Source organism: Streptomyces lichenis, from assembly GCF_023218175.1.
GTDB classification, from domain to species: Bacteria; Actinomycetota; Actinomycetes; order Streptomycetales; family Streptomycetaceae; genus Streptomyces; species Streptomyces lichenis.
In genome coordinates this window covers 56,965-111,998 of the sequence record NZ_JALPTH010000013.1, presented here as the reverse complement: position 1 = coordinate 111,998, position 55,034 = coordinate 56,965, and the positions used below count along the sequence as shown (strand labels likewise).

Genomic DNA, 55,034 nt, shown 5'->3' with positions numbered 1-55,034 from the left:
GGGGATCTCCATCCCCTCAGCCTCGCATGCCGCACCCCGTCAGGTCGATCACCGGGCGCCGGCCGACGCCTCGTCAGACGTCGAGGTCGACCACCACCGGGGCGTGGTCGGACGCCCCCTTGCCCTTGCGCTCCTCGCGGTCCACATAGCCGTCCTTGACGGCGTCGGCGAACGGCTTGTTCCCGTACACCAGGTCGATGCGCATGCCCCGGTTCTTCGGGAAGGCGAGCTGGCGGTAGTCCCAGTACGTGTAGGGGTGGTCGTACTTCAGCGGGCGGGGCACCACATCGCCCAGCCCGGTGTCCCGCAGCGCGGCGAGCGCGGCCCGCTCCGGCTCGGTGACATGGGTGGCGCCCTCGAAGACGGCGGGGTCGAACACGTCGTCGTCGGTGGGCGCGATGTTGTAGTCGCCCAGCACCGCGAAGGGGCGCGGGCCCGCCGCGTCCTCCGCGACGGCCTCCTTCAGCGCCTCCAGCCAGCGCAGCTTGTACGCGTAGTGCTCATGGGCGACCTCGCGGCCGTTGGGCACGTAGACGGACCAGAGGCGGACCGGGCCGCAGGTCGCGGAGATCGCCCGGGGCTCGGCCACCCCCTCGTACTCCGGTCCGCCGGGCAGGCCGTGCACCACGTCCGCCAGGCCGGCCCGGGAGACCAGCGCCACGCCGTTCCACCGGCCGGTGGCGTGCACCGAGGACTCGTACCCCGCCTCGCGCAGCGCGTCGGTGGGGAACTGCTCGGCGGTGCACTTGGTCTCCTGGACGCAGAGCACATCAGTGCCGCTGCTCTCCAGCCAGGCCAGCAGCCGGGGCAGCCGGGCGGTGATCGAATTGACGTTCCAGGTCGCGATGCGCATGGCCCCCAGCGTATCGGGGGCCACTGACACCGCTCAGAGCTCCCGGGTCGCCCCCGGGTCCAGGGGCAGGTGGTCGGCGCCGGTGAGCCGGCCGACATGCCCCCCGTACACCGGGCGCGCCAGGTCCGTCAGCAGGGCGTCGTGGACGTCGATGGCGCGCACCGGCTCGACCTCGCGGACGTAGTCGACCACCTCGGAGACCTTGCTCCACGGCGCCATGATCGGCAGCAGCAGGGTCTCCACCGGGCGGCCGGGGACGGTGAGCGCGTCACCCGGGTGGAAGACGGAGCCGTCCACCAGATAGCCCACATTGGTGATCCGGGGGATGTCGGGGTGGATCACCGCGTGCAGCTCCCCGTGCACCTCCACCTCGAAGCCGGCGGCGGTGAAGGTGTCGCCGTGGCCGACGGTGTGGACACGGCCCGGGAAGGCCGCCGAGAGCGCGTCCGCGACACTGCGCAGGGTCCAGATCTCGGCGGCCGGGTCCGCGTCCAGGGCGGCCCGCAGCCGCCCCTCGTCGAAGTGGTCGGGGTGCTCATGGGTGACCAGCACCGCGTCCGCGCCGAGCGCGGCGTCCTGCTCGCTGAACCCGCCCGGGTCGATGACCAGGGTGCGCCCGTCCTTCTCCAGCCGGACGCAGGCGTGCGTCTTCTTCGTCAGCGTGATGCCCATACCGCCGTCCTCCTCCGCTTCACTCGCCGTAGGTCGCCCGCGCGTCGGCCTCTCCGCCGCCGTCCTCCCCCGCGCCGCTTCCGCCCGCGCCGGTCTCCTCGCGGACGACCCGTCCCGCGACGCGGAACGCCGCGTTGGCTGCGGGTACCCCGCAGTAGACGGCGCAGTGGATGAGGACCTCGCGGATCTCGGCGGGCGTCATCCCGCCCCGCAGGGCCGCCCGGGTGTGGAAGGCCAGCTCCTCCAACTGCCCGCCGGCGACCAGCGCGGTGAGCGTGACGGCGCTGCGGGTGCGGCGGTCCAGGCCGTCCCGGGTCCACACCTCGCCCCAGGCGTACCGGGTGATGAGCTCCTGGAAGTCGGCGGAGAACGCGTCGGCGCCCTCGGTGGCCGCGTCCACATGCGCGTCCCCGAGGACCTCCCGCCGCACCCGTATCCCGGCCTCGTACGCATCAGGCCGCCCGGTCTCGTACGGATCAGGACGCCTGGCCTCCGGCTCGGCCCCGGTGGCCTCCGACGCGGGGGGCACGAGGGGCGCGGAGGGGACGGGGGTGTCCAGGGGCGGGGCCAGGGGTACGGGCTGGGCCGGCGGCTCGGCGGGCCCCTCCGCCTCGGCGACCGGGGCGGGGGCGCCGAGGTCGACGGGGGCGGGCGCCGGGGCGGGGACAGGGGCGCCGAGGTCGACAGGGGCCGGGGCGGGCGGTGCGAACGGCCCGGTGGGGCCGGTGGGCGCGACGGGGCCGGTGGGTCCCGTGGGGCTGGTGGGTCCCGTGGGGCTGGTGGGTCCCGTGGGGCTGGTGGGTCCCGTGGGCTGGATCGGGCCCGGGTAGCCGTAGCCGGCGGGGGCCGGGGTGGGGGCCTGGGGGTACGGCGCGGGGGCGGGCGTGTAGCCGACCGGGGGCGGGCCGTAGCCGGCAGGGGCCGGGCCCGGTGCGGGCGCGGGGATCGGCGCCGGGGGCGGGACGGGGGCGGCCATTCCGGTGGAGGAGTCGGCGGCGGGCTGCCAGGCGGACGAGAGGTGGCGGATCAGGAGGTCGGTCACCGCGGCCGGCTGCTCGACCGGGGCCAGATGGGAGGCGCCGGGCACCACGGCGAGCCGGGCGTCCGGTATGCCGGCCACCAGGGTGCGGGCCTCGGCGGGGCCGGTGACCCGGTCCTCGGAGCCGACCAGCACCAGGGTGGGGACGCCGATCCGGCCCAGCTCGGCGCGTACGTCGAAGGCGGCCAGCGCCTCGCAGGCGGCGGAGTAGCAGCCCGGGTCGGTGGTGCGCACCATCTGCACAGCCCACTCCACGATGGCGGGCTGGGCCGCGGCGAAGCCGGGGGTGAACCAGCGCTCGGGGGCGCTGCGGGCCATCGGCTCCAGCCCGTTGGCCCGCACGATCGCGCCGCGCTGGCGGAACTCGTCGGCGGTGCCGAACCGGGGCGAGGCGGCGACCAGGACGAGCGCGGCCAGCCGGTGCGGGGCCCGCAGCGCCAGGTCGGCCCCGATCGCGCCGCCGATCGAGCACCCGGCGTACCCGAAGCGCTGCACGCCCAGCTCGTCGAGGGTGGCCAGCAGCCGGTCGGCCAGCTCCCCGACGGACGGCGCCGGGGCGGCGGGGGCGCCGCCGTGCCCGGGCAGGTCGAACCGGACGACCCGCCACTGCCGGGTGAGCTCGGGGATCTGCCGGTCCCACATGTGCCAGGTGGTGCCCAGCGAGGGGCCGAGGACGAGGACGGGAGCGTCATCGGGCCCGTCGGTCCGGTACTGGAGGGTGTTCGGTGATGTCTCGCTCACCCGTCCGACCCTCTCATGCACCGCGCGCTGCCACACGACCGGGGGAACGCGGCGGCAGATCCGAGGGCCGTCTTTCGCCCCCAGCCCAGGTCGCCCGACGCGGGGGCGAGCGCGGCGGCACAGCGGGAACGCGGGTCGGACGTCATCGTCAACTCCTCCACCAACGCCCATACCGTGGCGCGCCGGCTGCTCGACGGTCCCGACCGGCCCTCGGCCGTCTTCTGCGTCACCGACGACCAGGCGATCGGTCTGCTGCGGGCAGCCGCGGAGCTCGGGATCCGGGTGCCGGAGGACCTGGCGGTGGTGGCCTTCGACGACATCGCCGAGGCGGTGATCGCCGGTCCCCCGCTGACCACGGTGGCGTCCGCCCAGCGCGCGATGGCCCGCGCCGCGGTCGACCTGGCCTGGAAGGCGGGCCCGCCGGCCTTGGGGGAGGAGGCCGTGGTGCCCGGCGTTCACCCGGCCCGGCCTACATGCAGGGCCGTCACCTCGTAGGACACGGACGAGGCGGCGTGCAGGCCGCGGCAGGTGAGGCGGTTCGGCGGAGTGCGGTGCGAGCGCACCTCGACCTCGAAGGCCGACAGGCCGGTGAGACGGCCGGTGACGCGGATGTACCAGCGGTCGTGGTCGCGGACCGTCTCCTCGATCGCGTAGTCATGGCGGCCGGCTGGCCCAGCGTGGCGGAGCACCGCGGCGAGGGCGGCCTGCTGCGGCGGCACGAGATCGGTGTAGCCGCGCAGATGGTCGCCGTGGATGCGGCCGGCGAGGTGCTCCCCGACGGCGGTCACGGCGGTGGGGCCGTCCAGATTGCCGTAGTAGACCCCGTCCGGGGCGACGACCACATTGGCGGCGAAGCGGTCGCCGCCCACATGGGTGCACTCCCAGACCAGCTCGGGCCAACGCTCGCTGAGCGCGCGGCCGACCGGCCGGCCGCGTACGGCGCAGCAGGTGTCGTGCGTGCCGTGCGCGCAGACCAGGACGACCGGTGGCCACCCGGGTTCGCCGGGCGTGTCCAGGGCCTCGACGATCTCCCCGAGGTCCTCGTCGCGTCGCCAGGTCCCCCACCGCTGCCGATGCTCGCCGTCCGCGTACTGCCGCAGGACGGCCCAGCGCGGCAGGGACGAGGACGTGGTGCGGCGGCCGTGGCGGCGGATCAGCAGCATCCGGGCGCGCAGGGCCGCGGCGGCCGCGTACACGCGCGCCTTGACTGCGGGCTCCAGGTCCAGCCCGTCGAAGCCGTTGGCGGGCCAGCCGCCGCGGTGTTCGATCAGGATCCAGACCGAGCCGTACGGGGCGGTGCCCGCGAGGGCGTCGCCCCGCACCCGGGCGGCCTCGGCGCAGAAGAATCGGCTCGGTTCGGTCATCGCCGCCGCTTCACGCCCCGGCCGGCACCAGCACGCCCGTACGCAGCAGCCGTTCGGCGAGGGCGAGACCGAGGTCCCCGGCCGTGTGGACCTCGCCGTCCAGTACCCGCCGGACGGACGGAAGGTCCGCTTCCGCGAAGTCGAGCCAGCCGACCCGGGTGGACAGCCGCCGCCCGTCGAGGCGTGCCGCCAGAGCCCCGCGCAGGCGCAGCGGCACGTCGGGGGCGAGGGCGGCGAGGGCCGCCGACTGGGCGAGGGGGCCGAGCGGTTCGGGTCGCGACTGGCTCCGGCGGACACGCTGGACGCGGGGTGCGGGGTCGGCCCGGGTGAGCGCGGCGGCGAGCCGTTCGCGGACCAGGGCGAGCTCGTCGCCCGGGCCGTCCCAGCCGAGCGGCAGCGAACCGCGCATCTCCTCGTCCTCGACCAGCAGGGCGAGGGCGCTCTGCGCGAGGTGCTCGGCCAGCGCGTGGCGGGTCCAGGTGTGCACGCCGAGCGTCAGATGGATGGAGACCTCGCCCTGCGCCTGGGCGGCATGCAGCCAGCCGCGCGGCAGGTACAGCACATCGCCGGGCTCCAGCACGGTGTCCAGCCACGGCTCGCCCTCGGCCGCGGCGGCGACCTCGGCGCGGTGGTCGGTCCAGGGCTGGTCGCGCAGGGGGTCGGGATGGACGGGCTCGTGCAGGATCCACCGCTTGGTGCCGGCGATCTGCAGGACGAAGACGTCGTGGACGTCGTAGTGGTCGTCGAAGCCGCGGTTCTGCGGCGGGGTGATATAGGCGTTCGCCTGTACGGGGTGGCCGAGCTCCGTGCCGAGCCGGGAGGTGAGGTCGGCGACCGGTTCCCAGGTGCGCTGCAGCGCCTGGAGCACCAGCGTGGCGCCGTCGGCGAAGCTGCGCCACAGGGCGGTGTCGTCGAGCTGGTCCGCGATGGTGGCGCCGACGCCCGCGGGTGCGGTGAAGGCGGAGTCGGGGAGGGTGGCCCCGTTCTTGGCGACCCTCAGAAAGGGGGTGCGCAGTCCGCGGCGGGAGACCAGCTCGTCCACGGCACGCGCGGAGAAGAGGTCGGAGAAATCGTCGGCTGCGCGGGTGAGCGAGGGGACACGTCCCCAGACCTCGCGGGCGAACTCCTCACGGCCGAGGCCGGTCAGCCGCGCCGCGAGGACACCGCCGCCGTTGTCGGCGGCGGTGTCCTCGGTCGGCCGTGTGGTGGTGCTCAAGCGCCGGCACCGCCGTCGGCGCCACCGTCCCGCACACCCGGGGTGCCCGAGGCTCCGCCATCGGCCGGCCCCTCCGCACCACCGTCCGCGCCACCGTCGTGCACACCCGGGGTACCCGCCGCACCCCCGTCGGCCGGCCCCTCAGCACCGCCGTCGGCGCCACCATCCTGCACACCCGGCGTGCCCGCGGCGCCGCCATCGGCCGGCCCCTCCGCACCGCCATCGGCACCACCGTCATGCACACCCGGGGTACCCGCGGCGCCACCGTCCGCCGGGCCCTCCGCACCGCCGTCCGCACCACCATCGTGCACGCCCGGGGTGCCCGCGGCACCGCCGTCGGCCGGGCCCTCCTGCTGGGTCGGGTCCTGCTCGGGGTCAGTCATGGTTCCTCCTAGGGGTCGGGGACGACCGGACTCGGGGTCCCGGTCGGTCCCACTCGAAAACCCCCAGTACCCCCCACACGCCCACTCACGCGGCACCGGCGGCACCCGTTCCCCCACGGGCGGCCGACCCGGTTCCGTACGCTGGCAGCATGCGTATGCGCCCCACCCTGAGCTGGGTCCCGGACGGGGACCTTCCGCCCGGCACCACCGACTGGGAACCGGTCGCCGAGGTGCTGGGCGGTGGCGGGGTGCTGGTGCTCAGTGGCGCGGGCATCTCGACCGAGTCGGGGATTCCCGACTACCGGGGTGAGGGCGGGAGCCTGAGCCGGCACACGCCGATGACCTATCAGGAGTTCGTGTCCGACCCGCGGGCCCGGCGCCGGTACTGGGCGCGCAGCCATCTGGGCTGGCGGGTCTTCGGCCGCGCCCGGCCCAACGCCGGGCACCGGGCCGTGGCGGCCTTCGCGCGAGGCGGCCTGCTCTCGGGTGTGATCACGCAGAACGTCGACGGACTGCACCAGGCCGCGGGCAGCGAGGACGTCGTGGAGCTGCACGGGAGCCTCGACCGGGTCGTCTGCCTGTCCTGCGGCACCCTCGGGGCGCGCCGTGAGCTGGCCCGCCGGCTGGAGGAGGCGAACCCGGGCTTCGCGCCGACGGCCGCCGGGATCAACCCGGACGGGGACGCCGACCTCACCGACGACCAGGTCGGGGACTTCCAGGTGGTGCCCTGCGCGGTCTGCGGCGGGGTCCTCAAGCCGGACGTGGTCTTCTTCGGGGAGGCCGTACCGCCGCCGCGGGTCGAGTCGTGCCGGGCGGCGGTCCGGGAGGCGGCCTCGCTACTGGTCCTCGGATCTTCGCTGACAGTGATGTCCGGGCTCCGGTTCGTCCGCCAGGCGGCCGGGGAGGGGAAGCCGGTACTGATCGTCAACCGGGATCCGACCCGCGGCGACCGGTGGGCGCGGACCCGGGTGGCGCTGCCGCTGGGGCGGGCCCTCACCGAGGTGGCCGCCCGGCTGGGCGTCCCCGTCGAGGGCCCCGGCGACCCGGTCACGGGCTGAGCGGGTGGTCTCGGGCTCACGGGATACGGGCCACGGCGCCCCAGCCGGCTCGGGCGGTCGTGGTGCCGGTGTTCTCGTCGGGCCGCCAGTTCGGCCAGGACACCATCCCCGGCTCCACCATCCGAAGGCCGTCGAAGAACGCCACGGTGGTCTCCGGCTCCCGGAAGATGTACGGGATGGCGCCGCTGCTGTTGTACTCGTCCTGCACGGCGCGGTGGGTCTCGTCGCCGGCGGTGGAGTGGCTGAGCGCCAGATGGCTGCCGGACGGCAGCCGGTCCACCAGCCGCCGTACCAGGGACAGCGCCTCGTCCCAGTCCACGATGTGCCCCAGTACGTCGGAGATCACCAGCGCGACCGGCTCGGACAGGTCCAAGGTCTGTGCCGCGCCGTCGAGCACCGCGTCGGTGTCCCGCATGTCCGCCTCCACATAGGCGGTCGCGCCCTCGGGGGTGCTGGTCAGCAGGGCGTGGACGTGCAGCAGCACCAGGGGGTCGTGGTCGACGTAGACGATCCGGGACTCCGGGGCCAGGCGCTGGGCCACCTCGTGGGTGTTGTCCACCGTGGGCAGCCCGGCGCCCAGGTCCAGGAACTGCCGGATGCCGGCGTCCCGGGCCAGATAGGTCACGGTGCGCCGCAGGAAGTCCCGGCTCTCCCGGGCGAACGTCTCGATGAGCGGGTACTTCTCCCGGTAGGCGTCGCCCGCCGCCCGGTCCGCGGCGAAGTTGTCCTTTCCGCCGAGCCAGTAGTTCCACACGCGCGCGGAGTGCGCCACGCTGGTGTCGATCCGCGCGGGCAGCTGGGGTTCCTCACCTGCACTCATCAGCCGGTGCCTCTCTCGTCTTGGTCGGTTTCCAGTCCGTGCTCAGGGCCGGGATGCGGTGTCACGGGCCCGGGTGCACCATCGTCATGCTTCGGAGAGCGGCGAGGGAGCCGGGTTGCGGGTATCTCCTCGCGATCTGTACGACACGGTGGAGCGCGGGCCGCGCCGGCTGTGTCACAGGCCCAGTGGCAGGCGAGCTCTCCGTCCGGAACGAGGTCTCGCGGCGGACGCCGCCGACCGAGGCCCGCGCGGCCTGCCCCATCCCCGACCGCCGGTCAGCCCAGGTAGCCGTCCGGGCGGATGCGGAAGATGGCGCCGGGCTCGGCGGCGTAGGCGGCGAAGGCGTGGCCGTCGGGGTCGGTGACATGGCGGCCGTGGGCGGGCGGGGTGGTGCCGGGGCGCAGTACGGCGTAGGCGTGCGGCTCGTCGGGGGCCGGGGTGCCGAAGTACAGGCGGGTGGCGTGCGGGCCGCGGAAGAGGTCGAAGAGGCGGACGGGCCGGCCGGCGGGGTCCAGCAGCGGGGCGTCCGGGGCGCGGTCGCCGGGGGCCAGGGGGCCTTCGGCGTCCGGGGCGCGGTAGCTGATGTCCAGGCCGTAGCCGTCCGGGCCGCGCCGGTGGGCGTCCTCGCGGCCCTCGGTGTACCGGTCGAGCAGGGCGGTACTGGCGCCCAGGACGCGGGCGGCCACCGTGCGCCGCTCGGTCTCGTAGGTGTCGAGCGCGGTCTCCCCGGCGAGCTTCCAGCCCAGGTTGTAGGCGTCCTGCACACCGGTGTTGAGGCCCTGGCCGCCGGTGGGCGGGTGGACATGGGCGGCGTCTCCGGCGAGGAAGACCCGGCCGGCCCGGTAGCGCTCGGCCAGCCGGGCGTTGGGCCGCCAGACGGTCGCCCAGCCGTGGCCGGTCAGCCGTATTCCGGCGCCGCACCGGTCCAGCAGGGCCTGCATGGTGGCCAGGGAGGCGTCGTCGCCCTCGCCGAGAGGGCTGATGAACTGGAACGCCCCGGTGCCGGGCAGGGGGGTGAGGGCGACCCCGTGCACCGGGTCCTCCGCCCGGGCGAACCAGTGGCCGAGGGCGAGGTCGAGACCGGGCGCGGTGACATCGCCGACCAGGACCCGGAAGGACTCGTCGGTGGTGCCCGGGAAGGCCACCCCGATCGCCTTGCGGACCAGGCTGGCGCCCCCGTCCGCGCCGACCAGGTAGTCGACGCGGGGCCGCTCGCCGGTGGACAGCCGGGCGGTGACCCCGTCGGGGTCCTGCTCCAGGGCGGTCAGCGCGGTGCCGAGCTCGACCTTCACCCCGTACTCGGCGAGCCGGGCCCGCAGGATCGCCTCGGTCTGCGACTGGCCCAGCACCCAGGGGTCGGGGTAGGGCACGGCCGGGGTGGGCGCGGCCGGTTCGACCATCCGCCGCTCCCCCGCGTACACGCCGTCGAGATGGACCCGGAAGGGCGCCGTCGGCGCGCCGGCCCGGAGTACGGCGTCCAGGACGCCGAGGTCGTCGAAGACCTCCAAGGTGCGCGGCTGGAGGCCGTCGCCGCGCGAGCCGGAGAAGAAGGACCGGGCCTTGTCGATCACCCGCACCTCCACTCCGCGCCGGGCGAGGTCGATGCCGAGGGTGAGTCCGGTGGGTCCGGCGCCGATGACGAGGACGCGCATGGGGTTCTCCGTTCGGGGGGACGTGAGCGGGCGCGAGGATTTGCTGAATTGAGATTCAGTGAATGCAGGTTCAGCATGCGCGCTGCTAGCGTGCGTCGTCAAGTGGCGAGGAGGAACGGACGTGCGGGCGAGTCGGGAGAAGCAGGCGGCCGACACCAGGGCGGCTCTGCTGGCGGCGGCCGAGCGGGTGTTCGCCGCGAAGGGGTACCTCAACACCAAGATCACCGACATCACGGCCGAGGCCGGACGCTCGGCGGGCTCCTTCTACAACCACTTCACGGGCAAGGAGCAGCTGCTGGAGGCGCTGCTCGGGGAGGTGGCCGCGGCGAGCGACGCCTGGGCCGCGGACGAGGCGCACAGCGCGGACTTCTCCGACCCCGAGGCGATCCGCCACCATGTCTCCGCCTACTGGCGGGTGCACCGCGCGCACGCCCCGACCATGGCGGCGCTGCGCCAGGCGGCGCTGGTGAGCGAGGAGTTCGCGGCCGTGCTCGACCGCTTCCGGCGGGACCAGAGCGAGGACCTGGCCGGGCATCTGGCGCCGGTGGAGCGGCTGCCGGCCGCGCCGGGGACCAGTCTGGCGCTGATGACGACCGTGCTGGAGGGGCTGGCCGGGCTGTGGCCCGAGCTCTCCGAGGAGGAGGCCGTGGAGGCCGGCACCCGCTTCCTCTACCGGGCGCTGAACGGCCGGGACTACTGACCCGGGGCCTGCGGGGGGGGGCGGGGTTGCCGACCCCGGGCCCGGGTCTCCGGAAGGGGCTCCTGCGGGCCCGGGGCGTCAGGGGGTGGTCGTGGAGACCACGTAAACCCGGGGGGCGGCCGGGTCGGTGAGGTCGACGGTGATGTCCCGGTCGGGGCGGGGGGTGGGCAGGTGGTGGGTGGTGGCGGCCCAGTCGCGGCGGTCGGGGAAGGTCCAGCCGACGGTCGCGGCGTCCCGGTGGCCGACGCTCACCCTGCCGGTGTCCAGGGCGGAGCGGCTGGTGCCGACCCGCTCCAGGAAGGTGTCCAGGCCGGAGCCGCTGGTGGTGAACTCCACGTACAGCCGGCTGGTCTTCCAGTTGCTGGTCTCGAAGTAGGCGACCTCGGTGGCGCCGCCCGGGATGGGCACCTCGAAGACCCGGCGCTTCATCTTGGAGGGCCACTGGTCCTGGAGGCCGGCCACCGAGGACTCGGCGGCCTTGTCGCGGCCGCTGTCGCGGCTCTGCTGGGCGGAGATCACGAGATAGCCGGCCGGGATGCCGATGAGCAGCACGATGACCAGCGCGGTGATCACCCGGCGGCGGATCATCCGGCGGCGCTCGTCGGCGGTGGCGGGCTGGTGCAGGACGGACATGGCTACGGTTCCCGAGGGGTGGGTTCGGTCTCCGTACCGTCGGCCACCGCACCGCTGAAGGGCAGGGTGCCGGTACGGATGGCCTGGGCGTACCGCTCGTAGCGCTCATGGCGCTCGACGCGGCGGCGGTTGGCGCGGCGGAAGCGCCGGGCGACCAGCCGGGCGAGGTCGGCGGCGCCGACCATGCCGGCCTCGGGGCCGAGCTGGGCCTTGGCGATCCGGGCCTCGGGGCGGTAGCCGCGGCCGGTGAGGTGGCGCTTGAAGGCGTCCCGGGCGGGGACGATCAGCAGGTCGTCGGCGGCCGAGACACCGCCGCCGATGACGAAGCAGGAGGGGTCCAGGGCGGCGGCCAGGTTGGCGATGCCGACGCCGAGCCACTGGCCGATGTCCTGGAGCAGCTCCACGCACATGGCGTCGCCCTCGCGGGCCAGCTCGGTGATGAGCGGCCCGGTGATGTCGGGGACGCTGCCCTTGACCCGTTCGATGATGTCGTGCGCGACCGGGGAGTCCGCGGCGGCCAGCTCGCGGGCCTCGCGGACCAGGGCGTTGCCGGAGCTGTACTGCTCCCAGCAGCCGCGGTTGCCGCACGGGCAGCGGTGCCCGCCGGGGACCACCTGCATATGGCCGAACTCGCCGGCCACCCCGTACTTGCCCCGCTTGACCTGGCCGTCCTCCAGGATGGCGCCACCGATACCGGTGCCCAGGGTGATCATCACCAGATGGTCCTCGCCGCGGCCGGCGCCGAAGCGCCACTCGGCCCAGGCGGCGGTGTTGGCGTCGTTGTCCACCATGACGGGGACGGCGAGCCGGGCCTCCAGGGCGTCGCGGAGGGGTTCGTTGCGCCAGGCCAGATGGGGGGCGAACAGCACCCGGCTGCGGTCGGCGTCCACCCAGCCGGCCGCGCCGATGCCGACGGCGTGCACATCGTGCCGGTCGGAGAGGTCCAGGACCAGCTCGGTGATGGTGTCCTCGACCACCTTGGCGCTCTTGGACTTGTCGGGCGTCTCGGTCTTGATCCGCTCCAGGATCTGACCGTCGGCGTCCACGACGCCCGCCATCACCTTGGTGCCGCCGATGTCGATGCCCACGGTGGGCACGCGGGGCGCGCTCAGATGCGAGCGGCGCTCCCGGGTCCCGACGGTCCGCAGCACGGTGGCGCGGGCGGAGCCCCGGTGGGCGACGTCTCGGTACGTGCTCAACGGTCCTCGCGTGGGTGGTGTCGGTGGGGCCGGCGGGACGGGGCGCACCGGCGGCGGACGGCGCCCGCCGGGACCGATTCTGCCAGGTGCGCACCGCCGGGCGGCCGGGCCGCGGGGTGCGGCGGCCCGGCGGCGCGGATCACCTTCCGGGGTCGCGCTCCAGTTCGTGGCGGAGGTCGTCCAGTTCGCTGCCGCCCGCCATCTGCCTGGTCAGCTCGTCGAGGGTGACCGCCTCGCGGGTGTGGGCGGCGGCCATGGCGCCGCGCTTGAGGAGCACGAAGCGGTCGCCGACCAGGTAGGCGTGGTGCGGGTTGTGGGTGATGAGGACCACGCCGAGCCCGGCGTCGCGGGCGGCGGCCACGTACTTCAGGACCACTCCGGACTGCTTGACGCCGAGCGCGGCCGTGGGCTCGTCCAGCACCAGCACCTTGGCGCCGAAGTGGACGGCGCGGGCGATGGCCACGCACTGCCGCTCGCCGCCGGAGAGGGTGCCGATGGGCTGGTCCACGTCCCGCAGGTCGATGCCCATCCGGAGCAGCGCGGAGCGGGTGGTCTCGCGCATGGCGGCGGTGTCCAGCCGGCGGAGGGGGCCGCGGCCGGTGGTGGGCTCGGAGCCGAGGAAGAAGTTCCGCCACACCGGCATCAGGGGGACCACGGCGAGGTCCTGGTAGACGGTGGCGATGCCCCGGTCCAGGGCCTCGCGGGGGGAGCCGAGGCGGGTCTCCTCGCCGTCGATGCGCAGGGTGCCGGCGTCATGGGGGTGCAGCCCGGCGATGATCTTGATCAGGGTGGACTTGCCGGCGCCGTTGTCGCCCAGCACGCAGGTGATCTGCCCGGCGCGCACCGAGAGGTCGATGCCGTCCAGGGCGCGCACGGCGCCGTACTGCTTGCCGACGCCGTCCAGCTCGATCAGAGGGGTGGTCCCGGGGCTCATCGGGCGGCCTCCGCGCGCTTGCGGACCCAGGCGTTCAGCAGGGTCGCCAGGAGCAGCATCGCGCCGAGGAAGAATTTGAACCAGTCCGGGTTCCACTCCGCGTACACGATGCCCTTGCTGGTCATGCCGAAGATCAGCGCGCCGACCGCCGCGCCCACGGCGGAGCCGTAGCCGCCGGTGATCAGGCAGCCGCCGATGACCGCGGCGATGATGTAGATCAGCTCGTTGCCGACGCCCTCGCCGGACTGGACCACGTCGAACGAGAACAGCAGGTGCTGCCCGGAGACCCAGGCGCAGAAGGCCACCCCGGCGTAGAGGGCGGTCTTGGTGGCGCGCACCGGTACGCCGACGGCGCGGGCCGCCTCCGCGTTGCCGCCGACCGCGTAGACATGGTTGCCGAAGCGGGTGCGCAGCAGGATCCAGGTGGCCACCGCCACCAGGGCGAGCCACCAGAGCACGGTGACCTTGATGCCGACGCCGCCGACGGTGAAGGCAGAGGCGAAGAGCGCCCGGGCGGAGCCGAAGCCCTCCATGTCGGCGATGGTCTTGGTGGAGACGGTGCCGCCGACCAGCTTGGTGACGCCCAGGTTGAGCCCGGTCAGCATCAGGAAGGTGCCCAGCGTGATGATGAAGCTGGGCAGCTTCGTCCGGGTGAGCATCACGCCGTTGAAGACGCCGACGGCCAGGGTGACCAGCAGCGATACGGCCGCGCCGACCCAGACGTTGGCGGTGAACTGGAAGCTCACCATGGAGGAGACCAGCGCCGAGGTGGTGACCAGCACCCCGGCCGACAGGTCGAACTCGCCGCCGATCATCAGCAGCGCCACCGGCACCGCCATGATCCCGATGGTGGAGGCGGCGTAGAGCACCGTGCCCAGGCTGGCGGGGCGCAGGAAGCCGTCGGCGGCGACCGCGAAGAAGAGGAAGACGGCCAGCGCGCCGACCACCGAGCCCAGCTCGGGGCGGCCCAGCAGCCGGCGGGCCAGCGGGGGGCGGCTGGTGGTACGGGCCGCCGGGGCGGCCTCCTTGGCGGCGGCGGTCACCGGGTGCCCCGCCTGGTGTACTCCTCCAGCCGCGCGGCGTCCTCCTTGGTGACCACCTGCGGTCCGGTGAAGACCGGGCGGCCGCCGCCGAGGACGTCGGCGTTGTAGCGGTAGAGCCAGAGCAGGTCCACGGCCTGGTAGCCCTGGAGGTAGGGCTGCTGGTCCACGGCGAAGCCGAGGTCGCCGCTCTTCAGCCCGGCGGCCACCTTGGGGTTGAGGTCGAAGGTGTCGATCTCCGCCCGGGAGCCGGCGGTCCGCTTGGCCTGCGCGGCGGCGTCCGCGAACGGCGCGCCGAGGGTGACCACCGCGTCGATGGCGCGGTCGGTCTGGAGCTTGGCCTCGATGGAGGCCTGCACGTCCGGCATGGTGGTGCCGTCCACGTAGAGGTTCTCCACCTGGCCGGGGAAGGTCTTGCGGACCCCGTCGCAGCGCTGCTCATGGCCCACGTTGCCCTGTTCGTGCAGGACGCACAGCGCCTTCTTGCGGCCCCGCTCGCCGAGCTCGGTGCCGACGGCCTGGCCGGCCACGCCCTCGTCCTGGCCGATATGGGTGAGCGCCCCGTAGGCCTTGGACTGGTCGGCGCCCGAGTTGACGGTGATCACCGGGATGCCGGCCTTCACGGCCCGCTGCACGGCGGCCTTCATCGCCTCCGGCTTGGCCAGGGTGACGATCAGCCCGTCGACCTTCTTGTCCACGTAGGAGTCGATCAGCTGGGCCTGCTGCTGGCCCTCGTCGCTCTTGGCGTAGAGGAAGTCGATGTTGTCCTTGACGGCGGCCTGCTTGGCGCCGCTCTGGACGATGTCCCAGAAGGTGTCGCCGTCCCCCGAGTGGGTGACCATGGCGACGGTCCAGCGGGGGGTGTCCACGGCCGAGCGGCCCTCGGCGGCGGCCGCCTTGCGGGCGTCCTCGGCCCGCTTGCCGCCGGTGGAGCTGCATCCGGTGAGGACCACCCCCAGCACCACCGCGAGCACCGCCCCCACCGCGCGTACCGGGAGGCCCCGTACCGGCCCGTGTCCTGTTCTGACTGCCCTTGCCACGCCGCCGTGCCCTTCTCGCCGTACCGCTCGCCGCCGGGACACCGACCGCTCCGTCCCGACCGGCCAAGTATGGGTCATCGTGCTCCGGCGCCCGGTCATCGGCCCCGTCATCGGGTGCCACCACCCCCGTCCGTCCCCGTCTCCGCCGTCCTCGGGCGTTTGTACGGGTGGCGGGGCCGGCGGTCAAGAACGCGGACGGTCGGCCCGGTGGCCGCTGGGCCGACCGCGGTGATCGCTTGACAGCGGCCGGGGGCCGATCCACCGTCGTGCCCATGCGCATCGGAGTCATCGGCACGGGGCGGATCGGCGCCTTCCACGCGGGCCTGCTCGCCCGCCATCCGGAGGTCGGGAGCCTGGTCGTCGCCGACGCCGACCGGACGCGGGCGGCGCGGGTCGCCGAGGCCACCGGGGCCGCGCTGGCCGGCGGCGCGGACGAGGTGTTCACCTGGGGCGTGGACGCGGTGGTGATCACCTCGGCCACCGCGTCGCACGCCGAACTGATCGCCCGGGCCGCGCGGGCCGGGCTGCCGGCCTTCTGCGAGAAGCCGATCGCCGTGGACCTGCCCGGCACCCTGGCCGCGCTGCGGGCGGTCGAAGCGGCCGGCTCGGTGCTCCAGCTCGGCTTCATGCGCCGCTTCGACGCCGGGTACCGGGCCGCTCGCCGGGCGGTGCGGAGCGGGCGGCTGGGCCGGCTGCACACCGTACGGGCGATCACCTCCGACCCGGCACCGCCGCCGTCCGCGTACCTCCCGCTCTCCGGCGGGCTCTACCGGGACTGCCTGGTCCATGACTTCGACATCCTGCGCTGGGTGACCGGGCGGGAGGTGGTGGAGGTGTACGCGACCGGGTCGGACGCCGGGCCGCCGATGTTCCGGGAGGCCGGGGACGTGGACACCGCGGCGGCGCTGCTCACCCTGGACGACGGGACGCTGGCCACCGCCACCGCCACCCGGTGCAACGGAGCCGGCTACGACGTACGGATGGAGCTGGCCGGGGAGCACGACCAGATCGCCGTCGGCCTGGACGAGCGCACCCCGCTCGCCTCCACCGAACCGCTCGGCCCGCCGCCCGCCACCCGGCCCTGGACCGGCTTCCTGGAGCGGTTCGCCCCGGCGTACGAGGCCGAGCTGGACGCCTTCGTCCATCTGGCCCGCGGGGAGCGGGACAACCCCTGCGACGGCCGGGAGGCGCTGGCCGCGCTCCGGATCGCCGAGGCCTGCGAGCGGTCCCGGCGGGAGCGGCGCCCGGTGCGGCCGGCGGAGGTCGACGGAGCGCCCTGAGAGCCGGCCAGGACGAGTTCTACCAGGTCACGGGCAGCCGGCGGACCCCGCGGATGAGCAGTCCGGGCAGCCAGTCCGGCGGGCCGGCGGCCGGGTCGAGGGCGAGGTCGGGGAAGCGGTCCAGCAGGGCCCGTACCGCGATCCGGCCCTCCAGCCGGGCCAGCGGGGCGCCCAGGCAGTAGTGCAGGCCGTGGCCGAAGGCGAGGTGCCCGGAGGTGTCCCGGCGGATGTCGAAGCGGTCCGGCTCGGAGAAGCGGGCCGGGTCCCGGTCCCCCGCCGCGATCCCGACCAGCACCGAGGCACCGGCCGGGATGACCGCGTCCCCGCAGGGCACCGGCTCCCGGGCGAAGCGCACCGTGCCGGTCTCCACCGGCCCGTCGTAGCGGAGCATCTCCTCCACCGCCCCGTCCAGCAGCCCCGGATCGGCCCGGAGCGCGGCCAGCTGCTCCGGGTGCGAGAGCAGCGCCCGCATCCCGTTGCCGATCAGGTTCACGGTGGTCTCGTGCCCGGCGATCAGCAGCAGGTACGCCATGGCGCGCAGCTCGGTCGCGGAGAGCGCGTCGCCGTCCTCGGCGCGGGTGCGCAGCAGCCCGGAGAGCAGGTCGTCGGCGGGCCCGGAGCACCGCTTGTCCTCGATGAGCTCGTCCAGATAGCCGGAGAGCGCGTGTACGGCGGCGTACTCGGACTCCTCGCCGCTGGGCGCGACGATCTCGGTGGTCCAGGCGCGGAAGGCGTCCCGGTCGGCGGCGGGCACCCCGAGCAGTTCGCAGATGACGGTGATGGGCAGCGGGAAGGCCAGCCCGTCCACCAGGTCGGCCCGCCGCCCGCCGCCGCCCGCCATGGCGTCCAGCAGGCCGTCGGTGATCGACTGGACGCGGGGGCGCAGCGCCTCCACCCGGCGCCCGGTGAACTCCCGGGCCACCAGCCGGCGCAGCCGGGTGTGGTCGGGCGGGTCCAGGACCAGCAGGCTGGAACCGACCACCTGCTCGTCCAGCATGGTGCCGCCGACGGTGGCGGGCGACTTCGACAGCCGGGGGTCGGCCAGCGCGGCCCGCGCCTCGGAGTGGCCGACCACCAGCCACACCTCCTGGCCCTGCGGGGTGCGCACCCGGTGCACCGGACCGGCGCCGCGCAGCTTGGCGTACACCGGATACGGGTCGGCGGTGAAGTCCTCGGCGAGCGCGCCGAGTTCGATGATCTCCATCGGCCCACTGTAGGCACCCGGCCCGCCCGCCGGTCCGCTAGGGCGCGGCGTCGCCGTCGAGCAGTCCGGCGTCGTGGACCAGCAGGGCGATCTGGACGCGGTTGTTGAGGCCGAGCTTGCCCAGCACCCGGGAGACATGGGTCTTGACGGTGGGGACGCTCATGTAGAGCACGGCGGCGATCTCGGCGTTGGACCGGCCCTCGCCGACCGCGAGCGCCACCTCCCGTTCGCGTTCGGCGAGGACGGCGAGGCGCGCGGTGGCCGCGGCCCGGCGGTCGGCGGGGCCGGGCGGGGCGTCCGCCACCCGGTCCATCAGCCGGCGGGTGACCGCCGGGGAGAGCACCGGGTCGCCGGCCGCGACCCGCCGCACCGCGTCCACGATCCGGTCGGGCGGGGTGTCCTTGAGGACGAAGCCGGCGGCTCCGGCCCGCAGCGCCCGCACCACCTGCTCGTCGGCGTGGAAGGTGGTGAGGACCACGACCTCGGGGGCGCCGGGGCGGGCGCGCAGCCGCTCGGTGGCGGTGAGCCCGTCCACCCGGGGCATCCGGATGTCCATCAGCACGACGTCGGGGGCGAGCCGGTCCACCAGGGCGGGCACCTCGGAGCCGTCGGCGGCCTCGCCGACGATCTCGATGCCGGCGCCGCCGAGCATCAGGGTGAGTCCCGCGCGGACGAGGGGGTCGTCGTCGACGATGAGCAGCCGGATGGTCATACCGGCCACGGTAGCCAGGCCCGCAGGGCGAACCCGCCCTCGGGGAGGGGCCCGTGGTCGAGCCGGCCGCCGGCCAGCACGGCCCGCTCGGTGAGCCCGATCAGCCCCTGCCCGGCGCCGGGCATCCGGGCCGCGCTGTCTTGGGCGGCCGGGTTGCGCACCTCGACGGTGAGCCCGTCGCCGGGGCGGCCGCGCACGGTGACGGTGACCTCGGCGCCCGGGGCGTGCTTGCGGGCGTTGGTCAGGCCCTCCTGGGCGACCCGGTAGACGGCGCGGCCGGTGGCGGCGGGGACGCCCGAGGGGTCGGGGACGCCGTTGTCCAGGGTGACCCGCATCCCGGCCTGCCGGGACTCGGCAGCCAGCTCGTCCAGGGTGGCGAGGGTGGGCTGCGGCCGGTCCGGGTCGCCCTCGCCGGGGGCGCGCAGCACCCCGATGATCTCGCGCAGGTCCTCAAGGGCGTCATGGGCGCTGTCCCGGATCACCCCGGCGGCCCGGGCCACGTCGGCGGGGGCGGCGTCGGGCCGGAACTCCAGGGCCCCGGCGTGCACGCTGAGCAGGGTGAGCCGATGGGCGAGGACGTCGTGCATCTCCCGGGCGATGGCCTCCCGGGCGGCGCGCTGGGCCTGCTCGGCGCGCAGCTCCGCCTCGGCCTCGGCGCGGGCGGCCCGTTCCCGCAGGGCGGCCACCAGCTGGCGGCGGGAGCGCACCAGCATGCCCCAGCCGGTGACCAGCAGGAGCAGCACCGCGCTGGCGATGACCCCGGCGAGCAGTCCCATCGACGGGTCGGGCCGGACCACCGCCTGGGCGATCGAGCAGGCCATGGCGAACAGCCCCAGCGGGGCGAGCCGGCCGAACGGCACCCGGACCGCGGCGGTGAACAGGGCGACGAGCAGCGCGCCGCCGACCCCCGGGGCGACGATGCCGACCACGCTCAGCACGGCGGTCAGCTGCACCGGCCACCGCCGGCGCACCCACAGGGCGCAGCAGGCGGCGGCCGCGACGACCTGGTCGGCGACGACCACCGCGGAGGCGTTGTCCATCCCCCGGGAGGCCTCGGCGGCGAGCACCCCGAGCAGGGCGGCGAAGGCGAAGGCGGCGGTGTCCACCACCCAGTCGCGGACCGTCCGGCGCCGCCCCGGCCGCCACCGGGCGCCCCGGGCCGCCGGGCCGCCGGCGTCCCGCACGGGGCTCTGCTGTGGTGTGGCCGCCGCCTCCGCCGGGTCGTCCGCCAGGTCGGAGGGGAGCAGCCAGCGGTACTCCGCTCGCGTCATGCCCTCCACGCTACGCAGCGGCGAGGCGGAAGGGGCGGCCCGGCGGGCGGGCGGCTACCGAAGTCGAACGGGCCGATACTTTCGGACCCTCGGAACGGTGCCGTTGCCGGACGCGGCGGAGGCCCCGCCCGGCGGAGGATCGGCACCATGAAGAAACTACTGGAGCTGGTGGGTGGAATCCTGCTGATCGCGGGCGTCTGCGGTGTGATCCGGGAGGTATGGCCGTGGTTCCGCCTGATGGGGTTCACCGACTGGCTGATCGGGAAGGCGGGCTTCCTCCAGGGGTGGGAGCTGTTCGCCCATATCGTCATCGCGGTGCTCGGCTTCCTGGTGCTGATGATCGCGGACGGCGTCCGCAAGGCGTAGCCCCGGGATGCGGGGCGCCGCCGTCGGTGTGACGGGCCGGTGCGTGCCGCGCCGCCGCCCGGGCGGGAGGCGGCGGCGGGCGTTACGGTCGGCCTCCCCCGGACCGCCGCCCCTCCCCCTGCCCCCGTGCCGGATGCGACTGGGACGGCCCACCCGGGGCACGTACGGGACGAGGTCCCGCCACGTCACGGAGAACGCCCCGAGGAACGGAGTCACTTCCATGGCCACGACCACCGGTACGGCCGCGGACACCACCGGCGCCGCCCGCGGCCTGCGGCTCCCGGGCATCGTGCTGGGGGTGGGGCTCGGCGGCTTCGTCGACGGCATCCTGCTGCACCAGCTGCTCCAGTGGCACCACATGCTGACCAGCACCGACACCGACCGCATCGGGGTGAGGTACTACCCGGCGGACACCGTGGCGGGGCTGGAGATGAACACCGTCTGGGACGGGATCTTCCACACCGTCTGCTGGCTCGCCGTGCTGACCGGTCTGGCCGTCCTCTACGCCCGGGTCACCCACCACCGCCGCCGGGTGTGGACCTCCCCGGCGCTGTGGGGCTGGGTGCTGGTCGGCTGGGGGCTGTTCAACCTGGTCGAAGGCGTCCTGGACCACCACGTCCTCGGCATCCACCATGTGTACGCCGGTGAGCGGCAGCTCTGGTGGGACCTCGGGTTCCTGCTGCTGGGCGCGGTGCTGGTGGCGGCCGGCTGGACCCTCCAGCGCCGCGGCCGCCCCTTCGACCCCTCGGCCGGGGGCGGGTCCGGGGGCGGCCCGGCCGCGTCGTGACCCCCGCGCACGGCACCGGCGCGGGCGCGGCTCCCGGGGCCGGTGCCGACGGGCCGCCGCTGTTCACCGCGCTGCCGCTGACCGCGCTGCTCGCCGCCGCCGCGGTCTATCTGCTGCTGGCGGCGCTGGCCCGGCACCGCAACCCGGCGGCCGGCTGGCGGCGGCACCGCACCGCCGCGTTCCTCACCGGGCTCGGGGTGCTGGGCGCGGCGCTGCTGCCGCCGGTGGCGCCGTTCGCCCACCAGGACTTCCGGGGCCATATGCTCCAGCATCTGCTGATCGGCATGTACGCGCCGCTGCTGCTGGTCCTGGGCGCGCCGGTCACCCTGCTCTGCCGCACCCTGCCGCCGCCGCGCGCCCGGCGCCTGGTCCGGGTGCTGCGCAGCCCGCCCCTGCGGCTGATCGGCCATCCGGTGACCGCGCTGCTGCTCTCCACCGGCACCCTGGGCGCGCTGTACTTCACCCCGCTGTACGAGGCGGTGCACGGCCGTCCGCTCGCCCATCTCGCCCTGCACGCGCACTTCCTGCTGTCGGGCTGCCTGTTCGCCTGGGTGATCGCCGGCCCGGACCCGGCGCCCGCCCGCCCGGGCGTACCGGCCCGGCTGGTGGTCCTCGGCGCCGCCATCGCCGCGCACTCCACCGTCTCCCAGCTGGTGTACGCGAACCTGTACCTGCGGGTGCGGGCCCCGCTGGAGCAGCTCCAGGGCGGCGCGGAGCTGATGTACTACGGCGGCGACATCGCCGAACTATTGCTGGCGGCCGCCCTGGTGGCCGGCTGGCGGCCCCGCCGCGCCCGCCCGCGAGGAGGCGGGGCGGCCGGGGGCTGCACCGCGCGGGAGGGGGCCGCTGGAGTCCCGGCATGACCGACGGGGTGCTGGAAGTCGCGCTCGGGGTGGTGGCCGCCGGGATCAGCGCGGGCCTTGGCCGGTCCGCCCGTACGTATCTGTGGCGGCGCCGACTCCGGCGCAGGCAGCGGTTCTTCGGGCTGCCGCACGGCTCGGAGTGCCTGTTCGTGGTCAACCGCCAGATGGGCGGGGAGCAGCGCTCGGTGCACCGGCGCGACGCCTTCGCGCTGCTCGAACCGGCCGCGCTGGTCAAGGATTGCGGGGCCGAGGTCCAGATCGCCGCCCATGACCAGACCCGCCAGGGCTCCGGCACCCGGGCCGAGTTCTGCGTCGGCGGCCCGGCGTCCAACCAGCGCACCGCCGCGCACCTGGCCGCGCTGCTGCCCGGGGTGCGGTTCACCACCCCCGAGCCGGGCCCGGACCAGGGGGCGATCCACACTGCTCTGCGGCCGGAGCGCCGTCACCCACCAGGCCGCTGCCCGCCATCTGGCCTCCCACCACGAGGAGTTGCACCGGCGCGGCCCCCGCGCCACCTCCGGCGCCTCCGGACGCGGACGACCCGGCGGCTCAGGGGAGTGCGGCCGGCAACCTGCGGGCCGTACCCGTCCAGGAGTAGGCCCGCGCTCACTCCCCGACGAGGCCGAAGCGGGCCGGTCCTTCGGGCCGGTAGGTAGTGACCACCACCCCGGCGCCGGTGGTGCGCTGCCCGGTCAGGGCGTACGCGGCGGGGGCCCCGCCGTCGGGGAAGAGCCGGCGGCCCTGGCCCAGGAAGACTGGGTGAACCAGCAGGTTCAGCTCGTCCAGCAGGCCGTGCGCGACGAGGGTCCCGGCCAGCCGGGTGCTGCCGTGCACCTGGACCTCCCCCTCGGCCTCCTCCTTCAGCCGGGTCACCGCAGCCACTGGGTCGCCGCCGAGCAGGGTGGTGTGCTCCCAGTCGGCGGAGGTGAGGGTGGAGGAGACCACGTACTTGGGACGGGAGTTGAGGATGCCGGCGATCCGGTCCTCCTCGTCGGTGACCTTCGGCCAGTAGCCGGCGAAGATCTCGTAGGTCCGGCGGCCGAGCAGGATGCCGTCGGCGCGGCCGAGGTATCCGGTGACGAAGCGGATCAGGTCCTCGTCGACGAAGGGAGCCTGCCAGCCGCCGCCGGTGAACCCGTCGCTCGGGTCCTCCTCGGGTCCGCCGGGCGCCTGCATCACGCCGTCGAGGGTGAGGAAGGCGTTCAAGGTGAGCGTGGCCATGGCGGTCCGCCTCTCGCTGGGTGCCGAATCCCCTCGGGGACGTACACCAGGACAGACCGCCCCCGTGCCCGTAACTCATCGGCCGGACTCCCCCCCCCCGGACGCGCCGATCCCCGCCCCGGCTCGGTGTCCGATCCCCGCCAGCGCCCAGGGGCGCCCGGCGATGGGATGGAGTCCTCGGCCGGAAGAGGCGAGACGGATGACGAGGAGTACCGAAGTGGATATGCGAGGCAGGACGGCGCTGGTCACGGGCGGGAGCCGGGGTATCGGAGCGGCCACGGCGCTGCGCCTGGCGCGGGACGGGGCGGATGTCGCCGTCACCTATGCGCACGGCGAGGAGGCGGCCCGGGAGGTGGTGCGGACGATCGAGTCGACCGGGCGGCGCGGGGTCGCGCTGCGGGCCGACTCGGGTGACGCGGCCGAGGCGGCGGGCGCGGTGGAGCGGGCCGCGGAGGCACTGGGCGGGCGGCTGGACGTGCTGGTCAACAACGCCGGGGTGGGGGTGCTCGGCCCGATCGAGACGATCTCGTTCCCCGATGTGGACCGGGTGCTCGCCGTGAACGTGCGCGGGGTGTACGTGGCCTCGCGGGCGGCGGCCGGGGTGATGGGGCGCGGCGGGCGGATCATCACCATCGCCAGCTGTATGACCCAGCGGGTGCCGGGGCCGGGCGGGACGCTGTACGCCATGAGCAAGTCGGCGCTGATCGGGCTGAACAAGGCGCTCGCCCGTGAGCTGGGCGGCCGGGGCATCACCGCCAACGTGGTGCACCCCGGTCCGATCGACACCGATATGAACCCGGCGGACGGGCCGATGGCCGAGGGGCAGATCGGGCTCACCGCGCTGGGCCGGTTCGGCTCGGCGGACGAGGTGGCTTCGCTGGTGGCGTATCTGGCGGGCGAGGAGGCCGGGTACGTCACGGGCGCCGAGTTCTCGGTGGACGGCGGCCACGCGGCGTAGGCACGCGGGGGTCGGAGCAAGGCCCGAGGGCGCACCGGTGCTGTCCTTCCGGTGCGCCCTCGGCGTACGGGCGGGTGTCGTTCCCGCCCGGGTGGGCGCGGCCCGTGTCGGCGGGCCGCAGCAAGAGGCCCCGGCTCAGCTCAGCTCGTCGTGGCGGGCGGCCAGGCGCTTGGCGCCCTCGTCCGTCAGCGAGCCGAACAGCCGCAGGCGGGAGATGCCGCCGTCGGGGTAGATGTCGATCCGCACATGGGTGCCGACGGCCGGCTCCGGCAGCACGAACCGGTGGTTGGTATCGGGCTGGAGCCGCGTGCGGGGCAGGATCTCGGTCCAGTCGTCGCCGTCGGCGCCGTCGCGTACGGAAAGGGCGGCCCAGCCGGCGCTGTTGCCCTTGAGGTACGCGGTGTCGATCTCCACGGCGCGGATGGCGGACTGCTCGACCAGGCGGTAGCGGATCCAGTCGTTGCCCTTGTCGCGGCGGCGGCGGGTCTCCCAGCCGTCGTCCATCTTGCGGGAGCGGCCCGGCTGGATGGTGTTGGTGGCGGGCGAGTAGAACCGGTCGGAGGCGTCCTCGACCAGGCCGCCGTTCTCCAGGGCGGCCACGTCGAAGGCGCCGAGGACTCCGAGCCAGACCGGGTCGGGGACGACCTCGCCGTAGACCCGGAGGCGGGCGATGCCGCCGTCGGGGTGCTGCTTGACCCGCAGGTGGGTGAAGCGCCTGCCGGACTCGACGGTGAAGCCGTTGGCGGCGTGCCCGCCGACGGCGGTGCGCGGCACGATCACGGTCCACTCGACGCCGTCGGCGAGCAGCTCCTCGGGGGACGGGGAGCCGGCCACGGAGGCGGCCTCCACCGACACGGCCTGCGGGTAGTTGCCGCGGAAGTGGGCGGTGTCCACGACCAGACCGCGGACGACGCCGGGAGCGCCGAGGCGGACCAGGGCCCAGTCGTGGTCCTCGTCCACCGGGTGGGGCGTGCCGGCGTCCGTACCGCGGCGGCGGCGGGTCTCCCAGCCGTCCATGACCTTGCCCTTGTGGCCGAAGTGCTCGGGGTCGAACTCGGCGGGCTCGGGCTTGAGCAGGTTCTCCCGCTCGGCGAAGAACTCGTCGTTGGCGGCGATCACGCCCGCGCCGAGCCGGCGGTCGGCCAGGTCCACCAGTCCGGTGAAGGGGAAGTCGGCGGTCCGGTAGTCGGCGTAGGGGTCGCCGCCGCCGTACGGGCGGGCGTCACCGGTGAAGCGGACCGGGGCCGCCCCGGCCGGGGCCTGGGCCTCGGCCTCGGGCTGGACGGCGGGGGTCTGCGCCGTGTTGCGGACGGGGTCCTGAGCGGTGTGGCGGGCGGGGTCCTGCGCGGAGTTCTGCGCGGTCACTGCGGTCACTTCTTCCTTTCGGGCGGGCACGTCTTCCTTCGGGCGGTCACTTCGTCCTGGTGAGCAGGCGGCCGGTGGGCTCGGCCGGGGCGCCCTGGTCGGCGATGCGCACACCGCGCAGCCAGGTGGACTTCACCACCCCGTGCAGGGTCCTGCCCGCGTAGGCGGTGACCTGGTTGCGGTGGTGCAGGGCGGCGGGGTCGACGGTGAAGGTCTCCTCCGGCGCGAGGACGGCGAAGTCGGCGTCGCGGCCGGCCTCGATGGCGCCCTTGGCGTCCAGTCCGGCGAGCGCGGCGGGCGCGGTGGACATCCAGCGGGCGACGTCGTCCAGGGTGCGTCCGCGGCGGCGGGCCTCGGTCCAGATGGCGGGCAGGCCGAGCTGGAGGGAGGAGATGCCGCCCCAGGCGGTGGAGAAGTCGGGGGTCTTCAGGTCGGCGGTGGACGGCGAGTGGTCGGAGACGATGGCGTCGATGGTGCCGTCGGCGAGGCCGTCCCACAGGGCGTCCTGGTTGGCGGCCTCGCGGATGGGCGGGCAGCACTTGAACTCGGTGGCCCCGTCGGGGACTTCCTCGGCGGTGAGGGTGAGGAAGTGCGGGCAGGTCTCCACGGTGACCCGCACGCCCTCGCGGCGGGCGGCGGCGATCAGCGGCAGCGCGTCACTGGAGGACAGATGCAGTACGTGGACCCGGGCGCCGAGCCGGCGGGCCTGGTCGATCAGGTGCGCGATGGCGGTGTTCTCGGCGTCCCGGGGGCGGGAGGCCAGGAAGTCCGCGTAGTGCGGGGAGCTCTTCTGCGGGGCGGAGTCCAGGTGGTGCGGGTCCTCGGCGTGCACGATCATCAGCCCGCCGAAGCCGGCGATCTCGGTGAGCGAGGCGGCCAGTTGCTCCTGGTCGAGCTGCGGGAACTCGTCCACCCCGGACGGGGACAGGAAGCACTTGAAGCCGAAGACCCCGGCGTCGTGCAGCGGGCGCAGATCGCCCACGTTGTCCGGCAGCGCCCCGCCCCAGAAGCCGGTGTCCACATGGGCCTTGGGACGGGCGGTGTCCTGCTTGACCCGCAGGTTCGCCACCGTGGTGGTGGGCGGCAGGGAGTTGAGCGGCATGTCGATCAGGGTGGTGATGCCGCCGGCGGCCGCGGCCCGGGTGGCGGTCCAGAAGCCCTCCCACTCGGTGCGGCCCGGGTCGTTGACATGGACGTGGGTGTCGACCAGGCCGGGCAGCACGACATGGTCGCCGACGTCCTCCAGCCGGGCCCCGGCGGGGACCTCGGTCTCGTACGGGAGCACCGCGGCGATCCGCTCCCCGGCGACCGCGACCGACGCGGCCCGGGTGCCCTCGGGGGTGACCACCCGGGTCGAGCGCAGTACCAGCGTCACCTCCGCGGTGGGCGCCCCGGCGCCCTCCGCCGCTGCCCGCGAGCGGTCCTCCACCGTCGTGCCCCCATCCTCTCGGCCGTCCACGCAACCTCCCACTACCACCGCCCGTACCAGCGGATTGCTCGCCGCGCCGGGCCGAACTTCAACGAACTGTTGAAGGAGTCTTCACCCCTGAGGGCAAGCCGTCAAGGGTCGCCCGGCCGGATCGGGGTGGCGTGAACCCGACTTGGATGATTCCATGAAGTGGAAGTGGAATTCCACGAAGAGGAACGTAGCTCCCCACAGCAGACGCCGCGGACGGCCCCCGGTCGCCCCCCGGCGGACACCCGGACAAACACCCCCCGACCACCCCCAGACCACCCTCCGACCACCCCACCGACCACTCCCCGACCGGCCATGACGCCCCAGCTCGGCCCGGATGCCCCGCCGGACGGCCCGGTAGGCTGCTGACTTGCCCATCCGCCTCGAAAGGACCCGCCGCCGTGCCGACGTCCAGCGCCAGCACCACCGACGCCGCCAAGCCCGCCGCCACCGGTGGCGTCCAGTCCCTGGAGCGCGCCTTCGACCTCCTGGAGCGGATGGCCGACGCCGGCGGCGAGGTCGGGCTGAGCGAGCTCTCCGCCAGCAGCGGGCTGCCGCTGCCCACCATCCACCGGCTGATGCGGACCCTGGTCGCCTGCGGCTACGTACGCCAGCAGTCCAACCGCCGCTATGCGCTGGGCCCCCGGCTGATCCGGCTCGGCGAGTCCGCCTCCCGGCTGCTCGGCACCTGGGCCCGCCCCTATCTGGCCCGGCTGGTCGAGGAGACCGGCGAGACCGCCAACATGGCGCTGCTGGACGGGGATGAGATCGTCTACGTCGCCCAGGTGCCGTCCAAGCACTCGATGCGGATGTTCACCGAGGTCGGCCGCCGGGTGCTGCCGCACTCCACCGGCGTGGGCAAGGCGCTGCTCGCGGACGTCCCGCCGGAGGAGGTGCGGGCGCTGCTGGCCCGTACCGGGATGCCCGCCGCCACCGAGAAGACCATCACCACCGCGGACGGCTTCCTGGGCGCCCTGGAGCAGGTCCGCGCGGCCGGCTACGCGATGGACGACAGCGAGCAGGAGATCGGGGTGCGCTGCATCGCGGTCTCCATCCCGGACTCCCCCACCGCCGCCGCCATCTCCATCTCGGGCCCGGCGGGCCGGGTGACGGAGGCGGCCAAGGAGACCATCGTGCCCGTCCTCCAAGGCGTGGCCCGCGAACTCTCCGCCGCCCTGGCCAGCACCACGGGGTCGACCACCCAGGGCTGAGGGGCCCCGGGGAGCGGCGGCGGTCCGGTACGACTGCGGCGTCGGGAGCCGCTACAGGGCCGGTACGGCTACGGCGTCGGGAGCCGCTACAGGGCCGGTACGGCTGCGGGGGCGGCGCGCTGCGACGGGCTGGTACAGCTTCGGGGCGGGCGCTGCGACGGCGCCGATACGGCTACGCGGCCGGAGGCGGCGACGGGCCCGGTGCCCTACGGGGCCGGGCGCGGCTACGGGGCCCGGTACGGCTACGGGGCCGGCCGCCACTACGGGGCCGGTACGGCTACGGGGCGGCGCGCTGCGACGGCGCCGATACGGCTACACGGCCGGAGGCGGCGAAGGGCCCGGTGCCGGTACGCGGCCAGGCGCGGTTATGGGGCCCGGTACGGCTACGCGGCCGGGGGCGCGGCGGCGGTCCGGTACGGCTACGGGGCCGGCCGCCGCTACAGGGCCGGTACGGCTGCGGGGCGGCGCGCTGCGACGGCGCCGATACGGCTACACGGCCGGAGGCGGCGAAGGGCCCGGTGCCGGTACGCGGCCAGGCGCGGTTACGGGGCCCGGTACCGCTACAGGGCCGGTACGGCAATGCGCCGTGGCCGTCGCAGGCGTGGCGGCACGGTCCCGGGTCTTTGTACTCCCGCCCGCTCAGTCGCCCGGGCCGCCCGCGTCCACGTGGTTGAGGACGGCCGCGCGGGGCGGACTCGCGACCGCCTGGTTGCCGCCCTCGGAGCCCCAGACCCGGGTCCGCAGCAGGGCGAGGAAGCCCTCCGCGGTCGCGGCGTCGTCGAAGTCCACGTCGATCACCACATACCGCTGGTCGTCCACCGGCCGCAGCACGCGGTAGCCGCGCACCCCGCCCTCCCGGCGGAAGTCGCCGAAGCGGTCGAACACCGCCTTCCACTCCGCGTAGTCGGTCACCGCGTGCTCGATGTGGAGCGTGGTCATGGCCCACCTCCGGGTGCTCGGGTCGGGTCCGGTCGGCCCCCTCCCACACCATCGTCCGCCGCCGGACGGCACCCGGCGACCGGCGCCGCCACCGGCCGGCCGCCACCCGGCTACCGCGTCGGCTCGCCGAACAACTCCACCGCGGCCCGCACCTCATAGAGCGCGGCGGCCAGCCGGCTGACCGAGCCGACCGCCCCGGCGACCAGGAGCAGCGAGCGGCGCAGCCTGCGCACCTCGGGCACCCCTTCGACGGCCATCGCGGCCAGCGCGGCCAGCTCCTCCTCGGCGATTCCCCGATCGGCGAACCCCTGCGGCTGGCCCGCCAGTTCGCGGCGGAGCCGGGCGACGGCGGTGCTCAGCTCCGCCACCCTGGGGTCCTGACCGGTACTCGTCGCACACCTGCGCTCCGTACCCTGCGACAACATCTGCTCCCGCCCCTCACACGCATCACGTTCTGCGGTCGCGCCCGCACTCAACGCCACCTGTACTTAACGCCATCGGGGCCGTCCGGCGCCACTCCCCTGGCGGAAAAACGACACCCTTCGGCCGGGACCGGAGACGGCGACGGCCGCCCACCGCCGTACGGGACGGCGATGGGCGGCCGTGAGCCGGGGGCGGAGACCCTAGGAGTCGGTGCCGTCGGTCGCCGCCATGGCGTTGCGCCAGACCGTCACATCCAGGGTGACGTACCGGCTCGGGTCGCTCTCCGGGGAGATGTCCCGGTAGGTGACGACGCCGATGTGCCCGGAGTCGGTCAGCACGCAGAACTGCGAGCCCTTGGAGAGGGAGTCCATGTCCACCTGGGCCGCGTACCGGGTCTCGGTACGGCAGGTCTCCAGGTCGCCCTTCTGACCGGTGCGCAGCAGGATCAGCCGGCCGTTCCGCACCTCGATGCGGCCGAGGTTCCAGTCGTAGACCACATCCGCGTCGGCCTCGCCGGAGAGCGGCTTGATCGGGTCGTCGCCAAGGGTGAGGTGGTACTCGTCCGCCAGGTCGAGTCCGGTGTACGTGGCGGGCGTCGGGTCGGCGACCGGCTGCTGCCCGCCGGTCTCGTCGTCGCCGGCTCCGTCACCCCCGGTGGACGGGGCCCCGGCCGAGGACGTCTGGTCCGAGGGGTCCTGGGCGGTGGGCGCGGCCTTGCCGCTCGTCTTGGGGGCCGGGCTACCGCCGCCGCCCTTCGCCTGGTCGCCGGTGCCCTTGCCGGAGGTCAGGTAGTAGACGCCGCCGCCGGCGAGTGCGGCGACGGTCAGCACCCCGGCCAGCCCCAGCCCGAGGGTGCGGCCGAGCCGGCGGCGCTTGGCGGGCGGGGTGGTGGTCGCCGTGGCGGTGGCCGCCGTCTGGCCCGGGGCCGGGTCGGCGGACGCGTGGTGCGGATAGCCGTAGGCGGCGGGCGCGGGGGCGGGGTGGGGGTAGCCGTAGGCGGCCGACCCGGCCTGCTGCGGAGCGGGGCCGAAGCCGGGGAACGGGGTGGCCGGGGCGGGGCCCTGCCCGGGCGGCGGGGTGGACTGCGGGGCCGGGCCGAAGCCGGGCGGCGGGGTGGCCGGGGCGGCGTAGGCGGTCGGCTCCGGCGCGGCCGGCGGGACCGTCGGGGCCTGGGCGGGCGGCACCGTCGGAGCGGGTGCGTGGGCGGGCGGGCTCGGCAGCGGCGGGGTGGTCGGGGCGGGCGCGTGGGCGGGCGGCGGAGGGGTGGTGGCCGCCTTGGGCGCGGGCGCGGCCGCGCGGGTGGTGATGTCGGCGGCGACCGCGCCGGGCAGCCACTCCTCAGGGCGGCGCAGCGCGGTCTCGCCGTTGGCGGTCTGGCACAGGGTCAGCACCTCAGCGACCGAGGGGCGCGCGGCGGGGTCCTTGGCGAGGCAGCGGGTGACCAGGTCCCGCAGTTCACCGGGGAGTCCGTCGAGCCGGGGCTCCTCGTGCACGATCCGGTAGAGCACCCCGTGCGAGGTGCCCTCGCCGAACGCCGGGCTGCCGACGGCCGCGTAGGCGGCGATCTGGCCGAGGGCGAAGATGTCGGTGGCCGGGGTGACGGACCGCCCGGCCGCCTGCTCGGGCGCCATGAAGGACGGGGTGCCGATGGTGACGCCGCTGCCGGTGAGCGAGGTCGCGTCGGCGGCCCGGGCGATGCCGAAGTCGATGACCCGGGGACCGTCGGCGGCCAGCAGCACGTTGGCCGGCTTGAGGTCGCGGTGCACGATCCCGGCCCCGTGGATGACCTGGAGGGCCTCGGCGATCCCGGCGGTCAACAGCAGCACGGTGTCCAGCGGGAGCCGGCCGTGCGCCTGGACGGCGTCCGCGAGCGAGGGCCCGGGGACGTAGGCCGTGGCCAGCCAGGGCTGGCGGGCGTCGGTGTCGGCGTCGATGACCGGTGCGGTGTAGAGGCCCTGGACGCGCTGGGCGGAGTGCACCTCCTGGGCGAACCTCCGCCGGAACTCGGCGTCTTCGGCGAAGTCGGGCCGGATCACCTTGATGGCGACGGGCCGGCCACCCGGCGTGTACGACAGGTACACCTTGCCCATGCCACCGGCGCCCAGCCGGGCGGCCAGCCGGTATCCGGCGACGGCACGCGGGTCGTCCTCCCGCAACGGCTGGAAGACGGTGCCCTGACGTGACGGACCACCACTCATCGTTCTCGCCCCCGTACGGCGTCATGCGTTCTCACGTTCGGATACCGCACCCTATCCAAGCCGGAGTCACCCGTTCACCGTCCGGCGCCGTTCCCTCGGCAACCTGGCGGCCGGGCTGCGGTATGCAGGCACCTATGACTGGGACGAGGAAGGATGGACCGCCGCGGATCGCGGGTCTGCTGCTGGCCGCGGGCGGTGGGCGGCGGTTGGGCGGCCGGCCCAAGGCGCTGCTGGAGCACCGGGGGCGGCCGCTGGTCGAGCACGCGGTGGCCGCGCTGCGGGCGGGCGGCTGCGTACGGGTGCATGTGGTGCTGGGCGCGGCGGCCCAGGCCGTACGGGAGCGTGCCGCACTGCCGCCCGGCTGCGTCCTGGTGGACAACTCGGACTGGGAGCAGGGCATGGGCTCCTCGCTGCGCGCCGGGCTGGAGTCGCTGGCGGACACGGGGACGGACGCGGCCCTGGTGGCGCTGGTGGACCAGCCGGGGATCGGGCCTGCCGCGATGGCCCGGGTGGCCGCCGCGTACCGCTTGCGCGGATCGCTGGCGGCAGCCTCGTACGAAGGCCGGCGCGGCCATCCGGTACTGCTGGGCGCCGACCGCTGGGCGGCGGTGGCGGAGAGTGCGTCCGGCGACCGCGGGGCACGCGCCTATCTGCGGGCGCATGAGCCGGAGATCACCCTGGTGGAGTGCGGGGAGGTGGCGGAGCCGTATGACATCGACACACCCGGGGACCTGCGGCGGCTCATGTGACGGCCCGGCCTCCCGCAGGGGCCGGTGGCGGCGGGTGAGGGCGGTGGCACCGAGAGCCACCTTCTGTCGAGTCGGAGAATCTCGACATCAACACTTCTTGAACTTCCACCATAAGGAAACTAGTATCCACTGATCAGAAGCGTCTGTACGTCAGAAGGCGCCCGTGGCCGCGTCCCGGCGCGTGCGGCACTCAGTGCCGTACGCGATGTCCGGCGGTCACCACCGGGCGCCGCGCCCATGCCCCCGCTGAGAGGGAAGTGACAGCTCATGTCCGCACCAGCGCCGACCCCGGCAGCGATCGTCGAGGCCGCCGAACCCCTGCCCCGGCAGGAGGAGGTGCTCAGCCGAGACGCCCTGGCCTTCGTGGCCGAGCTGCACCGGCGGTTCACCCCCCGGCGCGACGAGCTGCTGGCCCGCCGGGCCGAACGCCGCGCGGAGATCGCCCGTACCAGCACCCTGGACTTCCTCCCGGAGACCGCACAGCTCCGCGAGGACGACAGCTGGAAGGTGGCCCCGGCGCCGGCCGCGCTCACGGACCGCCGGGTCGAGATCACCGGCCCGACCGACCGCAAGATGACGATCAACGCCCTCAACTCGGGCGCCAGGGTGTGGCTCGCGGACTTCGAGGACGCCTCCGCGCCCACCTGGGAGAACGTCGTCCTCGGCCAGCTCAACCTGATCGACGCCTATGAGCGGAAGATCGACTTCATCGACCCGCGCAGCGGCAAGTCCTACGCCCTGAAGGCCGCCGAGGAGCTGGCCACCGTGGTGATGCGCCCGCGCGGCTGGCACCTGGAGGAGCGCCACCTCACGGTGGACGGGCGCCCGGTCCCCGGCGCCCTGGTCGACTTCGGGCTCTACTTCTTCCACAACGCCCAGCGCCTGATCGACCTGGGCAAGGGCCCGTACTTCTACCTGCCGAAGACCGAGTCGCACCTGGAGGCCCGCCTCTGGAACGAGATCTTCGTCTTCGCCCAGGACTACGTGGGCATCCCGCAGGGCACCGTGCGCGCCACCGTGCTGATCGAGACGATCACCGCCGCGTACGAGATGGAGGAGATCCTCTACGAGCTGCGCGACCACGCCGCCGGGCTGAACGCGGGCCGCTGGGACTACCTGTTCTCCATCGTCAAGAACTTCCGCGACGGCGGCCGCCGCTTCGTGCTGCCGGACCGCAACGCGGTGACCATGACCGCCCCGTTCATGCGCGCCTACACCGAACTGCTGGTGCGCACCTGCCACAAGCGCGGCGCCCACGCCATCGGCGGCATGGCCGCGTTCATCCCGTCCCGCAAGGACGCCGAGGTCAACAAGGTCGCCTTCGAGAAGGTCAAGGCCGACAAGGACCGCGAGGCGGCCGACGGCTTCGACGGCTCCTGGGTCGCCCACCCGGACCTGGTGCCGATCGCGCTGGCCTCCTTCGACGCGGTCCTGGGCGACAAGCCGAACCAGAAGGACCGGCTGCGCGAGGACGTCTCGGTGGCCGCCGCCGATCTGATCGCCATCGACTCGCTGGACGCCCGCCCGACCTACGAGGGCCTGCGCAACGCCGTCCAGGTCGGCATCCGCTACATCGAGGCCTGGCTGCGCGGTCTGGGCGCGGTGGCCATCTTCAACCTGATGGAGGACGCGGCGACGGCCGAGATCTCCCGCTCCCAGATCTGGCAGTGGATCAACGCGGGCGTGGTCTTCGAGAACGGCGAGAAGGCCACCCCCGAGCTGGCCCGCCAGGTCGCGGCGGAGGAACTGGCCGCGATCCGCGCCGAGATCGGCGAGGAGGCGTTCGCCGCGGGCCGCTGGCAGCAGGCGCACGACCTGCTGCTGAAGGTCTCGCTGGACGAGGACTACGCGGACTTCCTCACCCTCCCGGCGTACGAGCAGCTCACCGGCTGACGACTCCCGCTCCGGCCCCTACTCCGCACTCCGCCCCCTGGCACCGCACAGCGCCAGGGGGCGGAGCCGTCCGCGCGGGCCTATCCGGCCGCGGGTGGGACGACGACCGTGCGCTGGGCGGAGAAGTCGCCCCAGGTGCCGTCGGGCAGCTTGGCCCGCAGCTTGACGCTGTAGCGGGTGCCCGGCGGGTCGGTGACGGCGAAGGTGTACGCCGCCTGCCCGGCCGGCGGCTCGCCGCCCCAGACGATGGTGGTGGCGAACTTCCCGTTCAGATACAGCTGGTGCTCCTTGACCGGGGCGCCGGTCTCCGGCGGCGTCCAGCGCAGCACCACCTCCCCCTTGCCCGCGGTGGCGGTGAGCCCGGTGGGCGCGGTCGGCTCGTCGCCGCCGGGGCCGGAGCGGGTGGTCAGGTCCACCGGGGCGCTGTCCGGCGAGGAGTTGTCGGCGGCGTCGCGGGCGCGGACGGTGAAGCTGTAGACGGTACCGGGCCGCAGCCCCTCCACCCGGGCGGAGGTGGCGGAGCCCGGCACGCTGTGGATACGGGAGTCCTCCTGGTAGACGTCGTACGCCGTCACCCCGGTGTCGTCCTTCGCGGGCCGCCAGTCGAGGACCACCACCCGCGCGGACTCGGCCTTGCCACGCACCGAGGCCGGGGCGGTCGGCGGCCGGCGGTCGTCCCGCTTCGGCCGCGGCGTGGTGACGGAGACCGCCTTGCTGGGCGCCGAGAGGTTCCCCGCCGCGTCCTTGGCCCGCACGGTGAAGTCATAGGCGGTCCCGGGCCGCAGGCTCTCCACGTCCACCATCGTCTTCGCGGCCGGCAGCGCCTTGACCCGGGTGCCGCGCTGGAACACCTCGTAGCCGGCGACCCCGTCGGCCTCCGCCGCCCGCTCCCACATCACATGCACCGAGGTGGCGCTGCTCGCCTGGACGGTGACCCCGGCGGGCACCGCGGGCGGCCGAGTGTCCTTCGGCGCCGCGTCGGCGCCGCCGTCGCCGGAGCAGCCGCCGAGCAGCAGCACCGCCGCGCAGACCGGGACGGCGAGCAGGGCGGGGGTGTGTCGCACGGTGGCGCCTCCTGGTCCGGCGGGGTCGACCCATTGGTCCAGACCTATATGCCACATCCGGAGCCGGGGATTCAAGACCCCGTCAGGGGTGGATCGCGTGCGGATGCGGGCGGCTGTCAGTGGCGGGTGCTTCACTGGTTTTCGTCACTCTCCGTGACTGATGGACTGCGAGGATCGGGGGATCCGATGGCTGACCGGATGACGTATCTGACCGCCGACGGGCTGCGCGGACGCGGCTGGACGGACCGGATGGTCGGTGAGCTGCTGGGCTGGCCGGATGTGCAGGGGCGTGACCCCCGGCGCCGGTCGATGGCGCCGGTGCGGCTGTATCTGCTGGCCCGGGTGGAGGCGGTGGAGCGCAGCCCGGAGTTCGCCGGCCGCGCGGAGGCGGCCGGCCGGGGCGGGGCGGCGGCCCGGGCGGCCGCCGAGCGTCGTCGCCAGGCGGTGCTGGCCGCGGTCGGCGCCGAGCCGATCCGGGTCCCGCTGCTGCCGGTGCCCGAGCTGGAGCGCCGCTCCGCCCGGCATGGGCGGCTCCTGGCGGACGTGTCCCGGTCGGCACCCGGTGCCGCGCCGCCGGACGCCTCGGCGAGCGCGTCCCGGCCGGTGGCCCGGGCGGGGCCGCCCGGTGCGCTGGTGCGCTGGCAGGTCGACTACCTCCAGCACGCGCTGGGCCGGTACGACGCACTGCTCGACGGGCTCTTTGGCACGGTGGGCCGCGCGGAGGCCGAGCGGCTGCTGCGCCGCCGGATCCTCAAGGCCGTCGCCGGGGCCTACCCCCATCTGGCGGCCGAGTGCCGGCGGCGGCTGCGGTGAGGCGGGGAGCGGGGGTCCCGGCGAAGGATCCGGCGGGTGACGCGGCACCGATGAGTTCGGGGCCCGGAGCCGGTCTGCCCTGGTATGGACACTGGCATGGACACCGGCATGGACATCGACGACGACAGCGGGACGAGCACGGGCCCGGGATCGGGTACGGGGCAGGTGCCCGATCTGGGCCCCGCGACCGACCGGGTGGCGGCGCTGCTGGACGGGGTCGCCGACGAGCATCTGGACGGGCCGACGCCCTGTCCTCAGTACGCGGTACGGGAGCTGCTGGCCCATCTGGAGGGGCTGTCGGCCGCCCTCCGGGACGCCGCGCGCAAGGAGCTCGGCCCCATGACGGACGCCGACCCGGGTGCCGCGCTCCCGGTGCTGAGCGCCGACTGGCGTACGGCACTGCCCCGGCTCCTCGGCGAGCTGGCGGAGGCCTGGCGCGCGCCGGAGGCCTGGCAGGGCACCACCCGGGCCGGTGGGATCACGCTGCCGGGCCAGGTGGCCGGCATGGTCGCGTGGAACGAGGTGGTGGTGCACGGCTGGGACCTGGCCCGGGCGACCGGGCAGCCGTACGCGGTGGACGAGGAGGCGCTGAAGAGCTCCTACGCGCTGCTGGAGCCCTCGGACGACGGGGCGGGGCTGTTCGGCCCGCCGGTCCCGGTGCCGGACGGCGCCCCGCTGCTGGACCGGGTCATCGGCCGCAGCGGACGCCGCCCGGACTGGACCCCGGGCGACTGAGCCCGCCCGGGCGCGGGGGGACGACCCCGCGCCCGGAGGGGGCGTCAGGCCGTCTCGCCCGGCACCAGGTTGATCCGGCTCCTGACAACGGGGTAGCCCGCCCTGGCGAAGGTCGCGGCCATCGGGGCGTTGCCCTGGTCCGTGGCGGCCGCCACGCGCTCGGCGCCCCGCTCCACCAGGTGGTGGGTGCACTCGGCGAGCAGGTCGTAGGCGTAGCCGTGGCCGCGGTGCTCGGGGACGACCCCGATGAAGCCGACGCAGGGCCCGGACGGGTTGTGCGCGGGGATGTGGATGCCCGCGAGGGTGCCGTCCGGGGCGCGGGCGACCTGCCACCACTCGCGCGGGGAGGGGCACCAGTGGAAGAAGTCCAGCTCCTCGCGGGCGGCCTGGTCGAGGCCGCCCTCGGCGACGGCCCGCAGGGCGTGGGCGTCCAGGGTGGCGGAGTGGATGCGGCGCAGGGCGTCGAGGAAGACCTCGTCGTCCGGTTCGGGGGCGAAGCGGAGCCGGCCGGGCCGCTCGGGCAGGCCCGCGGCGGGGGTCCAGTCGTACATCAGCCGCTCGACCAGGACCTGGTATCCGGCGTCGCGGGCGGCGCGCAGCCGGGCCTCGCCGGCCGCGCGGGTCCCCGGGTCGTCCCGCCAGCCGGAGGGCAGGTTGAGCTCCAGCTCGACCTGGTGCGGGGCGGTCTTCAGTAGCAGGGCGCCGGCCTCCTTCTCGCCCTCGGCCACGTCGAACCAGTTGATGTTGACCGGCGCTTCGTCGTCGGGGCCGCCCCACCAGGCGCCGCGGGCGACGACCCGGCCGTCGCGCAGGGCGATCCGCTTCCAGTCGGGGCGGTGGACGGTGCGGGCGTGGGCGCGGCGGGCGCCGAGGGGGTCGGGCAGGGTGTCGAAGAGGTGCGCGTCGCTCGCGTCGAGCGTGCGGATGACCGGCTGGGCCATGGGTGGGTGTCCTCCGGGACGGTGTGCGAGGCGCGCTCCCGGGTGGGGCTCTGTCAGCCCGTGCCGGTCCGTCAGACCGGATACGCCGTGGAGAGGAAGAGGGAGCGCGTGATGACAGAGGTGGACATGTCGGCTCGCCTCCTTCCGGTCCGTGCGGGCGTGAGGGACACGTTAGACGTACGGGGTGATCACCGTCCATGGGTTTGCCTGCCCGCCCGCTCGGGGGCATGCCGAGGGGGCGGGCGCGCCGGTGGCCCGGCGTGCCCGCCCCCGGGGGACGGGTCCCGCTCAGTGCACGGGCGCGGCGGTGTGGCCGCGGGTCTCGCCGATCTCCTCCCCGGGCTCCATCGGCGCGGTGACCTCGTCGTCGTCCCGGCGCCGGCCGAGGTGGTTGAAGACGAGGTTGAGCAGGACGGCCATCACACAGCCGGTGGATATCCCGGAGTCCAGGATGATCTTCGCGGTCTCCGGGAAGGCGTGGTAGAACTCGGGCGCCGTGATCGGGATGATCCCGACGGCCAGCGAGACGGCCACGATCAGGACGTTGTTGTCCTTCTCCAGCCCGGCCCGGACCAGGGTCTGGATGCCGCTGGCCGCCACCGAGCCGAAGAGCACCACACCGGCGCCGCCGAGCACCGGCCGGGGGACGACGGATATCAGCGAGGCGGCCACCGGGGAGAGGCCCATCAGCACCAGGAAGCCGCCGCCGCAGGCGACCACGAAGCGGCTGCGGATCCGGGTCATCGCGACCAGGCCGATGTTCTGGGCGAAGGCGCTGCACATGAAGCCGTTGAACAGCGGGCTGATCGCCGAGCCGAGGGTGTCGGCGCGCAGTCCGGCGGCGATGGTCCTCTCGTCGGCGGGGCGCTTGACGATCTCGCCGAGGGCGAGCATGTCGGCGGTGGACTCGGTCATCGACACCAGCATCACCACGCACATGGAGACGATGGCGGCGACGGCGAACTGCGGGGCGCCGAAGTGGAACGGGGTGGGGAAGCCCACGACGCTGGCCTCGGTGACCGGGCTGAAGTCGGTGACGCCGAAGGGTATGGCGACCAGGGTGCCGATCACCAGGCCGATCAGCACGGCGATCTGCTTGACGAAGCCCCGGGTGAAGCGGCGCAGCAGCAGCACCACCAGGAGGGTGATCCCGGCGAGGGTCAGGTAGTCGGTGGAACCGTAGTCGTCGGCCGCGGGGTTGGGGCCCTGGGCCCAGCCGAAGGCGACGGGCAGCAGCGAGACACCGATCAGGGTGATGACGGTGCCGGTGACCACCGGCGGGAAGAACCGGACGAGCTTGCTGAAGTAGGGGGCGGCCAGGAAGCCGAGGAGTCCCGCGACGATGACCGCGCCGAAGATGACCGGGATGGCGTCGGCCTTGTTGTCGGTGGTGTCGACGATGGCCAGCATCGGGGCGACACCGGCGAAGGTGACGCCGTTGACGAACGGCAGCCGGGCGCCGATCTTCCAGACGCCGAGGGTCTGCAGGAAGGTGGCGAGGCCGGCGGTGAAGAGGCTGGCGCCGGTGAGGAAGGTCAGTTCGGTGCCGGACAGTCCGGCCGCGGCGCCGACGATCAGCGGCGGGGCGACCACCCCCGCGTACATGGCGGCCACATGCTGCAGTCCGCTGGTGGCCATCTTCAGGGGCGGGAGGGTCTCGTCCACCGGGTGCTTGCGGCCGGTGCCGGGGCCCGGGTCGGCCGCGTCGATGTCGGGGCGTGCCGGGTCGGCGGTGGACTCGGCGTCGTTGGGAAACCTGGGCTCAGGGGCCATGTCGGCTCCTCCGGTCGATTTTCACGTCGCGGCGGACGTGGCTTTCAGGGAGGTGGTGCTGGTGGTGCGCCCGGTTGTGTCGCGGTGGGGGGCCGACACGGATCACCGTGCCGGGGGGTGCGGCGGACCCGGGTGTCCGGGCCCTGCTGCCGCACCCCCCGGTGCGGCTGCCGCGGATCCCGCTGGGAATCCGCGGCGACCGATCGGGGGCCGTCCCCCCCGACCGGACTCTGGGGATCGCTCGCCTGGCGGGCCGGCCGGTGGCCGGGCCCGGGCGGGCCGACCGTGCGGTCAGCTCTCGGCGGCGATACGGGCGAGGCGCCGGGCCTCGTCCCGGGTGGAGCGCGCGATGGCGTCCTCGTCCACGGTGGTCAGCCGGCTGTCCTCGACGATCTGGCGGCCGTTGACGAAGGACGCGGTGACCGGGGCCGCCGCGCCGAAGACCAGGGCGGTGACCGGGTCGGCGATGGTGGAGTGCCCGATGCCGTCGATCTTCCAGAGGACCAGGTCGGCGAGCTTGCCGGCCTCCAGGGAGCCGATCTGCTCGGCGCGGCCGAGGACCTGGGCGCCGCCGTGGGTGCCGAGCCGCAGCGCCTGGCGGGCGTTGAGCGCGGCCTCGCGGTGGGCGCCGAGCCGGTTGATCAGCAGCGCGTTGCGCAGCTCGGTGTGGAGTTCGCCGGACTCGTTGGAGGCGGTGCCGTCCACGCCGAGGCCGACCGGGACGCCGGCGGCGAGCATGTCGGGGACGCGGGCGATCCCGGCGGCCAGCCGGGCGTTGGACGAGGGGCAGTGGGCCACGCCCGTCTTCGTCCGGGCGAAGGCGGCGATGTCGGCGTCGTTCATATGGACGCAGTGCGCCATCCAGACGTCCTCGCCGAGCCAGCCGGTGGACTCGAAGTAGTCGGTCGGTCCCATGCCGAACAGCTCCTTGCACCACTGCTCCTCCTCCACGGTCTCCGAGCCGTGGGTGTGGAGGCGTACGCCGAGCCGGCGGGCGAGTTCGGCGCCCTGGCGCAGCAGTTCGGTGGAGATGGAGAAGGGCGAGCAGGGGGCGACGGCGACCTGGGTCATGGCGTCGAAGGAGGCGTCGTGGTGCTTGCCGACGGTCTCCTCGGTGGCGGCCAGGGCGCCTTCCAGGGTCTCCACGGCGAAGTCGGGGGGCAGTCCGCCGTCCTTCTCGCTGCGGTCCATGGAGCCGCGGGCCAGGGTGAAGCGGACGCCCATGTCGGCGGCGGCCCGGATGATGGTGCCGGAGAGGTCGCCGGCGCCCTTCGGGTAGACGTAGTGGTGGTCCATGGCGGTGGTGACGCCGCCGCGGGCCATCATCGCCAGCGAGCCCTGGGCGGCCGCGTGCGCCATCTGCTCGTCGATCCGCGACCAGGTCGGATAGAGCGCGACCAGCCAGTCGAAGAGGTTGTGGTCGGTGGCCAGGCCCCGGGTGATCCACTGGTAGAAGTGGTGGTGGGTGTTGACCAGGCCCGGGGTGGCCAGCCGGCCGGTGGCGTCGATCCGCCGGACCACGTTCTCCAGCCCCTCCGGGGCCCGGCCCGCGCCCAGCGACTCGATGCGGTTGCCGGCGATGACGAGGTGGCCGTCCGCGTACTCGGTGTCGTCGGCGTCGACGGTCGCGATGGCGCAGTTCTCGATGACGGTGCGCTCACAAGCGCCGGGGGCTGCCGGGTGTGCCATGGTGCGTCCTTCTTCAGTGGGTGGCAACAGCGTGGGCACGGCAGGGCCCTAGGAGGATTTGAGTGCCGGAGCGGTGGTGCTGCTCCGGGTGCCGAGATGGTGGAAGAACAGGTTCAGCAGGACCGCGGCGAGCGCTCCGGCGCTGATTCCCGAGCCCAGCACGGTCTGCGCCCAGGCGGGGAAGCCGGCGTAGAAGGCGGGGGCGGCGAGCGGGATGATGCCCGCGCCCAGGGCGACGGCGACCAGGATGATGTTGGAGCTGTCGTCGAGTCCGGCTTCGGACAGGGTACGGATGCCGCTGACCGCGATGGAGCCGAAGAGCACGATCCCGGCGCCGCCGAGGACGGGCATCGGCACCAGGGAGACGACCGCGCCGAGGACGGGGAAGGCGCCGAGCACCAGCAGGGCGCCGCCGGCGACGGCGACCACATAGCGGCTGCGGACCCGGGTGAGCGAGACGACGCCGACGTTCTGGGCGAACGCGGAGGTGGGGAAGCCGCCGAAGACGGGCCCGACCAGGGTGGCGATGCCGTCGGTGCGCAGGCCCCGGGTGAGGGTGCGGCCGTCGGTGCGGCGTTCGCAGATCTCACCGAGGGCGAGCATCCCGGCGCTGGACTCGGTCATCAGCACCAGCATCACGATGCACAGGGAGAGGATCGCGGCGGGCTGGAACTCGGGGGCGCCGAAGGCGAAGGGGGCAGGCAGCGCGGCGAGCGGCGCCTCGCGCAGGGCGGTGAAGTCGGCCATGCCGAAGGGGATCGCGGCCAGGGTGCCGGTGAACAGCCCCAGCAGCAGCGCCACCTGCCTGACGAAACCGCGGCCGAAGCGCTGGAAGAGCAGGATGACCACCAGGGTGAAGCCGGCCAGCGCCAGATACCTCATGGCGCCGAAGTCGGCGGCGGTCTTGTCGCCGCCCTGGGCCCAGGTGACCGGTACGGGCATCAGGGTCACCCCGATGAGGGTGATCACCACGCCGGTGACCAGGGGCGGGAAGAAGCGCAGCAGCCGCCCGAAGAACGGGCCGACGGCCAGGCAGAAGAGTCCGGCGACCATCACCGCGCCGTAGATGGCGGGCAGTTGGTGTCCCGGGGCGCTGGTCTCGGCGATGGCCAGCATGGGCGCGATACCGGCCGAGGAGGCGGCGTTGACGAACGGCAGCCGGTTCCCGGCGAACCGGGAGAGCCCGAGGGTCTGCAGGATGGTGGCGAGCCCGGCGATGAGCAGGCCGGCGGCGATGAGCCGGGTCATCCCGGCGGTGTCCAGCCCGGCGGCCTGGCCGATGATCAGCGGCGGGGTGACCACGCCCGCGTACATGGCGGCGATGTGCTGGAGCGCGGCCGGGATCATGCGGGCGGGCGGCAGCTTCTCGTCCACCGGATGGCAGTCGGCCGGGGCGTCCGGCCGAAGGCGGAGGCGGTCGGGCGCCGGGGCGGTGTCCGGCCGGGCGGGGAGGCCGTCGCGGTCCGCAGGGCCGCGGTCGGCCGGGTGCCTGCCCGAGGGGGCGGCGGGGGAAGCGGGCGGGGCGGGGGTGGAACACGGGCCGTCGGGTGCCGGCCCCTCTGCTGGCTGTGCCATTGCTGTTCCCTCCGGTCCGCCGGCCGCCGGCCCGGCTGCGGGCGGGCGGCGGTCGGCGGGACCTGGCTGTCGGGCGCGGTGCCGCCCGGGGCGGAGGACCGGCGCGGCCGGTCCGCCGCGCGGGTCAGAGGTTGGTCATGTCGACCGGGATCTTCGGCTCGACGCCGTCCCGCAGGATGGTGGCCTCGATCAGGCCGTACGGGCGGTCCGCGGCGAAGTAGACCTCGTTGTCGTTCTTGAGGCCGAACGGCTCCAGGTCGACCAGGAAGTGGTGCTTGTTGGGCAGGGAGAACCGCACCTCGTCGATCTCGGAGCGGCTGTTGATGATCCGCGAGCCCATCTGGTAGAGCGTCTGCTGCAGCGAGAGCGAGTAGGTCTCGGCGAAGGCCTGCAGCATGTGCTTCCTGACCTGCTCGTAGGACCGCTCCCAGTGGGGCATCTTCTGCTCGTCGTCGGTCCAGTTGAACCGCCAGCGGCCGGAGACCTGGGTGGCGAGGATCCGGTCGTACGCCTCCTGCAGGGTGGTGTACTTGTCCTTCACATAGCCCCAGAACTCCGAGTTGGTGGAGTTCATGACGACCAGGTCCTTCAGGCCGGATATGACCTGCCAGCTCTCGCCGTCGTAGGTGATCTCGCTGACCCGGGTCTCCTGGCCCTTGCGGACGAAGGAGTGCTTGACCTCGTCGGAGCCGATGAACTTCGAGTTGGCCTCGGAGGTCTCGATCCGCTCCCAGGCGTACTCCTCGATCCGGATCCGGGCCCGGTGGATCGGCTCCTGCGAGGTGACGAAGTGGCGGGCGAGGTGGATGCCGAACTGCTCGGCGGACTCGATGCCGTACTCCTTGGCGAACGCGTACACCGTGTTCTTGGTGGTGTCGGTCGGCAGGCAGTTGGCGTTGGAGCCGGAGAGGTGGACGTCGCTCATGTCGCCGGAGAGGGCGACCGAGACGTTGAGGTCCTTGATGTGGTGGGTGTCGCCGTCCCGCGTGATCTTGACGACGCGGTTCTCTGCTTTGCCGTACTGGTTCTGGCCGAGAATCGTGGGCATGGTGTCTGCTAGCTCCCTCGGTAAACGGAGTAGCCGAACGGGTTGAGCAGCAGCGGTACGTGGTAGTGCTCGCCCGGTACGACGGCGAAGGTGATCGCCACCTCGGGGAAGAACGCACCGCTGTCCCTTACGCGGGGGGCGTCCTGCTGCGCCTCGGCTTGCTTCTTGGAGAAGTACGCCTCGGTGTCGAAGTCGAGGCGTACATGGGTGGTGCCCTCCGGCAGCGCCGGCAGGTCCTTGCAGCGGCCGTCCGCGTCGGTGGCGGATCCGCCGAGCGCGGTCCACTCCCCCTCGGCGCCCGGGCGGGCGGCGAGGGTGACGGGGACGCCCTCGGCGGGGCGGCCCACGCTGGTGTCCAGGATGTGCGTGGACACGGAGGCGGTGGTGGCGGTGCTCATGCGGTCGCTTCCTCCACGAGGCGGTTGAGCCGGATGCGGTTGATCTTGCCCAGTTCGGCGCGGACGATCTCCCGCTCCTGTTCGGGCGAGTGGCCGATCCGCTCCTTGACCGCGTCGCGCATCTGCTCACCGGTCCGGCCGGTGGCGCAGATCAGGAAGACATGGCCGAACCGGTCCTGGTAGGCCAGGTTCAGTTCGAGCATCTCCGCCTTGAGTTCCTCGGAGGCGCCGGCCATTCCGCTCTGCTCGCGGGAGGAGGTCGGGTCGCCGGGCTTCGGGCGGCCGATCGGCGGGTGCCCCGCCATCGCCTCCCCGAGGTCCTCCGCGGTCAGCTCGGCCATGGCGGCGTCGCTGGCGCCCAGCAGGTCCTCGACGGTGGCGTAGGGGCGCTGGGCGAGCAGTCGGCTCCCCCACGCCGAACTGGCGCACACCTCGTGCAGGGCGTCGCGTGCGTCGCCGTCCGCGGAGGTGTTGAACCGGGCGAGGCCCGGCGTCGTACTCGAAGTCACGGGAGCCTCCGTGGCTGCTTTTCGCTGTGCTGTGGTCGGGCTGCGGATAGCTAACGCCCTGGATGAACGCCCCGTCAACACTTTGTTGAAACTTCGCTGTCAAATCTGGGTGACGGTCGCGCACCGGGCTCCGCGGTGGCTTCCGGCCGCCCCCTGGCGCGAAAGCGCCGCCGTTCCGGCATCCGGACGGCGGCGCGCTGGACGGGCGGGCCGACCCGGCCCGGGCTCCGCGGGAGCCCCCGCTCCTCACTCTCCCTTGGCGGCGTTCTCCCTGTTCAGGTAGTTGTAGACGGTGAACCGGCTGACCCCCAGGGCGCCCGCCACCGTCTCCACCCCGTGCCGCACCGAGAAGGCGCCCCGCGCCTCCAGCGCCCGGACGACCGCCTGCTTGGTCTTGCGGTCCAGCTCGGCGAGGGGCATCCCGTGCCGGCGCTCCATGGCGGCGAGGATGTGGTCCAGGGAGTCCGCGAGCTGCGGGAGCCGTACGGCGAGGACGTCCTCGCCCTCCCAGGCGAGGACCACGTCGTCACCGACCGCCTGCTCGGGCCCGAGGATCATTCCGCCCATGGCGTCCACCAGCGGCTTGACCGCGGTGACCAGGGGGTGGTCGGCCGGCTCGGTCACTGCTCCCCCTCCCCCACCACGTTGACCTGGAGCGAGACGCGGGTGGCGCCGGCGTCCAGGGTCCGGCGCAGCAGCGAGTCCACCGCCGTGAGCACGGCGTCCGCCCCGCCCTCGGCGGTGTTGCCGAACGGCCCCACGTCCACGGCGTCGAGGTCCGCCCCCTCGATGACCTCGCGGGCCACCAGCGCGTGCGCGGGGGCCTCGTCCAGGTCGAAGGGCTCGGTCGTGAACTCCACTCTCAGTCGCTGCATGGACTCACAGTAAGGCCGGGGCATCGGTTTCCGGCCGCCGAGCCCGTACCGGACAAGGCCTCCGGCGCCCGGCGCCACGGAACCACCCACTTGCCCCCCTTGGAGAAACGCACAACCCCCGGCGGCCGGTTTTTCCCCATCCGGGGTTGACAGCCTTTGACACACCCAGGCAATCTTCCGTTAAGCAGAAACGAACTTCCGCAATACGGAAGGAGCGCCGCCCCTCATGGGATTCACGGACCAGCGCTTCAATGTGAACCTGTCGATCCTCTTCACCGAGCTCCCGCTCCTGGAGCGCCCCGCGGCCGCCGCCGCGGCCGGCTTCACCGCGGTCGAACTCTGGTGGCCCTGGATCGAGACGCCGACGCCCGAGGCGAGCGAACTCGACGCGCTGAAGAAGGCCCTGGAGGACGCCGGCACCCAGCTGACCGGTCTGAACTTCTACGCCGGACAGCTGCCCGGCCCCGACCGCGGCGCCCTGTCGGTGCCCGGCGAGGAGTCGGACCGCTTCCGCGCCAACATCGCGGTGGCCGCCGACTTCGCCGCCTCGGTCGGCTGCACGGCGCTCAACGCCCTGTACGGCAACCGCGTCGAGGGCGCGGACCCGGCCGAGCAGGACGCGCTGGCCCTGGAGAACCTGGTGCTGGCCGCCCGCGCGGCCGACCGGATCGGCGCCGTCCTCCTGGTCGAGGCCCTCAACAAGCCGGAGTCCCCGCTGTACCCGCTGGTCAGCGCCCCGGCCGCGATCGAGGTCGTGGACAAGGTCAACGAGGCCACCGGACTGGGCAACGCCAAGTTCCTGATGGACCTCTACCACCTCTCCATGAACGGCGAGGATCTGGAGCAGGTCATCGACGCGTACACCGCCAAGACGGGCCACGTCCAGATCGCCGACAACCCGGGCCGCGGCGCGCCGGGCACCGGCGGCCTCGACCTCGCCGGCCTCCTCGACCGCCTGCGCAAGGCCGGCTACGAGGGCCATGTCGGCCTGGAGTACAAGCCCGGCGACCGCCCGAGCGCCGACGCCTTCGACTGGCTGCCCCGCGCCGACCGCGCGGCCCGCTGACACCCGTCCGCGCCGCCCACCCACGTCACCCCCGCACCACCGCTGGAAAGAGGTACCCCGTATGAGCACGCTTCCCAAGGTCGCGTGGATCGGTCTCGGCATCATGGGCTCGCCCATGTCGGAGAACCTGCTGAAGGCCGGCTACGCGGTCACCGGCTACACCCTGGAGCAGGACAAGCTGGACCGGCTGGCCGCGGCCGGCGGCACCGCCGCGGCCTCCATCGCCGAGGCGGTCGCCGACGCCGACGTCATCGTCACCATGGTCCCGGCCTCCCCGCAGGTCGAGGCGATCGCCTACGGCCCGGACGGCATCCTGGAGAACGCCAAGCGGGGCGCGCTGCTGGTCGACATGTCCTCGATCACCCCGCAGACCTCGGTGGACCTGGCCAAGGCCGCCGCGGACAAGGGCATCCGGGTGCTGGACGCCCCGGTGTCCGGCGGCGAGGCCGGCGCCATCGAGGCCGTGCTCTCCATCATGGTCGGCGGCGGGCAGGCCGACTTCGACACCGCCAAGCCGCTGCTGGACGCGCTGGGCAAGACCATCGTGCTCTGCGGTCCGCACGGCTCCGGCCAGACGGTGAAGGCCGCCAACCAGCTGATCGTGGCGGTCAACATCCAGGCCTGCGCCGAGGCCGTGGTCTTCCTGGAGAAGTCGGGCGTGGACCTCAAGGCCGCCCTGGACGTCCTCAACGGCGGGCTGGCCGGCTCCACGGTGCTGACCCGCAAGAAGGACAACTTCCTCAACCGCGAGTTCGCCCCCGGCTTCCGCATCGACCTGCACCACAAGGACATGGGCATCGTCACCGACGCCGCGCGCAACGTCGGCGCCGCGCTGCCGGTCGGCGCCGTGGTCGCCCAGCTGGTCGCCTCGCTGCGCGCCCAGGGCGACGGCGGCCTGGACCACTCCGCCCTGCTGCGCGCCGTCGAGCGCCTCTCCGGCGCGCGGCTCTGAGTCCCGCACCACCCCGGGACTCCCCCTGAACTCCGGGCGGCGCCGGCGCCGACACCTGTCCTGTCGCGCCCAGGCGACGGCGCCGCCCGGACCACCTCCTCGGCGGCACTCGGACCGCTCCCTCGCAGGCAGACGGCCGATCAACCCCCGCCAACCAACCGCTTCAATCAACCGTTGAAGTCAATTCAACAAACTGTTGACGTGAGCTGAAGGGCCTCCATACGCTCCTCGCACCGCCAGCAGCCCCGTACGTATCGGAAGGTCACGATGTCGAAGCGCGTGCTTACGACCGAGTCCGGCGCCCCCGTCGCCGACAACCAGAACTCCGCCACCGCCGGCGTCGGTGGCCCGCTCCTCCTCCAGGACCAGCACCTGCTGGAGAAGCTCGCCCGCTTCAACCGTGAGCGCATCCCGGAGCGCGTGGTGCACGCCCGCGGGTCCGGTGCGTACGGCTACTTCGAGGTCACCGACGACGTCACCGGCTTCACCTCGGCCGACTTCCTCTCCTCCGTCGGCAAGCGCACGGACCTGTTCATCCGCTTCTCCACCGTCGCCGACTCGCTCGGCGGCTCGGACGCGGTGCGCGACCCGCGCGGCTTCGCGGTGAAGTTCTACACCGAGCAGGGCAACTACGACCTGGTCGGCAACAACACCCCGGTGTTCTTCATCAAGGACCCGGTGAAGTTCCCCGACTTCATCCACTCCCAGAAGCGCGACCCGTTCACCGGCCGCCAGGAGCCGGACAACGTCTGGGACTTCTGGGCCCACTCCCCCGAGGCCACCCACCAGGTGACCTGGCTGTTCGGCGACCGCGGCATCCCCGCCTCGTACCGCCACATGGACGGCTTCGGCTCGCACACCTACCAGTGGACCAACGCGGCGGGCGAGGCCTTCTTCGTCAAGTACCACTTCAAGACCAACCAGGGCATCCGCTGCCTCTCCGCCGAGCAGGCCGCCGAGACGGTCGGCGCGGACGCCACCTCGCACCAGACGGACCTGCTCCAGGCCATCGAGCGCGGGGTGAACCCCTCCTGGACGCTGTATGTGCAGATCATGCCGGCGGCCGAGGCGGCCGACTACCGCTTCAACCCCTTCGACCTGACCAAGGTGTGGCCGCACGCCGACTACCCCGTCCAGCGGGTCGGCCGGATGGTGCTGGACCGCAACCCGGACAACATCTTCGCCGAGGTCGAGCAGGCCGCCTTCTCCCCGAACAACTTCGTGCCCGGCATCGGCCCCTCCCCGGACAAGATGCTCCAGGGCCGGCTGTTCGCCTACGCCGACGCGCACCGCTACCGCCTGGGCGTCAACCACACCCAGCTGCCGGTCAACACCCCGAAGAACGCGGTGGTCGACAACTACGGCCGCGACGGCCTGATGGCCACCCGATACGGCTCGCGCCACGACAAGAACTACGAGCCCAACTCGTACTCCGGCCCCGCACAGACCGGTGTCCCGCTCTCCGCCCCGTTCGCCGTGCACGGCCACACCGGCACCCACGCCGCGCCGCAGCACGTCAAGGACGACGACTTCTTCCAGGCGGGTGAGCTGTACCGGCTGATGTCGGAGGAGGAGAAGAAGCGCCTCGTCGCCAACATCGCCGGCGGACTGTCCCAGGTCTCCCGCGAGGACGTCATCGACAAGATCGTCACGCACTTCGCCGCCGCCGACCCGGACTACGGCAAGCGCGTGGCCGAGGCCGTCAGCGCCCTGCGCGAGGACTGATCCCAGACCGCGTACGGCTCCCGACGGGAGGTCGGTCGCCGTACGCAGTCCGTACCACGGCCCGGATGAGGGGTGGCCGGCGGTACGGACGATGTGAGGACCGCGGCGGCGAGCGTGCCAGTGCGGTGGCAAGGAGCCCGGCTCCCCTTCCAGACCTGAAGGAAGGGGCTCGCCGGACCACTCCGTCGCCGCCGCCGCGGTCCCACCATCCCTCTTTCGAGGGCCACTTGAGACTCCGTCCGGCGGCGCGAACGTCCTGTCGCGCCAGCCTCGCACCGCCGGACGGCTCCACATCCGGGTCCGCCGCACCCGATGTCCTCCCGGACCCTCCCAGACCAGAGCGCGGAGCAGGGGTTTACGGTCCCCCTGCTCCGCGCTCTTCTCCGTTCCCGGCCGCGCACACCACCGCGAGCGAACACGACGATGCCGGGGTCCCCGTACGGAGCCCCGGCATCGTCGTCGGCGAGGAAAGCGGAGGAACTGGTTTCAGGAAAGTGAGGAGAAGGAAGCCCCTCCATGGCCTCGCACGCTCACGCTAACAGCCGGTCATGAGCAGGCGAAACAGGTTTTCCCGGGCTCAGTACACGGCACTCAGCCCGGAATCAGGGCGGACAGGTTCTCCGGGGTGACCACCACGGAGTCCGGGTGCAGGCCCTCGGGCCGCTCCAGGCCGAGGAAGGTGACCGGGCCGTCCGGGACCGGGCCGCCGTCCCACAGGGTGGTGGTGCCGGCCCGGTCGGCCATCAGCTCCACCAGGTGGCGGACCGTCAGGTGGTCGCGCTCGGCGAAGGCCCGCAGCAGCGTGGCGACCGTGGCCCGGTTGCCCTCCACCCGGTTGGCGCTCGGGGCGCCGCGCAGATACACATGCAGCCACTTGGCGTGCCAGCCGCCGTCACCGCCGCGGACGAACACCAGCGGGAGCGCCACCCGTCCCGGGCCGCGCAGCTCGGACTTCATCCGCACGGTACGCGGCTCGAAGGGGCGGCCCTTCTGCTCCGCGTCACGCAGCATGAAGCCGAAGAAGGACTCCTCGACCTCCTCGAAGCCCTCCCCCGCGAAGATGTTGACCTGGGGGACGATGACCTCGCCGCGGGCCGCGGCCAGCCGCAGGTCGATGAACTCCGAGGCCCCGTCGGGCGCGTCGGTGACGTCCCCGGAGTGCACGCCCTCCACCTCCTTGAGGGCGGTGTACGAGAGCCAGCCGATGGTCTGGTAGTCGGCGTCCAGCAGCAGCGCGGACAGGTCGTAGTCCGTGGTGCGCTCCGACTGCTTCCAGTACGTGAAGAACCGCAGCAGCTCGCCGTCGACCGGGGAGCGGGAGCCCCGGGGCAGCACCCCGAGCCCGGCGGCGCTCGCCTTGCCGCTGAGCGGCAGCGCCACGTCCAGGACGCCCGGGTCGACCAGCAGCCGGGCCGGCTCGGGCAGCCGGCGGCGCGTCTCGGCGTCCAGGACGGCCGCGAGGCGCGCCCGGGCGGCCGGGGGCACCGGCGGGCGGTCGTCCTCGACGGTCCAGGGGCGGCCGGAGCGGTTGATGAAGACCCGGCGCTCACCGGTCTCCCTGGCCCGGTTGGCCAGGTGCTCGCGCACCGACAGCAGCACCCGGCCGGAGGCCTTCGGGGCGGCCCGCTCGGCGGCCGCCAGCACGGCGTCCCGCTCCTCCTGGGTGGAGCAGAGCCGCAGCAGGCGGTCCACCGAGCGGAACAGCTTGCCCGGGGCGGCCGCCAGGAGCCGCGCGGCGCCGATCACATCACGCTCTCCGAGCCGTTCCTCGACCCGGCTGTCCAGCGACGGTGCCTGCCGCTCACCCCGGGCGACGGCGAACACCTCGGCGGCGTGCGGCCAGCGGGGGTGCTCATGCGGGTGGAGCCGCTCGCCGAGCCGCTTGAACGCCTCGCGGTGCGCGGTGACATCGGCGAGCTTGGCCGGGGCGTCCGCGACCACCGCGTCCAGCCCGGCGAGCAGGGCGCGGCGGATCCGCCGGGGCATCGACCGGAAGCGGGTCGGCTCCGCCAGCGTCACATCGCCCTCGGACCAGGCGCAGGCCAGCCGCAGCACATCGGTGACGGTGTCCAGCAGCGGTTCGGCTCCGGCGTCCAGGCGGGCGAGGTTGACCACGGCGCGGTTCTCCCGGACCGGGATCGTCTCGGGCTGGGGGCCGCCGGCGCAGTGCCGGGCCAGCACCGCGAGGTCGCTCAGCCCCTCCTCGCCCAGCGGGGTGGTGCGCCCGGCCAGCGCCAGATACAGGGCGGTGACCTCCTCCGCCAGGGCGCCGCCCGGGTGCAGCACCGTCAGCCGGTCGCCGGCGGCGGCGATCAGCTCGTCATGGGCGGCCAGCATCTCCTCGTAAGCGTGCTGGTAGTGGCCGTACGAGGGGAGGGTCAGCAGATCGACCACCCCGGCGCTCAGCTGGTCGAGCACCTTCTCGCGGGCGCCCTCGTCGGCGAGGGCCTCCCGGACGCACCCCATCCAGAAGTCGAGGGTGTCCGGCACACCGGCCGGGAAGTCGATGAAGTAGGCGTTGTGCCGGACATGGTCGCCGACCAGCCGGCGCACGGTGTCCAGGGTCCACCGGGCGGTGAGGCCGACCGCCGCCCCGGACATCCCCGACAGCCGCTCCAGCAGCGGCGCCGCCAGCTTGAAGCCGGCGGTCATCAGCGCGGCGTCCAACTGCCGCGCCACCACGGCCCCCTGCCCACCGGATGCGGCGGTGCCCGCGGGGACGGTGAGGACGGGTATGCGGTGGGTGTGCCGGATGACCAGGGACACGAGACGCTGGGACATCCCGGCATGATCCCAGAGCCGCCCGGCCTGCCGCACCGGAGTTTCCCCGCGCCGACGCCCGTCGGCCCGGGCCTCGACCCCCGGCGCCCGCCGGGCCCCCCACCCCGCCGCCCACCAGGCTCCGGCCCCGCTACAGTGCCCGCGATGCCCCTTCCCGCCCCGCCCCCGCTGCTGTTCCTCGATGTCGACGGCCCGCTCATCCCCTTCGGGTCCCCGACGCCGTATCCGGTCCACCCCCTGCCGCCCGGGCTGCCGGGCGCCACGGTGAACCCGCTGCTGGCCAGGGTGGACCCCGGTCATGGGGCCCGGCTGGCCGCGCTGCCCTGCGAACCGGTCTGGGCCACCACCTGGCTGGACGAGGCGAACGAGTGCCTCGCCCCGCTGCTGGGTCTGGAGCCGCTGCCCGTGGTGGTCTGGCCGGAGCCGTCGGAGGCCGAGGAGCGCGACGTCCGGGCCGGGCTGCCCGGGAAGACCCGGCCCCTCACCGCCTGGGCGGCCGGGCGCCCCTTCGCCTGGGTGGACGACGAGCTCACCGACCGGGACGGGGAGTGGGTGGCCGCCCACCACCCGGGGCCCGCCCTGCTGCACCGCGTCGATCCCCGCACCGGTCTGACCGGCCGCGACTTCGCGGCGCTCGGCGCCTGGCTGCGCCACCACGGCCCGGAGCGGACCGTCGGCTGAGCAGCCCCGGCTCCCTCACTCCGCGTGCGGGTCGATGATCTTGTCCAGCGCCCTTCTGACCGCTGTGTACGCCGCTCCGGCGCCCTGCGGCGCTCGCTCTTCCTCTTCGCGTGCCCAGTCCCGGGCGACCCTGATGCGGCGGAGCAGTTCGTCCGCGTCCACGACTTCAGCCATGGTGTACGGCTACCCGGTCCGGCGGGGAACGGAACGCGGCCCCCGCCCCGGGGCGTGGAGTCTCCGGGGTGGGGGCCGCGTGGCCGGGGATCGCCTGGGCGGGTGCGTCAGACGAGGTTGCGGATCGCCGTGGGGGCGTGGCCCGGCTCGGTGGCCAGCTCCTCGAACTCGGTGACGTCGCTGACGTCGACCGTCCTGCTCATGGAGATGTTGGTGATCCGCTCCAGGATGGCCTCGACCACGACCGGGACCCGGTACTGCGCGGCGAGCTTCTTGGCCTCCTCGAAGGCGGCGCCCAGCTCGGCCGGGTCGGTGACCCGGATGGCCTTGCAGCCCAGGCCCTCGGCGACCTTGACGTGGTCCACGCCGTAGACGCCGATCTCCGGGGTGTTGATGTTCTCGAACTCCAGGTTGACCTGGAAGTTGATGTCCAGGCCGATCTGGGCCTGGCGGATCAGGCCGAGGTAGGCGTTGTTCACCAGCACGTGGACGTAGGGGACCTTGTGCTGGGCGGCGACCGCCAGCTCCTCGATCATGAACTGGAAGTCGTAGTCACCGGAGAGCGCCACGATCGGGGTGTCCGGGTCCGCGGTGGCGGCGCCGATGGCGGCCGGGATGGTCCAGCCGAGCGGGCCGGCCTGGCCGCAGTTGATCCAGTGGCGCGGCTTGAAGACGTGCAGCATCTGCGCGCCGGCGATCTGGGAGAGGCCGATGGTGGTGACATAGCGGGTCTCCGGCCCGAACGCCCTGTTCATCTCCTCGTACACCCGCTGCGGCTTCATCGGGATGTCGTCGAAGTGGGTACGGCGCAGCAGGGTGCCCTTGCGCTCCTGGCCGGAGGCGGCCCAGGCGGCGAAGTCCGGCAGCCGGCCCTCGGCCTTCACCTCGCGCGCGACCTCGATCAGCAGCTCCAGCGCGGCCTTGGCGTCGGAGGCGATGCCGTAGTCCGGGGCGAAGATCTTGCCGATCTGGGTGGGCTCGATGTCGATGTGGACGAACTTCCGGCCCTTGGTGTACGCGTCCAGGTTGTAGCCGGTGTGGCGGTTGGCCCAGCGGTTGCCGATGCCGAGGACGAAGTCGGACTCCAGGAAGGTGGCGTTGCCGTAGCGGTGCGCGGTCTGCACACCGACCATGCCGGCGCTCAGCTCGTGGTCGTCCGGGATGGTGCCCCAGCCCATCAGGGTGGAGATGACCGGGACGCCGGTGAGCTCGGCGAACTCGACCAGCAGCTCGGAGGCGTCGGCGTTGATGACGCCGCCGCCGGCGACGATCAGCGGGCGCTCGGACGCCAGCAGGAAGCCCAGCGCCTTCTCGATCTGGGCGCGGGTGGCGTGCGGCTTGTAGACCGGCAGCGGCTGGTAGGTCTCCGGGTCGAACTCGATCTCGGTCTGCTGGACGTCGATCGGCAGGTCGATGAGGACCGGGCCGGGGCGGCCGGAGCGCATCAGGTGGAAGGCCTGCTGGAAGACGCCGGGGACCTGCGCGGCCTCCAGGACGGTGGTCGCCGCCTTGGTGACCGGCTTGGCGATCGAGGCGATGTCGACCGCCTGGAAGTCCTCCTTGTGGAGCTTGGCGACCGGGGCCTGGCCGGTGATGCACAGGATCGGGATGGAGTCCGCGATCGCCGAGTACAGCCCGGTGATCATGTCGGTGCCGGCCGGGCCCGAGGTGCCGATGCAGACGCCGATGTTGCCGGCCTTGGCGCGGGTGTAGCCCTCGGCCATGTGCGAGGCACCCTCCACATGGCGCGCGAGCGTGTGGTCGATGCCACCGCCCTCCTTGAGCGCCCGGTAGAAGGGGTTGATCGCCGCTCCGGGCACACCGAACGCGGTGGTGACGCCCTCGCGCTTGAGGATCTCAACGGCCGCACGGGCGGCGGTCATACGAGGCATGGGGTGCTCCTGCTGGGGCCGGGCGGATTCGGGCTCTGTCGCGCCACCTGAGAGCTGCGATTCCGTAATGCGGAAGTTTGTTTCTGTTATGTGGAAGCACAGT

The 55,034-nt window shown here is 73.9% G+C and carries 52 protein-coding genes and 2 pseudogenes (1 of these 54 running past the window's edge); 19 read left to right on the top strand and 35 right to left on the bottom strand.

The genetic code is table 11. The annotated features are described in order from the left end of the window. The 4 genes from M1O15_RS15290 to M1O15_RS31975 form a co-directional block, all read right to left on the bottom strand. On the bottom strand, positions 1-12 hold the 5' portion of the coding sequence (locus tag M1O15_RS15290; RefSeq protein WP_248634373.1) for a DUF6278 family protein. It extends 417 nt beyond the left edge of the window; the window shows 12 of its 429 coding nt (coding positions 1-12); the start codon lies at positions 10-12; its stop codon lies off the left edge, out of view. A 61-nt stretch (positions 13-73) separates the two neighbouring features. Next, entirely contained in the window at positions 74-853 is a 780-nt protein-coding gene (locus tag M1O15_RS15285; protein WP_248634372.1) for an exodeoxyribonuclease III, read from the bottom strand. Positions 854-886: 33 nt separating this feature from the next. Further along, positions 887-1,525 (bottom strand): MBL fold metallo-hydrolase, encoded by a 639-nt coding sequence (locus M1O15_RS15280; RefSeq protein WP_248634371.1) that lies wholly within the window; start codon positions 1,523-1,525, stop codon positions 887-889. A gap of 19 nt (positions 1,526-1,544) precedes the next feature. Then, positions 1,545-3,305 (bottom strand): alpha/beta fold hydrolase, encoded by a 1,761-nt coding sequence (locus M1O15_RS31975; RefSeq protein ID WP_248634370.1) that lies wholly within the window; start codon positions 3,303-3,305, stop codon positions 1,545-1,547. A gap of 177 nt (positions 3,306-3,482) precedes the next feature. Between M1O15_RS31975 and M1O15_RS15270 the strand changes: the two are divergent. After that, a pseudogene (locus M1O15_RS15270) lies at positions 3,483-3,800 on the top strand (substrate-binding domain-containing protein); the annotation flags it as partial. Here M1O15_RS15270 and M1O15_RS15265 read toward each other — a convergent pair. Then, on the bottom strand, positions 3,761-4,669 hold the full coding sequence (locus M1O15_RS15265) for a sucrase ferredoxin (RefSeq protein WP_248634369.1): 909 nt from the start codon (positions 4,667-4,669) through the stop codon (positions 3,761-3,763). The pseudogene M1O15_RS15270 and the gene M1O15_RS15265 sit on opposite strands and share 40 nt — an antisense overlap. A 10-nt stretch (positions 4,670-4,679) precedes the next feature. Continuing rightward, positions 4,680-5,885, bottom strand: coding sequence for a cupin domain-containing protein (locus M1O15_RS15260; protein WP_248634368.1), 1,206 nt, complete (start codon positions 5,883-5,885; stop codon positions 4,680-4,682). A gap of 98 nt (positions 5,886-5,983) precedes the next feature. Between M1O15_RS15260 and M1O15_RS15255 the strand changes: the two genes are divergently transcribed. Next, positions 5,984-6,280 carry a hypothetical protein gene (locus M1O15_RS15255; RefSeq protein WP_248634367.1) on the top strand — a complete coding sequence of 99 codons (297 nt, stop codon included), beginning with the start codon at positions 5,984-5,986 and terminating at the stop codon, positions 6,278-6,280. A gap of 137 nt (positions 6,281-6,417) precedes the next feature. After that, positions 6,418-7,326 (top strand): NAD-dependent protein deacetylase, encoded by a 909-nt coding sequence (locus M1O15_RS15250; RefSeq protein ID WP_248634366.1) that lies wholly within the window; start codon positions 6,418-6,420, stop codon positions 7,324-7,326. 16 nt (positions 7,327-7,342) lie between these two features. Here the strand turns inward: M1O15_RS15250 and M1O15_RS15245 are convergent, their stop codons facing one another. After that, positions 7,343-8,146 (bottom strand): SAM-dependent methyltransferase, encoded by an 804-nt coding sequence (locus tag M1O15_RS15245; protein WP_248634365.1) that lies wholly within the window; start codon positions 8,144-8,146, stop codon positions 7,343-7,345. Between the two features lie 275 nt (positions 8,147-8,421). After that, on the bottom strand, positions 8,422-9,798 hold the full coding sequence (locus M1O15_RS15240) for an FAD-dependent monooxygenase (RefSeq protein ID WP_248634364.1): 1,377 nt from the start codon (positions 9,796-9,798) through the stop codon (positions 8,422-8,424). Between the two features lie 121 nt (positions 9,799-9,919). Between M1O15_RS15240 and M1O15_RS15235 the strand changes: the two genes are divergently transcribed. Beyond that, positions 9,920-10,498, top strand: coding sequence for a TetR/AcrR family transcriptional regulator (locus tag M1O15_RS15235; protein WP_248634363.1), 579 nt, complete (start codon positions 9,920-9,922; stop codon positions 10,496-10,498). Between the two features lie 78 nt (positions 10,499-10,576). On the opposite strand, the gene M1O15_RS15230 is transcribed toward M1O15_RS15235, so the two are convergent. From M1O15_RS15230 to M1O15_RS15210, 5 genes are all read right to left on the bottom strand, one after another. After that, positions 10,577-11,131: a hypothetical protein gene (locus M1O15_RS15230; RefSeq protein WP_248634362.1), complete on the bottom strand. Its 555-nt coding sequence runs from the start codon at positions 11,129-11,131 to the stop codon at positions 10,577-10,579. Between the two features lie 2 nt (positions 11,132-11,133). Further along, entirely contained in the window at positions 11,134-12,330 is a 1,197-nt protein-coding gene (locus M1O15_RS15225) for an ROK family glucokinase (protein WP_248634361.1), read from the bottom strand. A 139-nt stretch (positions 12,331-12,469) separates the two neighbouring features. Next, on the bottom strand, positions 12,470-13,264 hold the full coding sequence (locus M1O15_RS15220; RefSeq protein ID WP_248634360.1) for an ATP-binding cassette domain-containing protein: 795 nt from the start codon (positions 13,262-13,264) through the stop codon (positions 12,470-12,472). After that, a complete protein-coding gene (locus M1O15_RS15215) occupies positions 13,261-14,250 on the bottom strand; it encodes an ABC transporter permease (protein WP_248634456.1) in 990 nt (329 codons plus the stop codon). The genes M1O15_RS15220 and M1O15_RS15215 overlap by 4 nt, the downstream gene beginning before the upstream one ends. A gap of 53 nt (positions 14,251-14,303) precedes the next feature. Next, positions 14,304-15,344 carry a sugar ABC transporter substrate-binding protein gene (locus M1O15_RS15210; protein ID WP_372499476.1) on the bottom strand — a complete coding sequence of 347 codons (1,041 nt, stop codon included), beginning with the start codon at positions 15,342-15,344 and terminating at the stop codon, positions 14,304-14,306. A gap of 272 nt (positions 15,345-15,616) precedes the next feature. Here M1O15_RS15210 and M1O15_RS15205 point away from each other — a divergent pair, with 272 nt between their 5' ends. Next, the gene (locus M1O15_RS15205; protein ID WP_248634359.1) at positions 15,617-16,624 is read left to right on the top strand and encodes a Gfo/Idh/MocA family protein; all 1,008 of its coding nucleotides are present in this window, start codon (positions 15,617-15,619) and stop codon (positions 16,622-16,624) included. A 19-nt stretch (positions 16,625-16,643) separates the two neighbouring features. On the opposite strand, the gene M1O15_RS15200 is transcribed toward M1O15_RS15205, so the two are convergent. Genes M1O15_RS15200 through M1O15_RS15190 form a run of 3 tightly spaced genes read right to left on the bottom strand, consistent with a single transcriptional unit; the run spans position 16,644 to position 19,811 of the window. Next, entirely contained in the window at positions 16,644-17,828 is a 1,185-nt protein-coding gene (locus tag M1O15_RS15200) for a cytochrome P450 family protein (protein WP_248634358.1), read from the bottom strand. Between the two features lie 37 nt (positions 17,829-17,865). Then, positions 17,866-18,540 (bottom strand): response regulator transcription factor, encoded by a 675-nt coding sequence (locus M1O15_RS15195; protein ID WP_248634357.1) that lies wholly within the window; start codon positions 18,538-18,540, stop codon positions 17,866-17,868. Further along, positions 18,537-19,811: a sensor histidine kinase gene (locus tag M1O15_RS15190; protein WP_248634356.1), complete on the bottom strand. Its 1,275-nt coding sequence runs from the start codon at positions 19,809-19,811 to the stop codon at positions 18,537-18,539. The genes M1O15_RS15195 and M1O15_RS15190 overlap by 4 nt, the downstream gene beginning before the upstream one ends. Positions 19,812-19,958: 147 nt before the next feature. Here M1O15_RS15190 and M1O15_RS15185 point away from each other — a divergent pair, with 147 nt between their 5' ends. The 4 genes and pseudogenes from M1O15_RS15185 to M1O15_RS15170 all read left to right on the top strand — a co-directional run. Continuing rightward, complete coding sequence (locus M1O15_RS15185) at positions 19,959-20,177, top strand: hypothetical protein (protein ID WP_248634355.1); 219 nt, start codon at positions 19,959-19,961, stop codon at positions 20,175-20,177. A gap of 220 nt (positions 20,178-20,397) precedes the next feature. After that, positions 20,398-20,964, top strand: coding sequence for a DUF2243 domain-containing protein (locus M1O15_RS15180; protein WP_248634354.1), 567 nt, complete (start codon positions 20,398-20,400; stop codon positions 20,962-20,964). Then, on the top strand, positions 20,961-21,827 hold the full coding sequence (locus tag M1O15_RS15175) for a cytochrome c oxidase assembly protein (protein ID WP_372499475.1): 867 nt from the start codon (positions 20,961-20,963) through the stop codon (positions 21,825-21,827). The genes M1O15_RS15180 and M1O15_RS15175 overlap by 4 nt, the downstream gene beginning before the upstream one ends. Continuing rightward, positions 21,824-22,328, top strand: a pseudogene (locus M1O15_RS15170) (hypothetical protein); the annotation flags it as partial. The gene M1O15_RS15175 and the pseudogene M1O15_RS15170, both read left to right, overlap by 4 nt. A gap of 105 nt (positions 22,329-22,433) precedes the next feature. Here the strand turns inward: M1O15_RS15170 and M1O15_RS15165 are convergent. Further along, complete coding sequence (locus tag M1O15_RS15165) at positions 22,434-23,048, bottom strand: dihydrofolate reductase family protein (RefSeq protein ID WP_248634353.1); 615 nt, start codon at positions 23,046-23,048, stop codon at positions 22,434-22,436. Positions 23,049-23,271: 223 nt separating this feature from the next. On the opposite strand from M1O15_RS15165, the gene M1O15_RS15160 reads away from it, so the two are divergent. Next, the gene (locus M1O15_RS15160) at positions 23,272-24,006 is read left to right on the top strand and encodes a 3-oxoacyl-ACP reductase family protein (protein WP_372499474.1); all 735 of its coding nucleotides are present in this window, start codon (positions 23,272-23,274) and stop codon (positions 24,004-24,006) included. A gap of 135 nt (positions 24,007-24,141) precedes the next feature. Here M1O15_RS15160 and alc read toward each other — a convergent pair whose 3' ends face one another. Together alc and allB are read right to left on the bottom strand one after the other, a co-directional pair. Beyond that, entirely contained in the window at positions 24,142-25,380 is a 1,239-nt protein-coding gene (gene alc / locus M1O15_RS15155; RefSeq protein ID WP_248634351.1) for an allantoicase, read from the bottom strand. A gap of 37 nt (positions 25,381-25,417) precedes the next feature. Then, positions 25,418-26,800 carry an allantoinase AllB gene (allB, locus tag M1O15_RS15150; protein WP_248634350.1) on the bottom strand — a complete coding sequence of 461 codons (1,383 nt, stop codon included), beginning with the start codon at positions 26,798-26,800 and terminating at the stop codon, positions 25,418-25,420. A gap of 428 nt (positions 26,801-27,228) precedes the next feature. Between allB and M1O15_RS15145 the strand changes: the two genes are divergently transcribed. Further along, entirely contained in the window at positions 27,229-28,038 is an 810-nt protein-coding gene (locus tag M1O15_RS15145) for an IclR family transcriptional regulator (RefSeq protein WP_248634349.1), read from the top strand. 639 nt (positions 28,039-28,677) lie between these two features. Here M1O15_RS15145 and M1O15_RS15140 read toward each other — a convergent pair. The 3 genes from M1O15_RS15140 to M1O15_RS15130 form a co-directional block, all read right to left on the bottom strand. After that, complete coding sequence (locus M1O15_RS15140; protein WP_248634348.1) at positions 28,678-28,977, bottom strand: hypothetical protein; 300 nt, start codon at positions 28,975-28,977, stop codon at positions 28,678-28,680. Positions 28,978-29,087: 110 nt separating this feature from the next. Then, on the bottom strand, positions 29,088-29,402 hold the full coding sequence (locus tag M1O15_RS15135; protein ID WP_248634347.1) for a DUF5955 family protein: 315 nt from the start codon (positions 29,400-29,402) through the stop codon (positions 29,088-29,090). 198 nt (positions 29,403-29,600) lie between these two features. Further along, positions 29,601-31,598 (bottom strand): serine/threonine-protein kinase, encoded by a 1,998-nt coding sequence (locus M1O15_RS15130; protein WP_248634346.1) that lies wholly within the window; start codon positions 31,596-31,598, stop codon positions 29,601-29,603. A gap of 134 nt (positions 31,599-31,732) precedes the next feature. Between M1O15_RS15130 and M1O15_RS15125 the strand changes: the two genes are divergently transcribed. Both M1O15_RS15125 and aceB read left to right on the top strand, forming a co-directional pair. Continuing rightward, positions 31,733-32,347, top strand: coding sequence for a nucleotidyltransferase family protein (locus M1O15_RS15125; RefSeq protein WP_248634345.1), 615 nt, complete (start codon positions 31,733-31,735; stop codon positions 32,345-32,347). A gap of 267 nt (positions 32,348-32,614) precedes the next feature. Then, complete coding sequence (aceB, locus tag M1O15_RS15120; RefSeq protein WP_248634344.1) at positions 32,615-34,240, top strand: malate synthase A; 1,626 nt, start codon at positions 32,615-32,617, stop codon at positions 34,238-34,240. Positions 34,241-34,320: 80 nt separating this feature from the next. Here aceB and M1O15_RS15115 read toward each other — a convergent pair whose 3' ends face one another. Next, on the bottom strand, positions 34,321-35,304 hold the full coding sequence (locus tag M1O15_RS15115; RefSeq protein WP_248634343.1) for a fibronectin type III domain-containing protein: 984 nt from the start codon (positions 35,302-35,304) through the stop codon (positions 34,321-34,323). Positions 35,305-35,490: 186 nt separating this feature from the next. On the opposite strand from M1O15_RS15115, the gene M1O15_RS15110 reads away from it, so the two are divergent. Both M1O15_RS15110 and M1O15_RS15105 read left to right on the top strand, forming a co-directional pair. Then, complete coding sequence (locus M1O15_RS15110; RefSeq protein ID WP_248634342.1) at positions 35,491-36,117, top strand: hypothetical protein; 627 nt, start codon at positions 35,491-35,493, stop codon at positions 36,115-36,117. 96 nt (positions 36,118-36,213) lie between these two features. Beyond that, positions 36,214-36,852: a TIGR03086 family metal-binding protein gene (locus tag M1O15_RS15105; RefSeq protein ID WP_372499473.1), complete on the top strand. Its 639-nt coding sequence runs from the start codon at positions 36,214-36,216 to the stop codon at positions 36,850-36,852. Positions 36,853-36,896: 44 nt separating this feature from the next. Here the strand turns inward: M1O15_RS15105 and M1O15_RS15100 are convergent, their stop codons facing one another. The 9 genes from M1O15_RS15100 to M1O15_RS15060 form a co-directional block, all read right to left on the bottom strand. Beyond that, positions 36,897-37,793: a GNAT family N-acetyltransferase gene (locus M1O15_RS15100; protein WP_248634341.1), complete on the bottom strand. Its 897-nt coding sequence runs from the start codon at positions 37,791-37,793 to the stop codon at positions 36,897-36,899. A 288-nt stretch (positions 37,794-38,081) separates the two neighbouring features. Then, positions 38,082-39,566, bottom strand: a complete 1,485-nt coding sequence (locus tag M1O15_RS15095) for a nucleobase:cation symporter-2 family protein (protein ID WP_372499472.1) — start codon at positions 39,564-39,566, stop codon at positions 38,082-38,084. 291 nt (positions 39,567-39,857) lie between these two features. Then, the gene (locus M1O15_RS15090) at positions 39,858-41,255 is read right to left on the bottom strand and encodes an 8-oxoguanine deaminase (RefSeq protein WP_248634340.1); all 1,398 of its coding nucleotides are present in this window, start codon (positions 41,253-41,255) and stop codon (positions 39,858-39,860) included. Positions 41,256-41,303: 48 nt separating this feature from the next. Beyond that, a complete protein-coding gene (locus M1O15_RS15085) occupies positions 41,304-42,602 on the bottom strand; it encodes a nucleobase:cation symporter-2 family protein (RefSeq protein WP_248634451.1) in 1,299 nt (432 codons plus the stop codon). A 352-nt stretch (positions 42,603-42,954) separates the two neighbouring features. Further along, complete coding sequence (pucL, locus tag M1O15_RS15080; protein ID WP_248634339.1) at positions 42,955-43,878, bottom strand: factor-independent urate hydroxylase; 924 nt, start codon at positions 43,876-43,878, stop codon at positions 42,955-42,957. Between the two features lie 8 nt (positions 43,879-43,886). Continuing rightward, positions 43,887-44,276, bottom strand: a complete 390-nt coding sequence (gene uraH / locus M1O15_RS15075; protein ID WP_248634338.1) for a hydroxyisourate hydrolase — start codon at positions 44,274-44,276, stop codon at positions 43,887-43,889. Next, positions 44,273-44,785, bottom strand: coding sequence for a 2-oxo-4-hydroxy-4-carboxy-5-ureidoimidazoline decarboxylase (gene uraD, locus M1O15_RS15070; protein ID WP_248634337.1), 513 nt, complete (start codon positions 44,783-44,785; stop codon positions 44,273-44,275). Before uraD ends, uraH begins: the two co-directional genes overlap by 4 nt. A 246-nt stretch (positions 44,786-45,031) precedes the next feature. Continuing rightward, the gene (locus tag M1O15_RS15065; RefSeq protein WP_248634336.1) at positions 45,032-45,409 is read right to left on the bottom strand and encodes a helix-turn-helix domain-containing protein; all 378 of its coding nucleotides are present in this window, start codon (positions 45,407-45,409) and stop codon (positions 45,032-45,034) included. After that, positions 45,406-45,660, bottom strand: a complete 255-nt coding sequence (locus tag M1O15_RS15060; RefSeq protein WP_248634335.1) for a YkoF family thiamine-binding protein — start codon at positions 45,658-45,660, stop codon at positions 45,406-45,408. Before M1O15_RS15060 ends, M1O15_RS15065 begins: the two co-directional genes overlap by 4 nt. Positions 45,661-45,886: 226 nt before the next feature. Between M1O15_RS15060 and M1O15_RS15055 the strand changes: the two genes are divergently transcribed. The 3 genes from M1O15_RS15055 to M1O15_RS15045 all read left to right on the top strand — a co-directional run bounded on the left by M1O15_RS15055 (position 45,887) and on the right by M1O15_RS15045 (position 49,403). After that, positions 45,887-46,726 (top strand): TIM barrel protein, encoded by an 840-nt coding sequence (locus M1O15_RS15055; protein WP_248634334.1) that lies wholly within the window; start codon positions 45,887-45,889, stop codon positions 46,724-46,726. Positions 46,727-46,787: 61 nt separating this feature from the next. Next, the gene (locus M1O15_RS15050; RefSeq protein WP_248634333.1) at positions 46,788-47,678 is read left to right on the top strand and encodes a 2-hydroxy-3-oxopropionate reductase; all 891 of its coding nucleotides are present in this window, start codon (positions 46,788-46,790) and stop codon (positions 47,676-47,678) included. Between the two features lie 267 nt (positions 47,679-47,945). Then, positions 47,946-49,403 (top strand): catalase, encoded by a 1,458-nt coding sequence (locus tag M1O15_RS15045; RefSeq protein ID WP_248634332.1) that lies wholly within the window; start codon positions 47,946-47,948, stop codon positions 49,401-49,403. Between the two features lie 591 nt (positions 49,404-49,994). Here the strand turns inward: M1O15_RS15045 and M1O15_RS15040 are convergent. Continuing rightward, a complete protein-coding gene (locus M1O15_RS15040) occupies positions 49,995-52,184 on the bottom strand; it encodes a TerD family protein (RefSeq protein WP_248634331.1) in 2,190 nt (729 codons plus the stop codon). A 144-nt stretch (positions 52,185-52,328) separates the two neighbouring features. Here M1O15_RS15040 and M1O15_RS15035 point away from each other — a divergent pair, with 144 nt between their 5' ends. Next, positions 52,329-52,865 (top strand): HAD domain-containing protein, encoded by a 537-nt coding sequence (locus M1O15_RS15035; RefSeq protein ID WP_248634330.1) that lies wholly within the window; start codon positions 52,329-52,331, stop codon positions 52,863-52,865. Positions 52,866-52,880: 15 nt separating this feature from the next. Here M1O15_RS15035 and M1O15_RS15030 read toward each other — a convergent pair whose 3' ends face one another. Continuing rightward, a complete protein-coding gene (locus M1O15_RS15030) occupies positions 52,881-53,039 on the bottom strand; it encodes a hypothetical protein (RefSeq protein ID WP_248634329.1) in 159 nt (52 codons plus the stop codon). Positions 53,040-53,146: 107 nt separating this feature from the next. Beyond that, on the bottom strand, positions 53,147-54,931 hold the full coding sequence (gcl, locus tag M1O15_RS15025) for a glyoxylate carboligase (RefSeq protein ID WP_248634328.1): 1,785 nt from the start codon (positions 54,929-54,931) through the stop codon (positions 53,147-53,149). Between the last annotated feature and the right edge of the window lie 103 nt (positions 54,932-55,034).

Excerpts from the sequence above, each read along its gene's own strand:
- M1O15_RS15285 (WP_248634372.1), bottom strand. The coding sequence starts at position 853 with ATGCGCATCGCGACCTGGAACGTCAATTCGATCACCGCCCGGCTGCCC.
- M1O15_RS15280 (WP_248634371.1), bottom strand. The coding sequence starts at position 1,525 with ATGGGCATCACGCTGACGAAGAAGACGCACGCCTGCGTCCGGCTGGAG.
- M1O15_RS15265 (WP_248634369.1), bottom strand. The coding sequence starts at position 4,669 with ATGACCGAACCGAGCCGATTCTTCTGCGCCGAGGCCGCCCGGGTGCGG.
- M1O15_RS15250 (WP_248634366.1), top strand. The coding sequence starts at position 6,418 with ATGCGTATGCGCCCCACCCTGAGCTGGGTCCCGGACGGGGACCTTCCG.
- M1O15_RS15245 (WP_248634365.1), bottom strand. The coding sequence starts at position 8,146 with ATGAGTGCAGGTGAGGAACCCCAGCTGCCCGCGCGGATCGACACCAGC.
- M1O15_RS15240 (WP_248634364.1), bottom strand. The coding sequence starts at position 9,798 with ATGCGCGTCCTCGTCATCGGCGCCGGACCCACCGGACTCACCCTCGGC.
- M1O15_RS15230 (WP_248634362.1), bottom strand. The coding sequence starts at position 11,131 with ATGTCCGTCCTGCACCAGCCCGCCACCGCCGACGAGCGCCGCCGGATG.
- M1O15_RS15220 (WP_248634360.1), bottom strand. The coding sequence starts at position 13,264 with ATGAGCCCCGGGACCACCCCTCTGATCGAGCTGGACGGCGTCGGCAAG.
- M1O15_RS15205 (WP_248634359.1), top strand. The coding sequence starts at position 15,617 with ATGCGCATCGGAGTCATCGGCACGGGGCGGATCGGCGCCTTCCACGCG.
- M1O15_RS15200 (WP_248634358.1), bottom strand. The coding sequence starts at position 17,828 with ATGGAGATCATCGAACTCGGCGCGCTCGCCGAGGACTTCACCGCCGAC.
- M1O15_RS15195 (WP_248634357.1), bottom strand. The coding sequence starts at position 18,540 with ATGACCATCCGGCTGCTCATCGTCGACGACGACCCCCTCGTCCGCGCG.
- M1O15_RS15190 (WP_248634356.1), bottom strand. The coding sequence starts at position 19,811 with ATGACGCGAGCGGAGTACCGCTGGCTGCTCCCCTCCGACCTGGCGGAC.
- M1O15_RS15185 (WP_248634355.1), top strand. The coding sequence starts at position 19,959 with ATGAAGAAACTACTGGAGCTGGTGGGTGGAATCCTGCTGATCGCGGGC.
- M1O15_RS15180 (WP_248634354.1), top strand. The coding sequence starts at position 20,398 with ATGGCCACGACCACCGGTACGGCCGCGGACACCACCGGCGCCGCCCGC.
- M1O15_RS15165 (WP_248634353.1), bottom strand. The coding sequence starts at position 23,048 with ATGGCCACGCTCACCTTGAACGCCTTCCTCACCCTCGACGGCGTGATG.
- M1O15_RS15160 (WP_372499474.1), top strand. The coding sequence starts at position 23,272 with ATGCGAGGCAGGACGGCGCTGGTCACGGGCGGGAGCCGGGGTATCGGA.
- M1O15_RS15140 (WP_248634348.1), bottom strand. The coding sequence starts at position 28,977 with ATGACCACGCTCCACATCGAGCACGCGGTGACCGACTACGCGGAGTGG.
- M1O15_RS15135 (WP_248634347.1), bottom strand. The coding sequence starts at position 29,402 with ATGTTGTCGCAGGGTACGGAGCGCAGGTGTGCGACGAGTACCGGTCAG.
- M1O15_RS15130 (WP_248634346.1), bottom strand. The coding sequence starts at position 31,598 with ATGAGTGGTGGTCCGTCACGTCAGGGCACCGTCTTCCAGCCGTTGCGG.
- M1O15_RS15125 (WP_248634345.1), top strand. The coding sequence starts at position 31,733 with ATGACTGGGACGAGGAAGGATGGACCGCCGCGGATCGCGGGTCTGCTG.
- aceB (WP_248634344.1), top strand. The coding sequence starts at position 32,615 with ATGTCCGCACCAGCGCCGACCCCGGCAGCGATCGTCGAGGCCGCCGAA.
- M1O15_RS15110 (WP_248634342.1), top strand. The coding sequence starts at position 35,491 with ATGGCTGACCGGATGACGTATCTGACCGCCGACGGGCTGCGCGGACGC.
- M1O15_RS15105 (WP_372499473.1), top strand. The coding sequence starts at position 36,214 with ATGGACACCGGCATGGACATCGACGACGACAGCGGGACGAGCACGGGC.
- M1O15_RS15100 (WP_248634341.1), bottom strand. The coding sequence starts at position 37,793 with ATGGCCCAGCCGGTCATCCGCACGCTCGACGCGAGCGACGCGCACCTC.
- M1O15_RS15095 (WP_372499472.1), bottom strand. The coding sequence starts at position 39,566 with ATGGCCCCTGAGCCCAGGTTTCCCAACGACGCCGAGTCCACCGCCGAC.
- M1O15_RS15090 (WP_248634340.1), bottom strand. The coding sequence starts at position 41,255 with ATGGCACACCCGGCAGCCCCCGGCGCTTGTGAGCGCACCGTCATCGAG.
- M1O15_RS15085 (WP_248634451.1), bottom strand. The coding sequence starts at position 42,602 with ATGATCCCGGCCGCGCTCCAGCACATCGCCGCCATGTACGCGGGCGTG.
- pucL (WP_248634339.1), bottom strand. The coding sequence starts at position 43,878 with ATGCCCACGATTCTCGGCCAGAACCAGTACGGCAAAGCAGAGAACCGC.
- uraH (WP_248634338.1), bottom strand. The coding sequence starts at position 44,276 with ATGAGCACCGCCACCACCGCCTCCGTGTCCACGCACATCCTGGACACC.
- M1O15_RS15060 (WP_248634335.1), bottom strand. The coding sequence starts at position 45,660 with ATGCAGCGACTGAGAGTGGAGTTCACGACCGAGCCCTTCGACCTGGAC.
- M1O15_RS15055 (WP_248634334.1), top strand. The coding sequence starts at position 45,887 with ATGGGATTCACGGACCAGCGCTTCAATGTGAACCTGTCGATCCTCTTC.
- M1O15_RS15050 (WP_248634333.1), top strand. The coding sequence starts at position 46,788 with ATGAGCACGCTTCCCAAGGTCGCGTGGATCGGTCTCGGCATCATGGGC.
- M1O15_RS15045 (WP_248634332.1), top strand. The coding sequence starts at position 47,946 with ATGTCGAAGCGCGTGCTTACGACCGAGTCCGGCGCCCCCGTCGCCGAC.
- M1O15_RS15040 (WP_248634331.1), bottom strand. The coding sequence starts at position 52,184 with ATGTCCCAGCGTCTCGTGTCCCTGGTCATCCGGCACACCCACCGCATA.
- M1O15_RS15035 (WP_248634330.1), top strand. The coding sequence starts at position 52,329 with ATGCCCCTTCCCGCCCCGCCCCCGCTGCTGTTCCTCGATGTCGACGGC.
- M1O15_RS15030 (WP_248634329.1), bottom strand. The coding sequence starts at position 53,039 with ATGGCTGAAGTCGTGGACGCGGACGAACTGCTCCGCCGCATCAGGGTC.
- gcl (WP_248634328.1), bottom strand. The coding sequence starts at position 54,931 with ATGCCTCGTATGACCGCCGCCCGTGCGGCCGTTGAGATCCTCAAGCGC.